At 64.9% G+C, this 47,719-nt stretch carries 41 protein-coding genes; 12 read left to right on the plus strand and 29 right to left on the minus strand.

The genetic code is table 11. The annotated features are described in order from the left end of the window. Window positions 1-351: transposase (locus tag ACP5MM_RS04760; protein WP_427934185.1), on the plus strand; the 351-nt coding region annotated here is incomplete at its 5' end. Between the two features lie 205 nt (window positions 352-556). On the opposite strand, the gene ACP5MM_RS04765 is transcribed toward ACP5MM_RS04760, so the two are convergent. Then, window positions 557-1,807, minus strand: coding sequence for an MFS transporter (locus ACP5MM_RS04765; protein WP_427932870.1), 1,251 nt, complete (start codon window positions 1,805-1,807; stop codon window positions 557-559). Between the two features lie 287 nt (window positions 1,808-2,094). Between ACP5MM_RS04765 and xseB the strand changes: the two genes are divergently transcribed. The 7 genes from xseB to clpB are packed head-to-tail and all read left to right on the plus strand — an operon-like array spanning window position 2,095 to window position 10,924. Continuing rightward, the gene (gene xseB, locus ACP5MM_RS04770; RefSeq protein WP_427932868.1) at window positions 2,095-2,343 is read left to right on the plus strand and encodes an exodeoxyribonuclease VII small subunit; all 249 of its coding nucleotides are present in this window, start codon (window positions 2,095-2,097) and stop codon (window positions 2,341-2,343) included. A gap of 2 nt (window positions 2,344-2,345) precedes the next feature. Next, window positions 2,346-3,257: a polyprenyl synthetase family protein gene (locus tag ACP5MM_RS04775; protein ID WP_427934186.1), complete on the plus strand. Its 912-nt coding sequence runs from the start codon at window positions 2,346-2,348 to the stop codon at window positions 3,255-3,257. Window positions 3,258-3,265: 8 nt separating this feature from the next. Then, the gene (gene dxs / locus ACP5MM_RS04780) at window positions 3,266-5,143 is read left to right on the plus strand and encodes a 1-deoxy-D-xylulose-5-phosphate synthase (RefSeq protein ID WP_427934187.1); all 1,878 of its coding nucleotides are present in this window, start codon (window positions 3,266-3,268) and stop codon (window positions 5,141-5,143) included. Window positions 5,144-5,198: 55 nt separating this feature from the next. Further along, window positions 5,199-5,969: a GTP cyclohydrolase FolE2 gene (folE2, locus tag ACP5MM_RS04785; protein ID WP_427934188.1), complete on the plus strand. Its 771-nt coding sequence runs from the start codon at window positions 5,199-5,201 to the stop codon at window positions 5,967-5,969. 4 nt (window positions 5,970-5,973) lie between these two features. Further along, complete coding sequence (gene aroC / locus ACP5MM_RS04790; protein WP_427933089.1) at window positions 5,974-7,071, plus strand: chorismate synthase; 1,098 nt, start codon at window positions 5,974-5,976, stop codon at window positions 7,069-7,071. A gap of 9 nt (window positions 7,072-7,080) precedes the next feature. Then, entirely contained in the window at window positions 7,081-8,253 is a 1,173-nt protein-coding gene (locus tag ACP5MM_RS04795; RefSeq protein ID WP_427933091.1) for an MFS transporter, read from the plus strand. A gap of 58 nt (window positions 8,254-8,311) precedes the next feature. After that, window positions 8,312-10,924: an ATP-dependent chaperone ClpB gene (clpB, locus tag ACP5MM_RS04800; protein ID WP_427933093.1), complete on the plus strand. Its 2,613-nt coding sequence runs from the start codon at window positions 8,312-8,314 to the stop codon at window positions 10,922-10,924. 145 nt (window positions 10,925-11,069) lie between these two features. Here clpB and ACP5MM_RS04805 read toward each other — a convergent pair whose 3' ends face one another. From ACP5MM_RS04805 to dapC, 24 genes are all read right to left on the minus strand, one after another. Beyond that, window positions 11,070-12,260 carry a glycosyltransferase gene (locus ACP5MM_RS04805; protein WP_427934189.1) on the minus strand — a complete coding sequence of 397 codons (1,191 nt, stop codon included), beginning with the start codon at window positions 12,258-12,260 and terminating at the stop codon, window positions 11,070-11,072. A 130-nt stretch (window positions 12,261-12,390) separates the two neighbouring features. Beyond that, the gene (gene acs / locus ACP5MM_RS04810) at window positions 12,391-14,355 is read right to left on the minus strand and encodes an acetate--CoA ligase (protein ID WP_427933097.1); all 1,965 of its coding nucleotides are present in this window, start codon (window positions 14,353-14,355) and stop codon (window positions 12,391-12,393) included. A gap of 187 nt (window positions 14,356-14,542) precedes the next feature. Then, window positions 14,543-14,803 carry a GlsB/YeaQ/YmgE family stress response membrane protein gene (locus tag ACP5MM_RS04815; protein WP_427933099.1) on the minus strand — a complete coding sequence of 87 codons (261 nt, stop codon included), beginning with the start codon at window positions 14,801-14,803 and terminating at the stop codon, window positions 14,543-14,545. Between the two features lie 34 nt (window positions 14,804-14,837). Further along, window positions 14,838-17,363: an alpha-glucan family phosphorylase gene (gene glgP / locus ACP5MM_RS04820; RefSeq protein WP_427934190.1), complete on the minus strand. Its 2,526-nt coding sequence runs from the start codon at window positions 17,361-17,363 to the stop codon at window positions 14,838-14,840. Next, entirely contained in the window at window positions 17,360-18,373 is a 1,014-nt protein-coding gene (locus tag ACP5MM_RS04825) for a 2-hydroxyacid dehydrogenase (protein ID WP_427932643.1), read from the minus strand. Before ACP5MM_RS04825 ends, glgP begins: the two co-directional genes overlap by 4 nt. A 62-nt stretch (window positions 18,374-18,435) precedes the next feature. Next, on the minus strand, window positions 18,436-19,731 hold the full coding sequence (gene eno / locus ACP5MM_RS04830) for a phosphopyruvate hydratase (protein ID WP_427932642.1): 1,296 nt from the start codon (window positions 19,729-19,731) through the stop codon (window positions 18,436-18,438). A 13-nt stretch (window positions 19,732-19,744) separates the two neighbouring features. Next, on the minus strand, window positions 19,745-21,166 hold the full coding sequence (pyk, locus tag ACP5MM_RS04835; RefSeq protein ID WP_427932640.1) for a pyruvate kinase: 1,422 nt from the start codon (window positions 21,164-21,166) through the stop codon (window positions 19,745-19,747). Continuing rightward, complete coding sequence (locus tag ACP5MM_RS04840) at window positions 21,163-22,080, minus strand: aldolase (RefSeq protein WP_427932638.1); 918 nt, start codon at window positions 22,078-22,080, stop codon at window positions 21,163-21,165. Before ACP5MM_RS04840 ends, pyk begins: the two co-directional genes overlap by 4 nt. Beyond that, window positions 22,077-23,471, minus strand: coding sequence for an NAD(P)/FAD-dependent oxidoreductase (locus tag ACP5MM_RS04845; protein WP_427932637.1), 1,395 nt, complete (start codon window positions 23,469-23,471; stop codon window positions 22,077-22,079). Before ACP5MM_RS04845 ends, ACP5MM_RS04840 begins: the two co-directional genes overlap by 4 nt. A gap of 26 nt (window positions 23,472-23,497) precedes the next feature. Next, window positions 23,498-24,448 (minus strand): 1-phosphofructokinase family hexose kinase, encoded by a 951-nt coding sequence (locus ACP5MM_RS04850; protein ID WP_427932635.1) that lies wholly within the window; start codon window positions 24,446-24,448, stop codon window positions 23,498-23,500. Continuing rightward, window positions 24,445-25,374 carry a bifunctional enoyl-CoA hydratase/phosphate acetyltransferase gene (locus ACP5MM_RS04855; RefSeq protein ID WP_427934191.1) on the minus strand — a complete coding sequence of 310 codons (930 nt, stop codon included), beginning with the start codon at window positions 25,372-25,374 and terminating at the stop codon, window positions 24,445-24,447. The genes ACP5MM_RS04850 and ACP5MM_RS04855 overlap by 4 nt, the downstream gene beginning before the upstream one ends. Continuing rightward, window positions 25,374-26,552: an acetate/propionate family kinase gene (locus tag ACP5MM_RS04860; protein ID WP_427932632.1), complete on the minus strand. Its 1,179-nt coding sequence runs from the start codon at window positions 26,550-26,552 to the stop codon at window positions 25,374-25,376. Before ACP5MM_RS04860 ends, ACP5MM_RS04855 begins: the two co-directional genes overlap by 1 nt. After that, entirely contained in the window at window positions 26,549-27,775 is a 1,227-nt protein-coding gene (locus ACP5MM_RS04865) for a dihydrolipoamide acetyltransferase family protein (protein ID WP_427932631.1), read from the minus strand. Before ACP5MM_RS04865 ends, ACP5MM_RS04860 begins: the two co-directional genes overlap by 4 nt. Before the next feature lie 18 nt (window positions 27,776-27,793). Further along, window positions 27,794-28,774, minus strand: a complete 981-nt coding sequence (locus ACP5MM_RS04870; RefSeq protein ID WP_427932629.1) for an alpha-ketoacid dehydrogenase subunit beta — start codon at window positions 28,772-28,774, stop codon at window positions 27,794-27,796. After that, window positions 28,771-29,835, minus strand: a complete 1,065-nt coding sequence (locus tag ACP5MM_RS04875) for a thiamine pyrophosphate-dependent enzyme (protein ID WP_427932628.1) — start codon at window positions 29,833-29,835, stop codon at window positions 28,771-28,773. Before ACP5MM_RS04875 ends, ACP5MM_RS04870 begins: the two co-directional genes overlap by 4 nt. Beyond that, window positions 29,828-30,181, minus strand: a complete 354-nt coding sequence (locus ACP5MM_RS04880; RefSeq protein WP_427934192.1) for a carboxymuconolactone decarboxylase family protein — start codon at window positions 30,179-30,181, stop codon at window positions 29,828-29,830. Before ACP5MM_RS04880 ends, ACP5MM_RS04875 begins: the two co-directional genes overlap by 8 nt. A 45-nt stretch (window positions 30,182-30,226) precedes the next feature. Beyond that, on the minus strand, window positions 30,227-31,750 hold the full coding sequence (gene gpmI / locus ACP5MM_RS04885) for a 2,3-bisphosphoglycerate-independent phosphoglycerate mutase (protein ID WP_427934193.1): 1,524 nt from the start codon (window positions 31,748-31,750) through the stop codon (window positions 30,227-30,229). A 143-nt stretch (window positions 31,751-31,893) separates the two neighbouring features. Next, the gene (gene ppsA, locus ACP5MM_RS04890; protein WP_427932623.1) at window positions 31,894-34,311 is read right to left on the minus strand and encodes a phosphoenolpyruvate synthase; all 2,418 of its coding nucleotides are present in this window, start codon (window positions 34,309-34,311) and stop codon (window positions 31,894-31,896) included. A 249-nt stretch (window positions 34,312-34,560) separates the two neighbouring features. Then, the gene (locus ACP5MM_RS04895) at window positions 34,561-35,520 is read right to left on the minus strand and encodes a sulfotransferase family protein (RefSeq protein ID WP_427934194.1); all 960 of its coding nucleotides are present in this window, start codon (window positions 35,518-35,520) and stop codon (window positions 34,561-34,563) included. 87 nt (window positions 35,521-35,607) lie between these two features. Beyond that, window positions 35,608-37,266: a sulfate adenylyltransferase gene (sat, locus tag ACP5MM_RS04900; RefSeq protein WP_427933083.1), complete on the minus strand. Its 1,659-nt coding sequence runs from the start codon at window positions 37,264-37,266 to the stop codon at window positions 35,608-35,610. A 15-nt stretch (window positions 37,267-37,281) separates the two neighbouring features. After that, window positions 37,282-38,142 carry a septal ring lytic transglycosylase RlpA family protein gene (locus ACP5MM_RS04905; protein ID WP_427934195.1) on the minus strand — a complete coding sequence of 287 codons (861 nt, stop codon included), beginning with the start codon at window positions 38,140-38,142 and terminating at the stop codon, window positions 37,282-37,284. Then, the gene (gene dapE / locus ACP5MM_RS04910; protein ID WP_427934196.1) at window positions 38,132-39,298 is read right to left on the minus strand and encodes a succinyl-diaminopimelate desuccinylase; all 1,167 of its coding nucleotides are present in this window, start codon (window positions 39,296-39,298) and stop codon (window positions 38,132-38,134) included. Before dapE ends, ACP5MM_RS04905 begins: the two co-directional genes overlap by 11 nt. 21 nt (window positions 39,299-39,319) lie before the next feature. Then, complete coding sequence (gene dapD / locus ACP5MM_RS04915; protein WP_427934197.1) at window positions 39,320-40,144, minus strand: 2,3,4,5-tetrahydropyridine-2,6-dicarboxylate N-succinyltransferase; 825 nt, start codon at window positions 40,142-40,144, stop codon at window positions 39,320-39,322. 13 nt (window positions 40,145-40,157) lie between these two features. Beyond that, the gene (gene dapC / locus ACP5MM_RS04920; RefSeq protein WP_427934198.1) at window positions 40,158-41,345 is read right to left on the minus strand and encodes a succinyldiaminopimelate transaminase; all 1,188 of its coding nucleotides are present in this window, start codon (window positions 41,343-41,345) and stop codon (window positions 40,158-40,160) included. A gap of 91 nt (window positions 41,346-41,436) precedes the next feature. On the opposite strand from dapC, the gene ACP5MM_RS04925 reads away from it, so the two are divergent. Continuing rightward, entirely contained in the window at window positions 41,437-42,345 is a 909-nt protein-coding gene (locus ACP5MM_RS04925) for a DMT family transporter (protein WP_427933084.1), read from the plus strand. Here ACP5MM_RS04925 and ACP5MM_RS04930 read toward each other — a convergent pair. The 3 genes from ACP5MM_RS04930 to ACP5MM_RS04940 are packed head-to-tail and all read right to left on the minus strand — an operon-like array spanning window position 42,319 to window position 45,030. Next, the gene (locus ACP5MM_RS04930; RefSeq protein WP_427933073.1) at window positions 42,319-42,981 is read right to left on the minus strand and encodes an HAD-IA family hydrolase; all 663 of its coding nucleotides are present in this window, start codon (window positions 42,979-42,981) and stop codon (window positions 42,319-42,321) included. The two genes, ACP5MM_RS04925 and ACP5MM_RS04930, sit on opposite strands and share 27 nt — an antisense overlap. Then, on the minus strand, window positions 42,974-43,681 hold the full coding sequence (gene ubiG, locus ACP5MM_RS04935; protein WP_427934199.1) for a bifunctional 2-polyprenyl-6-hydroxyphenol methylase/3-demethylubiquinol 3-O-methyltransferase UbiG: 708 nt from the start codon (window positions 43,679-43,681) through the stop codon (window positions 42,974-42,976). Before ubiG ends, ACP5MM_RS04930 begins: the two co-directional genes overlap by 8 nt. Then, a complete protein-coding gene (locus ACP5MM_RS04940) occupies window positions 43,678-45,030 on the minus strand; it encodes a TRZ/ATZ family hydrolase (protein WP_427934200.1) in 1,353 nt (450 codons plus the stop codon). The genes ubiG and ACP5MM_RS04940 overlap by 4 nt, the downstream gene beginning before the upstream one ends. 290 nt (window positions 45,031-45,320) lie before the next feature. Here ACP5MM_RS04940 and ACP5MM_RS04945 point away from each other — a divergent pair, with 290 nt between their 5' ends. The 3 genes from ACP5MM_RS04945 to ACP5MM_RS04955 are packed head-to-tail and all read left to right on the plus strand — an operon-like array spanning window position 45,321 to window position 47,212. Then, window positions 45,321-45,701 carry a DUF2802 domain-containing protein gene (locus tag ACP5MM_RS04945; protein WP_427933068.1) on the plus strand — a complete coding sequence of 127 codons (381 nt, stop codon included), beginning with the start codon at window positions 45,321-45,323 and terminating at the stop codon, window positions 45,699-45,701. Next, window positions 45,688-46,884 carry a flagellar hook-length control protein FliK gene (locus tag ACP5MM_RS04950; protein ID WP_427933067.1) on the plus strand — a complete coding sequence of 399 codons (1,197 nt, stop codon included), beginning with the start codon at window positions 45,688-45,690 and terminating at the stop codon, window positions 46,882-46,884. The genes ACP5MM_RS04945 and ACP5MM_RS04950 overlap by 14 nt, the downstream gene beginning before the upstream one ends. Beyond that, entirely contained in the window at window positions 46,877-47,212 is a 336-nt protein-coding gene (locus ACP5MM_RS04955; RefSeq protein ID WP_427933066.1) for an EscU/YscU/HrcU family type III secretion system export apparatus switch protein, read from the plus strand. The genes ACP5MM_RS04950 and ACP5MM_RS04955 overlap by 8 nt, the downstream gene beginning before the upstream one ends. Before the next feature lie 239 nt (window positions 47,213-47,451). Here the strand turns inward: ACP5MM_RS04955 and ACP5MM_RS04960 are convergent. After that, the coding region (locus ACP5MM_RS04960; protein WP_427934201.1) for a transposase at window positions 47,452-47,719 on the minus strand (268 nt) is incomplete at its 5' end.

The following is a 47,719-nucleotide window of genomic DNA, read 5'->3' on the forward strand; positions in this document are numbered from 1 at the left end:
GGCCTTTGTCCCGGGAACAATGAGTCTGCCGGAAAACGGAAAAGTGGGCGAACCCGCAAGGGCAACCCCTATGTCCGTCGGATCCTCTGCGAATGCGCCCATGCCGCCAGCCGTACCCACTGCGCCCTGCGCTCCAAGTTCCAGAGTCTCGTCGTCCGTAGGGGGCACAAGCGCTCCATCATCGCCCTGGCCCACAAAATGCTGCGCATCATCTACTTCATGCTCTCACACGGCAAGTACTACCGGGATGCCGATACGGACTATGAGGCACTGAGTGTGCAGCGCAATGCTTCTCGCTGGATCAAGAAACTGATCAAATTCGGCTTCCTGCCGCAGCATCAGCCGGCGTAGAGCGTCACTCCGATCCCAATATGGCCACCCGATGGCCAGGGATTGCCGTGCCCATTCCACGGATTTCTTTCACATTAAAAGGAATGCACAGCCTGGAAGCCCCTTGCGCTGCCGTCGTGAGTCCTGCCGTTGGCCACCGTCAAGCTGGATTCGGCCGTTGGCGGTGGGTGCTCCGGCGGCAGAAATCCACCGCCAAGGGCCGTTTTCAGGATCCATGGGCCTGGGCCACCGGTGCGGTGCGGAAATGCGGAAGAAAGGCCGCCAGGACCCCGAGCAAGGGGAGAAAGGCGCAAAATTGATAGACCCAGGCAATGCCCCAAAGGTCCGCCAACTCGCCCAGGGCGGCGGCGCCGATTCCCCCCAGGCCAAAGGCCAGGCCGAAAAACAAGCCGGAAACCGCCCCAACCCGGCCGGGGATGAGTTCCTGGGCATAGACGACGATGGCCGGGAAGGCGGAGGCGAGCAGGAAGCCGATCACCACGCTGAGAACGGCTGTCGCCGTCAATCCGCAATGGGGCAGCGCCAGGGTAAAGGGGGCGATGCCCAGGATGGAGACCCAGATGATGGCTTTGCGGCCGATGCGATCCCCAATGGGGCCGCCAAAGAGGGTGCCGGCCGCCACGGCGGCGAGAAAGAGGAAGAGGTGGATCTGCGCCTGCTGCACCGGGATATGGAAACGATCCATGAGATAAAAAATCAGGTAGCTGCTGATGCTGGTCAGATAGAGAAACTTGGAGAACATCAGGAGCACCAGGATGATCATGCTGCGCCGGACGACGTCCTTGGGCAGCGGGGCGGCGGCAATGGCCGGGCTTGCGGTTTTGGGCAGACGATGCTGGTGGCGGTACCAGCGGCCCACGAAAAAGAGGATGACGATGGCCAGGAGCGCCGCAGCGGAGAACCAGGACAGGCTTTCCTGCCCGTTGGGCATCACCAGCCAGGCGGCCAGCAGCGGGCCGGTGGCCGTACCGACGTTGCCGCCCACCTGGAAAATGGATTGCGCCAGGCCGTGCCGCCCGCCCGAGGCCATGCGCGCCACGCGGGAGGATTCCGGGTGAAAGACCGATGAACCCATGCCGACCATGGCCGCAGCGGCGAGCAGGAGGCCGTAATTCGGTGCGATGGAGAGTAACAAGAGACCGAAGAAGGTGAAAAACATCCCAATCGGCAGGGAAAAGGGGTGGGGGCGTCGATCCGTGTAGGCGCCGATCAAGGGCTGGATCACTGCCGCAGTGAGCTGGTAGGCCAGGGTAATGAGGCCGATCTGCGCGAAGCTCAGGTGGAAATTGCCCTTGAACAGCGGATACACCGCCAGCATCAGGGACTGGATCATATCGTTCAGAAAATGGGAAACGCTGATCGCTCCCAGCACTTCAAAACGGGTTGCGGAAAGGCGGGGAAGGGGGGCTGGTCCTGCGGCGGAAAGGCCTGTCGCATCGATGTGGTTACGAGACATGGAGATGGTCTTTTGTCACTCTGATGAGGCGAGCATCTTACGAGGGGCGCAGGCGGATGTCTAACGGCCCCCAGGGCGGAAAACACGTTGTTGCCCACCCGGAAGCGGGTTCTTGCCGGGCCGGCAGGGAGGACAATCAGCGGCGGAGGCCCTATTGGCGGGCTCCCGAGTTGTTTTTGCGGGGGGAATGGCGCACCATTTCCCGCCGCCGCTTTGGCGAAGCGCTCTGGAGTTTGCCTTGCCTTGGGACGTTGGGGTAGTGTTTAATTATTTCGATGAGATCTGCCATGAAAACACCCGCCGGGGATGACCCTCGCCCCGTTGACTTCGAATCCACTCTGGAAGCCCTGGAAGACACGGTCAAGCAATTGGAAAGCGGCCAGTTGCGGCTGGAGGAATCCATCGCCCTCTTTCAGCGGGGAGCGCAACTGGCGCGCCGTTGCGAGGAACAACTCCAGCAGGCGCGGCAGACGGTGGAAATACTCCTGGCCGAGGCCGATGCGCCGGTGCCTTTCCTGAGCGAAGAGGATCAATGATCGTGGACGCAGCCATGGAGCAACCAGCCTTTCAGACATTCTGCCGGTCCCATGTCGAGCGCATGGAAGGGGTTTTGGGGCAGCTATTGCCGAGCGAAGAGATTTTGCCGGCCCGTCTCCATCGCGCCATGCGCTACAGCGTGTTGGGTGGCGGCAAGCGTATTCGCCCCCTGCTGGTCTATGCCGCAGGGCACTGCCTGGCGGTAGCGGCGGAGCAGCTCGATCGCCCCGCCGCCGCTCTGGAATTGATCCATGCCTATTCCCTGGTCCACGACGATCTGCCTGCCATGGACAATGACGACCTGCGTCGTGGCCGTCCCACCTGCCACCGGGCCTTTGATGAAGCGACGGCCATCCTGGCGGGTGACGGCCTGCAGGCGCTGGCCTTTCAGCTCGTGTCCGAAACCGGCTGGGGCGTGACGCCGGAATGGCAGTTGCGCATGCTGCGGGCCCTGGCGGCGAGTGCCGGTTCGCGGGGCATGGTCGGCGGGCAGGCCATTGATCTGGCCGCCGTGGGCCACGAACTGGCGTTGCCGGCCCTGGAGACCATGCATCTGCACAAAACCGGCATGCTCATCCGCTGCGCCGTCCAGTTGGCCCTGTTTGCCGCCGGGCGGGATAGCGGTGAGCAGTACGAGGCGCTGTTGCGTTATGCCGATCGGGTGGGACTCGCTTTCCAGGTGCAGGACGATATCCTCGACGAAATCGGCGATCTGGAACTGACGGGCAAGGCCATGCAGGGGGCGGATCGCAGCCGCAACAAGCCGAGCTTTGTGACCCTGCTCGGCCTGGCCGGCGCTCAGGATTACGCCCGGCGCCTCCTGGAAGAGGCGCTGGCGGCCATCCTCCCCTGGGGGGTGGAAGCGGATCATTTGCGGGCCCTGGCGCGCCTGATCGTCGAGCGCAGTAAATGAGCGGGCCCTTGCGCAGCGGAATTCCCTCACCTGCCGAGTTGCGGCGGATGTCCCGGACCGAGCAGAAGCGGGTCGCGGCGGCCGTCCGCCAATTCATTCTCGACAGCGTCAGCAGTACCGGCGGCCACCTTTCCTCCAGCCTGGGGGCGGTGGAGCTGACGGTAGCCCTCCACGCGGTCTTCAATACCCCGGAGGATCGCCTCGTCTGGGACGTCGGGCATCAGGCCTATCCCCACAAGATCCTCACCGGCCGCGGCCCGCGCTTCCCCACCTTGCGCATGAAGGATGGATTGTCAGGCTTTTTGAAGCGCGACGAGAGCGTCTACGACGCTTTCGGGGCGGGCCATTCCAGCACCTCCATCAGCGCCGCCCTGGGGATGGCCGTGGCGGCCAAACTGGAACATCAGGCGCGCCAGGTGGTGGCCATCATCGGCGACGGGGCCATGACGGCGGGCCTCGCCTACGAGGGCCTGAATAACGGCGGCGCCCTGGACGCCGACCTGCTGGTGGTGCTCAATGACAATGAAATGTCCATTTCTCCCAATGTCGGCGCGGTGTCGCAGTATCTTACGCGCATCCTTTCCGGGCGCCTCTACAATACCGTGCGCGAAGGGGCGGGCCAGGCCCTGAGCCTCCTGCCGCCCCTGCGCGAACTGGCCAAAAAGGCCGAGGAGGGGGTGAAGGGGCTGGTGTCTCCCGCCACCCTCTTTGAGGAAATGGGCTTCCATTACTTCGGGCCCATTGACGGCCACGATCTCGACGTGCTCATCCCCACTCTGGAAAACCTCAAGGATATCAAGGGGCCGCGCCTGCTGCACGTGGTCACCAGAAAGGGCAAGGGCTACGCGCCCGCCGAGGCGGATCCCTGCACCTATCATGGGGTCACGCCCTTTGATCAGGGCAGCGGCCAGATGGCCAAAAAGGCGAGCGGTCCGCCCAGCTATACCCAGATCTTCGGTGATTGGCTCTGCGACAAGGCGGCCAGGGAAAAAAGCCTGGTGGCCATCACCCCGGCCATGCGCGAGGGATCGGGACTGGTGCGTTTCGAGCAACTATTTCCCCAACGCTATTTCGACGTGGGCATCGCCGAACAACACGCCCTGACCTTTGCGGCGGGGCTCGCCTGCGAGGGAATCCATCCGGTGGTGGCCATCTATTCCACCTTCCTGCAGCGGGCCTATGATCAATTGATCCATGACATCGCCATCCAGAACCTGCCGGTGCTCCTGGCCGTGGATCGCGCCGGCCTGGTGGGCGCCGACGGCGCCACCCACCAGGGCAGTTTTGACCTGGCTTTTGCCCGCACCATTCCCAATCTGCTCATCATGGCGCCCAAGGACGAGCAAGAATTGCGCGATATGCTCAATACCGGCTTCGCCCATCCCGGACCGGCCATGGTGCGCTATCCCCGGGGCAGCGGCCTGGGTGTTGGCCTGGACAAGGATCTCGGCCGCACGGTGCCCATCGGCAAGGCGGAGGTCCTGCGCCGGGGGCGGAATCTGGCCATCCTGGCCTTTGGCTCCCGGGTGGCTGCGGCCATGGCGGCGGGCGAGGCCGTGGATGCGACGGTGGTCAACATGCGCTTTGTCAAGCCCATGGATCAAGCCCTGTTGCTGGATCTGGCCCGGAATCATGGGGCCTTCCTCACGGTGGAGGAGGGGGCGATCATGGGGGGCGCCGGTAGCGCCGTGGCCGAATGCCTGCTCAATGGGGGGCGAAGCGTGGCAATGCGCATCCTGGGCCTGCCCGATCAATTCATTGAACAGGGAGAAGCCAAGGAGTGGCTGGCGGAGCTTGGACTGGACGCGGCGGGCATCGAATCTGCCGCCCGCGCCCTGCTGGACGGTCTTGCCCCCGGAGCGGGGGCGGGCGTAGTATCCGACTGAACTACTCAACAAGTTCCGTGCGAGGTGAATGGTGAGAGATTGCGCCGCAGAAGTCATGGAAGACGTTCAGGGACGGCCCGACCCGCGCGCCATACCCATCAATCAGGTGGGCATCAAGGCCATTCGCCATCCGGTGCGGATTCGCGACCGCAGCGAAGGGGAGCAGCATACCATCGCCCTGTGCAACATGTACGTGAGCCTCCCCCAGCACTTCAAGGGCACCCACATGTCGCGCTTCGTGGAGATCCTCAATGCCCACGACCGGGAGATCAGTGTTGATTCCTTTCAGGAAATCGTGCGCACCATGCGCGAGCGGCTGGATGCCGATGCCGCCCGCCTAGAGATGCAGTTTCCCTATTTCATCAACAAGGCGGCGCCCATTTCCGGGGTGAAGAGCCTCATGGATTACGAGGTCAGCTTTGTCGGCGAGTCCAGCCACGACCAGTATCGCCAGACCATTGGCGTGCAGGTGCCGGTGACCAGCCTTTGCCCCTGTTCCAAGAGCATCGCCGATTATGGCGCCCACAACCAGCGTTCCCATGTGCAGGTGCGGGTGCGGGCCAATGATTGGATCTGGATCGAAGAGATCATCGATCTCGTCGAGGAGGAAGCCTCCTGCCAGCTTTACGGCCTGCTCAAGCGGCCCGATGAAAAATTCGTGACCGAATATGCCTATGATCATCCCAAGTTTGTGGAGGACATGGTGCGGGATGTGGCCATCCGGCTGAAGGGCGATGCCCGGGTGGATTGGTTCTCGGTTTCCTCCGAAAACTTCGAATCCATTCACAATCATTCGGCTTACGCCATGATCGAGATGGGTAAATAAGCCCATGCCCGGAAGCAGCATCGGGGAGTGCTTCCGCGTCAGCACCTTTGGCGAGAGTCATGGACCGGCCATCGGCTGCGTCATTGACGGCTGTCCGCCGGGCCTGGCTCTGGTGGAGGCGGATATTCAGGGTGATCTGGACCGCCGCCGTCCGGGGCAGTCGCGGCACACCACCCAACGTCAGGAGACGGATCAGGTGGAGATCCTTTCCGGCGTATTCGAGGGATACACCACGGGTACCCCCATCGGGTTGCTGATCCGCAATACCGACCAGCGCTCCCAGGACTACGGCAAGATCAAGGATACCTTTCGGCCCGGCCATGCCGACTACACGTACTTGCAAAAATATGGGCGGCGCGACTATCGGGGCGGAGGGCGCTCCTCCGCCCGGGAGACGGCGACCCGGGTCGCGGCGGGGGCGGTGGCCCGCAAGTTCCTGCGCGAACGCCTGGGAGTCGAGATCACCGCCTGGCTGGCCCAGATGGGTTCCATCCGGGCGCGCAGCTTCGCGCGCGAAGAGATCGGGCGAAATTCCTTCTTTTGCCCCGACGCAGCGGCGGCAGAGGAAATGGCGGCATTCCTCGACGCCCTGCGCAAGGAGGGAGACTCCATCGGGGCGCGGGTGGATGCGCGGGTGGAGGGCATGCCGGTCGGTCTCGGCGAGCCGGTCTTTGATCGCCTGGAAGCGGATATTGCCAAGGCGATGATGAGCATCAATGCCGTCAAGGCGGTGGCCGTGGGGGATGGTTTCGCCGTGGTGGAGCAGCGCGGCAGCGAACATGGCGATGCGCTGACGCCCCAGGGCTTTGCCAGTAATCATGCCGGCGGTGTCCTGGGCGGCATTTCCAGCGGCCAGGACCTTACCCTCTCCGTGGCCATCAAGCCCACCTCCAGCATTCGTATCCCGCGGCAGAGCATCGATCTCCACGGCGAGCCGCTGGAGGTGGTCACCACGGGCCGCCACGATCCCTGCGTGGGGATCCGCGCTGTGCCCATCGTCGAAGCGATGCTCGCCATCGTGCTCATGGACCACTGGCTGCGCCAGCGGGCGCAGAATGGGGATGTGCGTCCACCCCTGCCGCCCATCCCTGCCTCCCGCTAACGCGGTGCCATGACCGGGCAGCGGCAAGGGCGCTGGCTGGCCCTCTATTACGCCCTCTATTTCTCCGCCCTGGGGGCCTTCATGCCCTATTGGGGCCCCTATCTGCAGCAGCAGGGGCAGACGGCGCTGGAGATCGGCATCCTCACCGCCACCATCCAGGCCACCAAGGTCCTCGCTCCCAATATCTGGGGCCTGATGGCGCAGCGCTGGGGCTTGGGCAGGATCGTGCCGGCGGCGGCCCTGGCCACGGCCCTGGGTTTCCTGGCCTTGTCCTGGGCCCATGATTTTTTCAGCATCTTCCTCATTACCATCGGGTTTTCCTTTTTCTGGGCGGCTACCCTGCCCCTGGTGGACATCACGACCCTGGAATGGGCCGAGCGCAGGGGGGCGGCCTATGGCCGGATCCGTCTCTGGGGCTCCATCGGTTTCATTCTGCTGGCCCTGGGGATGGGCTGGCTCATCGCGCGCTGGGGAATGGCGGTATTTCTGCCCGTCGTTGCCGTGTTCCTGCTGGCGGCGTGGTGGTCCAGCCGTTATCTGCCTTTTGCCGCGGCCGGCGCACCGCCAGCGGTGCCGCGGCCGGCCCTGCGCCAGGAACTGCGGCGCGGGGATCTGCTGTTCTTTCTCGCCGCTTGCGCGCTGGAACAGGCAAGTCATGGTCCTTATTACGCATTTTATTCCATTTATGTCGGGGACCATGGCCTGGGCAGTGCTGCAGTGGGCTTGCTGTGGGGTTTTGCGGTGCTCTGCGAGGTGCTGTTTTTTGCGCTGGGCGAGAGGATCATTCGGCGCGTGGGTCTGCATAGGGTTCTGTATGCGAGCTTTCTGTTGACGGCCCTACGCTGGACGGTCATCGGCCTGTGGCCCGATTTGTCCTGGATCATCGCGGTGCAAACCCTCCATGCAGCAAGCTATGGGGCCTTTCATCTGGCGGCGGTACACTGGGTTTACCAACGCTTCCCCGCCTTGTTGCGGGCCCGCGGCCAAGCCCTCTACGCCAGCGCGGCCTATGGCCTAGGCGGTGCCTTGGGGGCTCTGGGCAGCGGCTGGGCCTGGCAGGAGATGGGCGGACCGGGGACCTTTTATGCGGCTGCGGCCTTGTCGCTGCTGGGAACCTTCCTGCTGGTCGCGGCGCTCCGGCCAGGGCACGCGAAATCGGGAGCGGGCCATGGGGTCTCTTGAAAAGGGGCACCGGTAGACCCATTTATGTTGCAGACGCGAAAATCACGGAGCCGAACCAATGCGAATGGATAAACTGACCACCAAATTCCAACAAGGATTGCAAGAGGCCCAGAGTCTGGCCCTGGCCCAGGATCATCAGCAGATCGAGCCGCTGCACCTCCTCATCGCCTTTCTGGATCAGGATGGCGGAATCGCGCGGCCTTTGCTGTCCAAGGCGGGCGTGCGGGTAGACAGCCTGCGCAGCAATCTCGGCCGGGCCCTGGAGGGCCTGCCGAAGGTGCATGGGACCCCCGGCGAGGTGAGCATTGGCCGTGATTTGAGCAATATGCTCAATCTTGCCGACAAGATCGCCCAGAAACGCGGCGACGCCTATATCGCCACCGAGCATTTCCTGCTGGCACTGCTGGAGGACAAGGGCGAGGCGGGACGACTGCTGAAGGAAGCCGGGGCCACGGCCAAGGATCTGGAGCAGGCCATCAACGACCTGCATGGCGGCGAAAAGATCAAGGATGCCAATGCCGAGGAGCAGCGCCAGGCGCTGGAGAAATACACGACCGACTACACCGAGCGGGCCGCCCAGGGCAAGCTGGATCCGGTGATCGGCCGGGATGACGAAATCCGGCGCACCATTCAGGTCTTGTTGCGGCGCACCAAGAACAATCCCGTGCTCATCGGCGAGCCGGGAGTGGGCAAGACCGCCATTGTCGAGGGCCTGGCGCTGCGCATCGTCAATGGCGAGGTCCCGGAGTCCCTGCGCGGCAAGCGGCTCTTGAGCCTGGACCTGGGCGCGCTCATTGCAGGGGCCAAGTTCCGCGGCGAGTTTGAAGAGCGGCTCAAGGCACTGCTCACGGACCTGGGCAAGGCCGAGGGACAGATCATTCTGTTCATTGACGAGATCCACACCCTGGTAGGTGCCGGCAAGGCCGAAGGGGCCATGGATGCCGGCAACATGCTCAAGCCCGCCTTGGCCCGGGGCGAACTGCATTGCATCGGCGCGACGACGCTGGATGAATACCGCAAGTACATCGAAAAGGACGCGGCCCTGGAACGGCGCTTCCAGCGGGTCCTGGTGGACGAACCCAGCGTGGAGGACAGCATTGCCATCCTGCGCGGGCTCAAGGAGCGTTACGAGGCCCATCATGGCGTGCGCATCACCGATCCGGCCCTGGTGGCGGCGGCGCAATTGTCGCACCGCTATATCACGGATCGCAATCTCCCGGACAAGGCCATCGATCTCATCGACGAGGCCGCGTCGCGGATCAAGATGGAGATCGACTCCAAACCTCAGGAACTGGATGAGCTGGAGCGGCGGATCATCCAGCTCAATATCGAGCGTGTGGCCCTGGAAAAGGAAAAAGACGAAGCAAGCCGCAAGCGCCTGGATACCTTGCGCAGTCAAATCGATGAGTTGGAGCGGAAATATAAGGAACTGGAAGAGGTTTGGAAGGCGGAGAAACTGGCCATTGAAGGGACTTCTCAGCTTCAGAAGGAACTGGATCGCCTGCGGGTGGAGCTGGAAAACGCCCGCCGCGCCAACGACCTGGAGCGCATGGCGCAACTGCAGTATGGCGCCATCCCCGACCTGGAACGGAAACTGCAGCAGGCAGAGGCCACGGAATCCGGGGCGAGTACCGGCAAGCCCAAGCTCCTGCGCATGGAGGTGGGGGAGGAGGAGATTGCCGAGGTGGTGGCGCGCTGGACGGGCATTCCCGTCGCCAAGATGCTGGAAGGCGAAAAGGAAAAACTGCTGAAGATGGAAGAGCGCCTGCAGGCGCGGGTGGTGGGGCAGGGCGAAGCGGTGACCGCGGTGGCCAACGCCATCCGCCGTTCCCGCGCCGGTCTCTCGGATCCCAAGCGGCCCAACGGCTCCTTCCTGTTTCTGGGGCCTACGGGGGTGGGCAAGACGGAGCTCACCAAGGCCCTGGCGGAGTTCCTTTTCGACAGCGAGGAACATATGGTGCGCATCGACATGAGCGAGTTCATGGAGAAACATTCCGTGGCCCGTCTCATTGGCGCCCCGCCCGGCTATGTGGGTTATGAAGAAGGGGGATATCTCACGGAGGCGGTACGGCGCAAGCCTTATTCGGTGATCCTCCTGGATGAGGTGGAAAAGGCCCACCCCGAGGTCTTCAACATCCTGCTGCAGGTCCTGGATGACGGTAGGCTGACGGACGGTCAGGGGCGCACGGTGGACTTTCGCAACACCGTGATCGTCATGACTTCCAACCTGGGGTCGGATCGTATCCAGGAATACAGCCGGCGGGGAGATTACAGCGCCATGCAGGCAGCGGTGATGGAGGTGGTGCAGGGCCATTTTCGGCCGGAGTTCCTCAATCGCATTGATGAGGTGGTGATCTTTCATCCCCTCACGGCCGAGCAGTTGCGCCACATTGCCGAGATTCAAGTGGGTTTTTTGCGCAGCCGCCTGCGCGAGCGGGACATGGATCTCGTCCTCAGCGACGGCGCGGTGAGCCATCTGGCGGAGGTGGGCTACGATCCGGTGTACGGGGCGCGGCCCCTGAAACGGGTGATCCAGCGCGAGATCGAAAACCCGCTGGCGCAGCAGCTCTTGCGGGGCGACTTCGTGCCCGGGGATCTCATCGAGGTGACTTTGGAGGGGGATCGTTTCGCCTTCGTCGCCCATCAGGTGGGGGCGGGCAGCGCCGCATAACAGGCGCTGCTGCCTACGCGATACGTAGGAGCGGCCCATGGCCGCGACCCCTATGCCGTGATCGGCCGGTAAGGTCGCGGCCATGGGCCGCTCCTACGGTTTCAGATGCATTTCATGATACCTGGGTGCGCCCTGGAGTATTTCGTTAGGCGGATGGTTGTTGGACCCGCAGGTGGGAAATGGGGAGATCTCCGGTGAGCGTGGCATAGAAATGGATCAAGCGCTGGGACATGGCTTCCTGGGACCAGCGCCGGGCCAGTTCCCGGGCCTCCCTGGCCAGGCGTTCGCGGAGTTCATGATCGCGGAGGAGACGCAGGCATTGTTCGCTGAAGTCGGCGGGGTCGGGGCGGGCGCTGCGGCTGCCCTGGCGGGATGCGAGGAGATCTGCGGCGCCCAGGGCGGGGATGGCCACCACCGGCAGTCCTGCGGCCAGGGCCTCCAGGAGCACCATGCCCTGGGTCTCCGTTTGCGAGGGGAAAACGAAGATCTCTGCCGCCTGGTAGGCATCCCTCAGGGTGCTTTCGCGGTCGAGATAACCCAGGAAGCGCACGACGTCGCCGAGCCCGCGCCGGGCGCTTTGGGCCTCCAGGGCGGCTCGTGCCGGGCCATCCCCCGCCAACAGCAACAATACTTCCGGCAGGACATGCCGCAGCCGCTCAATGACATCCAGGAGCAGGGGGATGTTTTTTTCCGGGGCAACGCGCCCGGCATAGAGCAAGACCCGTTTTTCCGGCCCGATACCCAGATTGGCGCGGAATGCGGCGCCGTCGCCGCTGGCGAAGGGCGCCGCATCGATCCCCGTGGGGATGACCTGTAGCGGCGTATTGACGCCGTAGCTCCAGAGAATCTCGGCCATGGCCCGGGAGGGAACAATCACCCCGGCCACGGCATGGCACTGGTGACGGGAGATCCGGCGGATCAGGCTGCGCCGCAGCGGTGCGGGGAACCACGGATAGTAATGGCCCATGTAGGCCTCGAAATAGGTATGGTAGGAAAGGACGGCGGGGATCTCCAGGCGGTGCGCCAGATGGGTGCCGTAGGAGTGGGCAACGAATGGTGTCTGGATATGGATCAGGTCATAGCGGCGCTGCCCCAAGCGCCGCCGCAGGCGCATGAGCCCCAGGGGGGTCATGAGGCGCTCTTCGGGATAAAAGAAGACCCGCCGGGCCGGGGTTTGCAGGATGCCGGTGTCCGGCGCCTCCCCGGGGCCGTAAGCGGGGATGAGGAGATCGACCTCGTTTCCAAGCCGGGTGAGCCCCATGCGAAAGCTGCGGATGGAACTCGCGACCCCGCTGACCCGGGGGAAGTAGGTGTCGGATATCATCAGGATGCGCATGCTTTGAGCCCTGGGGGTTTCGCTCATTCATTATGGCATGGCAATGTGACATTTTGATGACAGCGGGCTGGCGAAGCCCTTGGCGCCTCGCCAGCCCTGCAACAACCCCCCGACGGAGATCCCGCGCGGGCTATTTTTGCAATTCCCGCACCACGCCCTCGTCCTCCAGGGTGCTGATGTCCTGGGTGATCTCCTCGCCCCGGGCGATGGCGCGGAGGAGGCGGCGCATGATCTTGCCGGAGCGGGTCTTGGGCAGGGTGTCGGTGATGCGGACATCGTCGGGCCGGGCGATGGGGCCGATGAGTTCGGCCACATGGGCCCGCAGGGAGGCGCCCAATTCATCCCGGTCATCGCCGGCATGACTGGCCCGGAGGACGACAAAGGCGCAGATGGCTTCTCCCTTGATTTCGTGCGGGATCCCCACTACCGCGGCCTCGGCCACGGCGGGGTGGGCGACGAGGGCCGACTCGATCTCGGCGGTGCCCAGGCGATGTCCGGATACGTTGAGCACGTCGTCGATGCGGCCCATCACCCAGTAATAACCGTCGGCATCCCGGCGGGCGCTGTCGCCCGCCACGTAATAGCGGTTGTCGAACTTGGCCCAGTAGCTTTCCACATAACGGGCATCGTCCCCCCAGATCCCGCGCAACATGCCGGGCCACGGTTTTTCCATGACCAGATAGCCCCCCGCCTCGGGTTTGTCGATGGGCTGCCCGGCTTCGTCGACGATGCGGGCGTGAATGCCGGGGAGGGGCATGGCGCAGGAGCCGGGTTTCGTCGGCGTGACGCCGGGAATGGGGGCGATCATGTGTCCGCCGGTTTCCGTCTGCCACCAGGTATCGGTGATGGGACAGCGGCCGCCGCCGATGGTCTCGTAGTACCACATCCAGGCCTCGGGATTCATGGGTTCGCCCACCGTGCCCAGCAGGCGCAGGCTGGAAAGGTCGTGGCGTTCGGGCCATTCCTGGCCCATCTTCATGAAGGCGCGGATGGCCGTGGGGGCGGTATAGAAGATGCTCACCCCATGGCGCTCGATCATTTCCCAGAAACGGTCGGGGTGGGGGTGCATGGGCGCGCCCTCATAGAGGAAGACGGTGGCGCCATTGGCCAGGGGGCCGTAGACCGTATAGCTGTGTCCGGTGATCCAGCCGATGTCGGCGGTGCACCAGTAGACATCCTCGGGCTTGAGGTCGAAGACCCAGCGGACGGTGAGGAGGGCCCAGAGGAGATAACCGGCGCTGCTGTGCACGACACCCTTGGGCTTGCCGGTGCTGCCGGAGGTATAGAGGATGAAGAGGGGGTGCTCGGCATTGAAGGGCAGGGCCGGGCAACTGCTCTCCATGCCGGCGAGGGCGTCCTCCCACCAGAGATCGCGGCCTTCCTGCAAGTCGATGTCGGCACCGGTGCGGCGCAGGACGATGACCTTTTCCACCTGATGCTCGTGTTCCCGCAAGAGGGCCTGATCGGCATGGCGCTTGAGGGGTACGACCTTCCCCGCTCGCCAGGCGCCGTCGGCGGTGATGAGGAGCTTGGCGCCGGTATCCTCCAGGCGATCCTTGAGGGCTTCGGCGGAAAAGCCGCCGAAGACCACCGTATGAATGGCCCCGATGCGGGCGCAGGCGAGCATGGCGATGACCGCTTCAGGCACCATGGGCATGTAGATGGCTACGCGATCACCTACCTCGACGCCTTGATGACGGAGCGCGTTGGCGAATCGGCTTACCTCGCGATGGAGTTGGGCATAGGTAAAGGTCCGTACGGCGCCGTCTTCCCCTTCCCAGATGAGGGCGGCCTTGTGGCGGGTGGCGCCGTGCAAGTGGCGGTCCAGGCAGTTGTGGGCGACATTGAGGCTGCCGTCGGCAAACCAGCGGTAGAAGGGCGCGCGGCGTTCGTCCAGCACCTCGGTAAAAGGCTGATGCCAGGAGAGGTGCTGGCGGGCCAGGGCAGACCAGAAGGCCTCGGGATCTGCTTCGTCCTGGGCGCGGAGTTGCGCGTAATCCGCACTGTTGATGTTGGCCTGGGCAGAAAAATCGGCGGGTACGGCAAAATGGCGGATTTCGCTGAGCAGGGAATCAAGGGCGTTGGAATGGGACATGGTGCCTCCGAAGGCTTTTTTGCCATTTTATCATTTTTTCGGGAAATTGGGCGCCCTTTGCGCCAGCCGCCATGCAAGGTCTTTTTCTTGGTGGCGGAGAAAATGGCGGAAGAAGCAGAGGCGCCGGCGGCGCCAAATCCGCTGGCACCCCCGGTGGGCTGATCGTCATGTTCATGGTCCGGACCGGCTAAAGCTTTTTGATGATTTTCACGATCACCAGCAGAATGACCGCGCCCACGGTGGCCACCAGGATGGCGCTGATGACGCCGGCCCCCACCAGGCCCGCCAGGCCAAAGGCGATGAGGAGAAAGCCGCCCAGAAAGGCCCCGATGATGCCGATGACGATATCGCCGAGGATCCCGAAACCCCGCCCCTTGACGATCACTCCCGCCAGCCAGCCGGCGGCGGCACCGATTACCAGAAAAACGATCACGCTCATCAGGGTCATGGCTTTTTTCCTGTAGGGCCGGTCTACGCTCGCCTCAACGATACCAGAGGATCTGCTGCGCCTCCATGGGGACTTGGCATCCGGCCATGCGCGGGACGATGCGGGGGGTGTAGTCGCTGGCGGGGCGGTGGGCGGAAATTTCGCAGCGGTAGCTGTAACTGTTGACCGCGCCCCCAAGGGCTTCGCCCTGGGTCATGGGCAGGACTTCATCGTTCTGGCCCGCCGTGGCGAGGGCATAGAGCTCCACGGCGACGGCGCCCGGATCGAGATCGTCGAGATAGACGGGAACCTGGAAGTGGAGCATGCCGGCATCCTGGCGGATTTGCAGTTCGCCGAAGTGGATGCGCTCCCAGTGTTGGGCGAGCTCGCCCTGCCACTGGCAAATGCGCTCCACCTGGCTGCGCTCGGCCCGCGCCGCGGCAATATGGGCGGCGGGCAGGTAGAGCTGTTCGACATATTCGCGGACCATGCGGTTGCTGCTGAAGCGCGGGGTGAGGCGGCTCATGCTGGCGCGCATTTTTGCGACCCAGCCGCAGGGGCAGCCGTTGGCGTCGCGGTTGTGGTAGAAGAGGGGGACCACTTCCTCTTCCAGCAGGCGATAGAGATCCTCCGCCTCGCGGGCGTCCCAGGCGAGGTCCGTATCGTGCTCCTGACCATCGCCCAGGGCCCAACCCAGTTCCGGCGCATAGGCCTCGGCCCACCAGCCATCCAGTTCGGAGAGGTTCAAGCCGCCGTTGACGAGTACCTTCATGCCGCTGGTGCCGCTGGCTTCCCAGGGGCGGCGGGGGGTGTTGATCCACAGATCGACACCTTGCACCAGTTGTTCGGCCACCAGCATGTCGTAGTCGGCAATGAAGACGACCCGTCCGGCCAGGTCGGGGTGCTGGTGGATGAACTGGGTCCATTGCTGGACCATCACCTTGCCGGCGCCGTCCTGGGGGTGGGCCTTGCCGGCGAGCAGGAGCTGGACGGGGAAATGGGGATGGGTGAGGAGGCGGTAGAGCCGTTCGGGGTCCGCGAGCAGCATGTTGGGGCGCTTGTAGGCGGTGAAGCGGCGGGCGAAACCGATGGTGAGGGCGTTGGGATCCAGGGCGAGTCCGGCGCGTTGCACCGTCTCTTCGTCGGCATGGGCGGCGGCGAACTGGCGCTCCAGGCGGGCGCGGGCGAAGCCGATGACCTGCTGCCGGGCAGCGGCGCGCAGGGCCCAGAGGGCCTGGTCGGTAACGCTTTGAAAGCGGCTTTCGATGTCGTGCAGATCACCCAGCCAGCGTTCCTTGCCGCAGCTTTCGGTCCAGATCCGGTCGGCGTCCTGGGAATCCCAGGAGGGGGCGTGGACGCCATTGGTGACATGGGTGACCGGGACTTCGTCTTCCGGCCAGCGCGGAAAGAGGGGTTGGAAAATGCGCCGGCTGACGGCGCCGTGCAGACGGCTGACGCCATTGACCAGGATGCTGCCGCGGATGGCCAGCCAGGCCATGTTGAAGGGTTCCCGGGGGTCGTCGGGGTTTTCCCGGCCGAGGGCGAGCACGGTGCCGCTATCCACGCCGAAGGCCTGCGGCGCACCCTCCGTATAGCGGGCGAGGAGCTCCGGGGCGAAGCGGTCGAAGCCGGCGGCGACGGGGGTGTGGGTGGTGAAGATATTGCCGGCGCGGGTGGCGGTGAGGGCGCAGCGGAAGTCGGTGCCGTGGTCGCGCATGTGGCTATGGGCGCGGGCGAGGATGGCGAAGGCGGCGTGGCCTTCGTTGAGGTGGCAGATCTCCGGCTGAATGCCCAGGCGCCGCAGCAGGAACCAGCCGCCGATGCCCAGGCAGATCTCCTGCTGCAGGCGCATCTCCGGGCCGCCGCCGTACAATTCGGCGGTGATGCCGCGGTCGGCGGGGGAGTTGAGGGGGTCGTTGCTGTCGAGGAGGTAGAGCTTGACTCGGCCGATCCGGGCCTCCCAGGCGCGCAGGAGGACGCTGCGGCCGGGAAAGGGGAGCTCCACCCGCAGCCATTCGCCTTCCCGGTCGCGCACGGGCACCACCGGTAGCTGGGTAGGGTCGTTGTAGGGGAAAAACTCCTGCTGGCGGCCGCAATCGTCCAGAGACTGGCGGAAATAGCCTTGCTGCCAGAGCAGCCCGATGCCGAGGATGGGGACGCCGAGATCGCTGGCGGTCTTGAGGCAGTCCCCGGCGAGAATGCCCAGTCCCCCGGAGTAGATGGGCAGGGCTTCGGAGAGGCCGAATTCCATGCTGAAATAGGCCACTTGGCTGAAGGGTGCCTGGGGGTAGCTGCTGCTGAACCAGTTCTTGGCCGTCAAGCTCTGCCGGTGGCCGGCAAGAAAACGGTTCAGGAGGGCGACAAAGGCCTGATCCTGGGCCAATCGGTTCAGGACTTCGTTGGAGACATTCTGCAGGATGAGCCAGGGATTGCGGGTGGCCTGCCAGAGCTCCGGCGCGATCCGCTCCCAGAGGACGTCGGCGGCGTGACTCCAGGACCAGCGCAGGTCGAGGGCCAGTTCCGCAAGGCCGGCGAGGGAGTCGGGAAGATTGGGGAGGAGGTAGCAGGGGGCGATGGTCATGGGTGCGGAACTCCGAGGGCTGGGGCGCGGACGATGTTGCCGTTTTCCCGTCCGGCGGCAAAGTCATCGAGATTGGTGATGGTGGTGGCGGCGATGGTGTGGAGGGCCTCGGCCGTGAAGAAGGCCTGATGACCGGTGACGACGACATTGGGAAAGGTCAATAGCCGTTCGAAGCTGTCATCGCAGATGATATCGTCACAGAGATTGTGGAAATACAGTTCCGCCTCTTCTTCGTAGACGTCGAGGCCGACGGCTCCGAGATGACGGCTTTTCAGGGCGGCAATGAGGGCGCTGGTGTCGATGAGGGCGCCGCGGCTGGTATTGATGAGCATGGCACCCTGGGGCATCAGGGCGAGGCGTTCGCTATTCATGAGGTGTCGGGTGTCGGGAACAAGGGGAAGATGGAGGCTGACGATCCGGCTTTGGCGCAACAGATCTTCCAGTGCCACATACCGCATCCCCAGTTCCTGGCAGGCGGGATTGGCGACGGCATCGAAGCCGAGCAGGCGACAGCCCATCCCATGAAGAATGCTGGCCAGGGCGGCGCCGATCTTGCCTGTGCCGACGATGCCCACGGTCTTGCCGTGCATATCGAAGCCGAGCAGGCCGTCGAGGAGGAAATTGCCTTCCCGCACCCGGTTATAGGCCTTGTGCAGATGGCGATTGAGCGTAAGCATGAGACCCACGGCGAATTCCGCCACGGCATGGGGGGAGTAATCGCGTACCCGCATGACCGTGATCCGCAAACGTTCGGCAGCGGGAATGTCCACATGGTTGAAACCCGTACTGCGCAGGGCCAGGAGTTGGGTGCCGCCGGCGGCCAGCGTCTTCAGGGTCTGCTCATCCAGGGTGTCGTCCACGAATGGGCAGACGGCGGGATAGCCCTGGGCAATGAAGGCGGTATCGGCATTGAGTACCGTATCGACAAAAACCAGCTCATGGCGCCCATCGTTGGCGGCATTGAGGAATTGCTGATCATAGGGGCGGGCACTGGTGACCAGGCAACGCATGGTTTGGCTCCTTTCAGGGTCTTTCCCTTGATGGGGAATGGAATTGCGTTACGGTGCTGCGATCAGAATCTGACCGGTCTGCAGAAGGCCCCTTTGCCGGCGAAGCTGGCGGCGGTGCCCAGTTCTTCCTCGATGCGCAGGAGCTGGTTGTATTTCTCCACCCGTTCGCCGCGGCAGGGTGCCCCGGATTTGAGATGGCCGGTGTCCAGGGCCACCGTCAGGTCGGCAATGAAGCTATCCACCGTTTCGCCGGAACGATGGGAGACAAAGGCGCCCCAGCCATGGAACTGGGCCAGACGGGCGGCGGCGATGGTCTCGGTGACGGTGCCGATCTGGTTGAGCTTGATCAGCGCGGCGTTGGCGATCCGGTCGGTGATGGCGCGGGCGATAATGGCGGGATTGGTGCAGAAGATGTCGTCGCCCACCAGTTCGATGCGATCGCCGAGCTGGCGGTTGAGGAGTTTCCAGTTCTCCCAGTCATCCTGGGCCAGCCCGTCTTCCAGCAGGCAGAGGGGATATTCGTCCACCAGGGCGGCGTAGTAGGCGATCATTTCGGCGCTGCCGAGCTGGCGCTTTTCGCAGTGCAGGTGATATTTGCCGTCTTGGTAAAATTCGCTGGAGGCGGAGTCCATGGCGATGCCCACTTCGGCGCCGGGTTGGAGACCCACCGTTTCGATGGCGGCGACGATGAGGTCCAGGGGTTCGCGATTGGCATGGACCTGGGGGGCAAAACCGCCTTCATCGCCCACCCCCACCGAGAGCCCTTTTCTCAAGAGGATGCCCTGGAGGGCATGGTAGACCTCGGCGCCCCAGCGCAAGGCTTCGCGGAAGCTGCCGGCGCCGTAGGGGACGAGCATGAACTCCTGGATGTCGGCTCCTTGACCATGGGCATGGACGCCGCCGTTGAGGATATTCATGCAGGGGACGGGCAGGCGCGTGGCACCGGGGCCGCCGAGGTAACGATAGAGGGGCAGGCCGCTGGCCTCGGCGGCGGCGCGGGCGCAGGCCAAAGAGACGCCAAGGATGGCGTTGGCACCCAGCAGGGCCTTATTGTCCGTGCCGTCAAGGGCGATCATGGTGTCGTCGATGACTTTCTGGTCGCGGGCGTCGAGGTCGATGAGGTCGGGGCCGATGCGCTCTTCCACGTGTTCCAGGGCCTTGCGCACGCCCTTGCCGGCAAAGCGCCGGGGGTCGCCATCGCGCAACTCCACCGCTTCGCGGCTGCCGGTGGAGGCGCCGGAGGGTACGGCGGCTCGGGCGCGGATGCCGCAGGCCAGGGTGACCTCCACCTCGACGGTAGGGTTGCCCCGGGAATCGAGGATTTCGCGGGCGCTGATGTCGATGATGGTGCTGTCCATGGGTGGCTCCTGTTCAGATGGGCATGGGTAGGGCGAGATCGATGATTTCCAGGCGGTTGGTACCGCCGGGATGACCGCGGCTCGGGCCCTGGGTGAGGATGATGCGGCCCTCTTCCAGACCATGGGTAACCAGCCAGCGGCGCGCCGCCGCCTCCCAGCCTTGGCCGTGCTCCTCCATTTGGACCGGGTGTACGCCATAGGAAAAGGCCAGGCCTTGGCAGGTGGCGGGATGGGGACTCAGGGCGAGGATCCAGGTGGGCGAACGGAAACGGGCGATGCGCCGGGCCGTGGTGCCGCTTTCGGTGGGGGTGACGATGAAACGGGGCCGCAACCGTTGGGCGGCGGCATGCACGTCCAGGGCGATGACTTCTTCGATACTATCCGCCACGTCCTCCAGCGGTGCCAGGGGCTGTTCGCTCCGCGCCTTCTCCGTGACGGCGGCGATGCGGGCGAGCATCTGCACCGATTCCACGGGATAGTCGCCCATGGCCGATTCCTCGGACAGCATGATGCAGTCGGTACCGTCGAGGATGGCATTGGCCACGTCGGTGACCTCGGCCCGGGTGGGGCGGCGGTTATGGATCATGGATTCCAGCATCTGGGTGGCGGTGATGACCGGTTTGCCGGCGCTCCGGGCCTTGCGGATGAGGCGCTTCTGGATGACGGCGATTTCCTCGATGGGTACCTCTACACCGAGATCGCCGCGGGCCACCATGATCCCGTCGGTGGCCTGGAGAATGGCATCGATGTGCCGCCAGGCCCCCTTGCGTTCGATCTTCGCGACGATGAATGGGTCATAGCCGAGGGCTTGCGCCTCGCGGCGGGCATGAACGATGTCGGCGGCGGTCTCGACAAAGGAGACGCTCACGGCATCCACTCCGGCCTCCAGGGCGAAGGCCAGCAGTTCGCGATCGGCGCTGGTAAAGGCGCTGCCCTCCAGCATGACATTGGGCAGATTGACGCCCTTGTGGGAGAGCAGCGGTCCGCCCACCTGCACCCGGCCATGGATGCCGGCCTGGTCCACCTGATCCACCTGAACGGTGATGAAGCCGTCATTGAGGAAGACGGTGTCGCCCTTGCGCAGCGGCCGGGCCAGGCGGGGCAATTCGAGGGGGATGACCCCCGCTGTCGCCTGGGTTACGGGGGCGAAGGTGAGTTTGTCGCCTTTTTTGAGGAGCAGGGGCTGGGGCAGGGTACCGATGCGCAGTTTGGGGCCGGGCAGGTCGGCGAGGATGGTCAGCGGTCTGTCCGTCGCGATGGCCGCGGCACGCAGACGGGCGATACGGGCGCGATGCTCGTCGGGGCTGCCGTGGGCCAGATTGAGGCGGGCCACGTTCATCCCGGCGCGGAGCATGCGCTGCAGGGTCCGCGCCGCGTCGGAGGCGGGGCCGATGGTGCAGACGATCTTGCTGTGCTGGCGGGGCAGGCGGATCATGTCTTGCCGCCGAGCAGCTTCACGGCATCGTCCACCCCTTTGTTCTCCACGGCGATGGCATGGATGGCCTGACAGAAACGCACGGCCTCCTGCTGGCTGCGTTGATGGACATTGCGGCCGGTGGCGCAACCCGCCGTGCCGCCGGTGTGAATCTGATCGTAGAGGCGCTGGAGGAAATCCTCCGCGCTCGTTTCCTTGCCGCCGGCACAGATGACCTGGGTGCGCCCCGCCGCTGCGACGGCCTCGCCGAGGAGCTTCGCCTCCATCTCTCCCTGGGCGTTGAGAGGCGGATTCACCTTGACGAAATCGGCGCCGAGACACGCTCCCAAACCGGCCGCCCCGGCAATGAGATGGGCGTCCTGCTCCTGCGCACCGACGGCCTTGCCGCGCGGATAGGCCCAGACCACCGCCAGCAGGCCCAGTTGGTGGGCAGCGAAAATCATCTGGCTCGCTTCCGTCAACATGGCAGCTTCATATTCCGAACCGGGGTAGATGGTGTAGCCCACCCCCACCACCCGCAGGCCGGAATAGCGAACGAACTCCGCCACCTGCTCCATGCTCTGCCATTGCAGGCTCAGGGGATCGCGCTGTTCGCTCCGGACCAGATGGGTCTTGGAGTTGAGCTTGATGAGATAGGGGATGTCCTTGTAGTCCATGCCGTAGCGGCTGATCAAGCCCAGTTGGGTGGCAAAACAGCCCACCGGGGCTTCACTGGCGATGTGGAAGAGATGCTCCGGGTCGGCATCGTCGCTGGCAACCTGGCCGCCGATGAAGTCGTCATTGAGATGCTCCACCTTTTGATCGCCGGCCATGAGAAAGAGGCGGCCCTTGTCCTGGGTGGCGAGGCGGTAATTCTCCTCAAAGCGCCGACGGCTCTCGGCCGGGATGCCTATGGGCGTACTATGGCCATTCATGCGGGATCTCCTGTGCTGTGGTCATGAAGCTGATGGTAATGGCGGCGCAGGGCGTCGCCCGTGGCGGCCACCAGCGGGTGCAGGGATGGGGTCAGGCGCGGCTGGCTGCCAAACTGCATGGTGGCGAGGTCGGTGGCGCTGGCGTGCATCTGGATGGCCAGGGCGATGGTATTGACGATTTCGCCGGTGGTGGCGCCGCCGATCACCTGGCCGCCGAGAAGCTGCAGGGAGTCGGCGGCGAAGATGGCGCGGCAGTAGATCTCGGTGGTGTTGGGCATGGAGGCGGGGTGGTGGTCGGGCAGGCGCGCCTCGCCATAAAGGATGGGAAAGCCCTCCGCCTCGGCTTGATGCTGGGTGAGGCCGGCCACGCCAAAGGCCATGCCGTCGATCTCGCTGGCATAGACGCTCACCGAGCCGGCGTTGTAGCGGGGTTGGCGCAGGGCATAGAGGTTCATCCCGGCGATGCGTCCTTCGGCGGCGGCCTGGGAGGCAATCATGGCATGGTTGGCCTTGCGGGTGAAAAAATCCTGCTTGTGGGCGCAATCCCCTACGGCAAAGATGCCGGGGTCTTCGCGGGAACGCTGAAAGGCATCCACCCAGACGCCGCCGGAGCGGCTGAGGGTGAGACCCATGGCCTTGCCCAGGGCCACGTTGGGGCGCACGCCAATGGCAATGAGGACGGCATCCACCGCCAGGGGCTCCTGCCCGGCGATCTGGATGGCGGCCACCTTCTTGCCGGAACTGTCGGCCTGGAGGGCTTCGACCCGGGCGTTGGTATGGATCTGCACGCCATGGCTTTGCAACTGCTTTTCCACCTGTTTGCAGGCATCCAGGTCGAAGGCCGCCTGCATGAGGTGGGGGAGCATCTCGACAATATGGACCTCGATATCGCGCTTGCGGATCTCATCGGCGAACTCCACGCCGATGAAGCCCCCGCCGATGATGGCCATGCGCTTGACCTGGGGGATGAGGGTGCCGAAGAGCCGGTCGAGGTAATCGTAATCCTTGCGGATGCTGAATACGCCCTCCAGGTCCGTGCCGGGAATGGGAGGGATGAAATTTTCGGCGCCGGTGGCCAGCACCAGGCGTTCCCAGTGAATGGTGTCACCATGGACCAGGGCGGCGGTCCGGGCGGCGCGATCCACCGTGCTCACCGTGCCAATGAGGAGTTGGCCCCCTGCCGCGATGAGGGGCGCGCGCCCGGCCAGGTCTTCATCGGTGCCGCCGAGGGTGCCGAAGATGTAAGGAATGCCGCAGGGGATGACGGCGTCGGCCTCGGGCCGCACCACCAGGACCTTTTTGTCCGGCCAGAACTGGGCGGCGGTGATGCCGGTCATCATGCCTGCCGGACCGCCGCCGACGATGAGGATGTCGGTCTGCTGCTCTGCCATGGGGAACTCCTTCAAAATATCGGGCCTTAAATATCCAGCGAGGTGACTTCGGTATGGCGGAGGAGTTCCTCCAGGTCGGCATGGGAAAAGAGGGCGGTTCCCGGCTGGGCGGCGGTACCACTGCCGCAGGCCACGGCCAGGCGCAAGGCTTCGTCGGCCGTTTGGCCCTTGGCCAGGGCCGCCACCAGACCGCCGACCATGGAATCTCCCGCGCCAACGGTGGATTTCACGGCCACTTCGGGTGCCTTGGCAAAATAGCTGCCGGCGGGTCCCACGAGAAGGGCGCCGTCGCCGCCCAGGGAAACGCAGACATACTGGATGCCTTCCCGCTGGATGGCCCGGGCTTCGCTGGCGACGTCTTCCATCCGCGGCAACTGGCGATTGCGCAGGAGTTCGAGTTCGTAGCGATTGGGCTTGATGAGAAAAGGGCGGTGGGGGAGCGCCTGGGCCAGCAGTGGGCCGTGGGCATCCACCACGGCGTGCCCGCCCTGGGCGTGAATGCGCTCCACCATCTGACCATAGAAGGCGTTGTCCACCCCCGGCGGAACGGAGCCGGTGAGCACCCCAAAGCCGTTTTGGCAGAATCCCAGAAAGGTATCGCGAATCTGGGCGAGGGCCAGTTCCGAGGCGTAGGGGCCGATCCCGGTGATTTCGTACTGGATGGCCGGATCGCCCTGAAGAATGGTGGCGTTGACCCGGGTTTCCCCTTCCACGGTCACGCAATGGGAGTCGTCCAACTGATGTTGCAGCAATTTCTGCAACAGGGCGCCGATATTGCCGGCGACGATGCAGCAACTGTGGGCGCAGACCAGCAGTTCCTTGAGGGCGCGGGCGACGTTGATGCCGTTGCCGCCGGGGTCGTAGCGGGTGGCGGTGGCATGGGTCTTCTGATCGGCGACGAGGTGGGGCACCTCGTAGGCGATGTCCACGGAGGGATTGAGGGTGAGGGCGGCGATGGGCTGGCATTCGTTGCTCATGCCCGCGTCTCCAGGGTGCGGTAATGGACGAGGGCGGCCAGGGCCGCCGAAACCAGACGGGCGCGGGCGGGATCGGCGCGGGAGGTGAGGATGACGGGCACCTTGGCCCCCATGACGATTCCGGCGAGGGTGGCGCCGGCGAGGTATTCCAGGTCCTTGGCGAGGATATTGCCGGAGACCAGGTCGGGGACGATGAGGATGTCGGCGTCGCCCGCGACGGCGCTGTGGATGCCCTTGATCTCTGCCGACTCCCGGGAAATGGCGTTGTCGAAGGCCAAGGGCCCGTCCACCAGCGCGCCTTGAATCTGCCCGCGTTCGGCCATCTTCGACAGGCAGGCGGCATCGATGGTGGAGGGGATGGCGGGATTGATCACCTCCACCGCGGAGAGGATGGCCGCCTTGGGTGCGGCGACATCGAGGATCTGCGCCAGATCGATGGCGTTTTGCAGAATGGCCGCCTTGGTGAGCAGGTCGGGGCTGATGTTGATGGCCGCGTCGCTGATGAGAAGCAATTTGGGGTAGGTCTGGAGATCCGCCACAAAGATGTGGGACAGACGCCGCTCGGTGCGCAGTCGGGCGAGGATGGGGTGGAGAAAGGCGTCGCTGTGCAGGTGTCCCTTCATGAGGGCCTTGGCGGTGCCGGCGAGCACCATCTCCACGCCTTTTTCCGCCGCCGCGGCACTGTCGGGCACGTTGATGATCTGGAAATTGGGGCAGGAAGCGCCGCTGGCGGGTATGCCCATCTCCCCCAGCAGTTGGCGGATGCGCTTTTCATCACCGATGAGGATGGGCTCGATGATGCTTTGCTGCTTGGCTTCGCAGGCCCCCCGCAGGACGTGCTCTTCCGCGGCGTCCACGACGGCCACGGGGATATCCTCCAGGGGAGCGACGGTGGCGAGCAAGGCGTCGAAATTGGCAAAGGGCATCACTGATCTCCGGATGGGGGAAAAAGCAGGCGCTGGGTATGGCGGGCGATGACCAGATCTTCGTTGGTGGGGATGACCTGCACCTGCACGGCGCTGGCGGCGGTGGAGATGACGGCGCTCTGGGCATCGTTGCGCTGCGGGTCGAGCTGCAGGCCGAGATGCTCCAGTCCCCGGCAGATGGCCCAGCGCATGGGGGCGGCATGCTCGCCGATGCCGCCGGTGAAGACCATGCGGTCGATACCGCCCAGGGCGGCAACCAGGGCGCCGATCTGCTTGCGGGCGCTGTAGGCGAAGATGTCCAGGGCTTGCTGGGCATGGGGCTCGTTCGCGCGCAAGGAGAGCAGGGTTTGCATGTCGCCGCTGATGGCGGAAATGCCCAGCAGGCCGGACAGGTGATTGAGCAGGCGCTCCAGTTGCGGGCCATCGTAGCCTTTTTCTTCTATTAGATAGAGCAATACGCCCGGGTCCAGGTCGCCGCAGCGGGTGCCCATGACCAGGCCGCCGGTGGGGGTGAGGCCCATGCTGGTGTCCATGCAGCGGCCGTCCCGGACGGCGGCGAGGCTGGCGCCATTGCCGAGATGGGCGATGATCGTCCGTCCCTGGGCCGCTACCCCGAGGCGGCTGACGATATACTCGTAGGACAGGCCGTGGAAGCCGTATTTGCGCACCCCCTCATGCCAGAGATTGCGCGGCAGGGGTAGGCGGCTGGCCACTTCCGGGATGGTCCGATGAAAGGCGGTGTCGAAGCAGGCCACCTGGGGGATGTCCGGCCAGGCCGTCTGCAGGGCCTCGACGGCAGCGATCTCCGCCGGCAGGTGCAAGGGCGCGAAGCGCAAATATTCGCGAATGTGCTGAAGGAAATCGGCGTCGATCCGGCAGTGTTCCAGATAACGCGGCCCTCCCGAGACCACCCGATGGCCCACCCCATCGGGGACGACGCAGCCGGCCTCCTGCAGGGCCCCCAGGATGGCCTGGAGCGCGCCGCGCTGATCGGGAAAACGATCGGTGCGATCGACTCGCGCCTGGCCTTCACGCTGCAGCCAGATCCGCCCCGCACTCTGGCCGATGCGCTCCACCGCGCCGCTGCCCAGGGCGCTTTCCTCGCCATCGCCCATGGCATAGAGGGCAAACTTGATGGACGAGGAGCCGCTGTTGATGCAGAGGATCTGCCGTTTCATGCCAGCCAGGAGTCCGCTTGGCCAAGGCGCTTGGCCAAGGCGGCGAGGAAGCGGGCGGCATCGGCACCGAAGATGACCCGATGATCGCAGCTCAGGGTAAAGTCGGCCTTGCCTTGGGCATCCGTAGCGGCGATGGCGAGGATGGCCGAGGCCCCCAGGGGGACGATGGCGTTGAAATGGCTCACCACGGGGAATATTCCCAGGTTGGACAGATAAAAGCTGGCCCCCTGATAATCCTCGGGACTGAGACGGCCTTTCTTGACCTTGCCCAGAAGGATCCGCCAGTCCTCGGCCAGCTCCGCCAGCGGGCGGCGGGCGGCATCGCGCAATACCGGCGTGACGAGGCCATCACCGGTATCCACGGCGATGCCCACGTCCACGCGCTCGCGTTTGGCCACCCCCTTGGCTGTCCAGACGTGGTTGAACCAGGGATCTTCGGCTACCGTCAGGGCGCAGGCGCGGGTCATGGCCAGGGTGAGGGTGACCCCGGCTTTCTTGGCAACCGCGTGCAAGGGCTCCACGGGTAGTTGCGCGCTGATCTGAAAGGTGGGTGTCTGCACCGTGGCCGCCATGTTGCGGGCGACGGCGGCGCGCAGGGTGCTGGGCCTCTCCAAGGTATAAGGCGGACCCTGGCGGAGGTCGGCCTCGGGCGCGGCCAGGGCCGCTGCCAGGACTTGGGCCGCATGGATGGTCCCATCGGGCCCCGGCGCCACGCTGGCGATGTTTACGCCGAGGTCTCTGGCCAGTGCGCGGGCGTAGGGGGAGGCCTGCAGGCCGCTGGACAGAGGCGCCGATGGCAGCGCGGCGATTGGGGTCTGTTCCGGCGCGGCGGATGCTTGCCGGGGAGGAAGGGCCGCTGCGGGCGCGCCGGGCATCGCGGCGGCGGGCGGCGTGCTGCGGGCGGCGGCTGCCGCGGGCTTGGGGGTGGTGGGCGCCGCTGGCGGAGACTGAGGGCCAGAAGCTGCGGCCACTGGGCCTTGTTCCGCTTCATCGACGAGGTAGCCGATCACCTGCCGCACCGGTATGTCGGTATCCACGGGCGCCAGGGGACCAGCCAGGAAGCCGTCGGCAAAGGCCTCCACATCAAGAATGGCCTTGTCGGTTTCCACCTCGGCAATGGCCTCGCCTTTCTTCACCGCCTCGCCCGGCTGTTTGTTCCAGCGGACCAGGCGGCCGGTTTCCATGGTATCCGACAGGACCGGCATGGTGATGGACTGCTTCATGATGCGACTCCTCTCGGTCTAGGCCGCGGCCGTCAGGGCGCGGGCGGCAGCGATGATGTCGGCGCTGCGCGGGATGCTGGCCGCCTCCATGGCGCCGTTGAAGGGGGTGGGGATATCCATGCCGGCGACACGTTGGATGGGCGCGTCGAGGAGATAAAAACAGCGCTCCTGCAGGGTGGCGACCATCTCCGCCCCGGCGCCGGCAAAACGGCAATCCTCTTCGACAACGAGCAGGCGGTGGGTTTTCTCCACGGATCGTTGGCAGGTCTGCCAATCCATGGGCGAAAGGCTGCGCAGATCAATCACTTCCATGGCGATGCCCTCCTCAGCCAAGGCGTCCGCTGCCTCCAGGGCCAGCGTGACCATCCGCGAATAGGCGATGCAGGTCAGGGCGCTACCCTCACGTCGCAGCAGAGCCTGATGCATGGCCGGCGCCACCGCCGTCTCATCCACCGGCCCCTTGCTGAAATAGAGCAGTTCGTGTTCGAGGACGATGATGGGCTCATCGCTGCGAATGGCCTGGCGCAATTGCCAGTAGGCGTCCTGGGGCGTGGCGGGCACCACCATGCGCAGGCCGGGGACATTCATCAGCATCTGCTCCAGGCGCTGGGAATGTTGCGCCCCCAGTTGTCGGGCGACGCCGCCCGGCATGCGCACCACCAGCGGCAAGGGAAACTGGCCGCCGGACATGAAGGGGATCTTGGCCGCCATGTTGACCAAGGCATCCATGGCCAGCAGGGCGAAGTTCACCGTCATGATCTCCACCACCGGCCGCAGGCCGGTCAGGGCCGCGCCGATGCCCAGGCCGGTGAAGCTGTTTTCGGAGATGGGGGTATCGCGCACCCGCCATTCGCCGTATTTGGCCATGAGGCCCTCGGTGACCCGGTAGGTACCGCCATAGAGGCCCACATCCTCGCCCAGGGTGAAGACCGTCTCGTCGGCCGCCATCTCCGCATCCATGGCCCGGTTCAAGGCCTGCCAATACAAGAGTTCGCTCATTGGGGATCCTCCATGAGGGTCTCGAAGCGCCGGTTAAGCAGAAAAGCAGCCTGCACATCCGCCAGATCGGGAGCGGGGCTTTGCCGGGCAAAGGCGGCTGCGTCCTGGACGATGGCGCTCACTTCCTGCCGCAATCGTTCCACCGCTGCCGGGTCCAAATGCCCTTCGGCACAGCACTGCTCGGCGAAGCGATGCACGCAGTCGGGGCCGACGCACTGGAGTTCCTCGGCGCTGGGGTAATGCGCCTCCGCGCGACGGATGGCGGCGGCAATGGGGTCATTGGCGACAAAGGCGTTCACCTCCACGGCCGGACGGTAGGAACCCGGATCCGCCATGGAATGGCCCCGGTAGCGATAGGTCTCGCATTCCAGGAACTGCGGCCCGTCGCCCGCCCGCACCCGTTCCAGGGCGCGGCGCGTGGCCGCATGCACGGTCAGCACATCCATGCCATCCACCTTTTCGGCGGGGATACCGTAGCCGCAAGCGCGCTTGTGGACTTCGACCACGGCGGAATGGCGATGGATCTCGGTGCCGATCTGATAATGATTGTTTTCGCAGACGAAGAGTACCGGCAACTTCCACAGGGCGGCCATGTTCAGGGATTCGTGAAAGGTGCCCTGGTTCACCGCGCCGTCGCCGAAAAAGCAGATGACGGCTTCCGGGAGCTGCCGATAGGCGACGGCATAGGCCGCGCCGATGGCAATGGGAAAGGTCTCGCCGACAATGGCGTAGCCGCCCAGAAAGCGCCGCTCCCGATCGAAGAGATGCATGGATCCCCCCATGCCGCCGCTGATGCCGTCCTTCTTGCCGAAGATCTCCGCCATGACCCGCCGCGGCGGAACGCCGCGGACGATGGCATGCACATGCTCGCGATAGGTGCTCACCACGTAGTCGCCGGGTTCGGCGGCGTGGAGCACGCCCACGGCCACCGCCTCCTCGCCGGGGTAGAGATGCAGGAATCCGGCGACATTCCCCTGGGCGTATTCCTGCGCCGCCTGCTCCTCAAAGGCGCGGGCCAGGAGCATGTCGCGCAGCATGGCTGCCATGGCGCTCCTATCCATGGGCTTCCTCCGGCAGGAATTCATCCAGGGCGCTGGTGAGGGGGGTGAGGTACATGAGGGCCGGGCCGCCGTGCATGAGGACCGCCAGGAAACCCGCCTCCATGATTTCGTCCCGACTGGCCCCCGCCGCGGCGGCGCCCTTGACGTGGAGGGCGATGCACCACTCGCATTGTGCGGCCACGGAGAGCGCGACATTGATGATCTCCTTTTGCGCCTTGCTCAGGGCCGGACCGCTTTCGGCCTTGCCCATGAAGCCGAGGAAGGAGTTGATCTCCGCCGGGTATTTGCTTTTCAGCCTTTCGATGAGTGCGGTAATATCCTGGATACGCTCATTCATGCTGGTCATCGCGTTGCCTCCTTGCTGCCGGTTGTGTCGGGCGTTGCCTGTCTTTCAGGCAATCCCCTTCTTGAGCAATATGCTGCGCCCGGTCATTTGCTCCGGTTGTGCAATCCCCATGAGATCCAGAACCGTAGGGGCGACATCGGCTGCCCCGCGCCCGATTCCCAGCCGCGCCCCGGCTTCGCCAATGAGCAAAAAAGGCACGGGATAAACCGTGTGCTGGGTGTGGGGTTCGCCGGTCACCGGGTCCACCATCTCGTCGCAATTACCGTGATCGGCGGTGAGGATGATGCGGAAACCCCGCGCCAGGGCCGCCTGAACCACCCGGTGGAATTGCAGATCGAGGGTTTCCACGGCGCGGATGATGGCGGGGATCTTGGCGGTATGGCCGACCATGTCCCCGTTGGCAAAGTTGACGAGCACAAAGGCGTACAGGCCGCTCTCCACGGCGGAGATGATGCGATCCGCCACCTGGGGGGCGCTCATTTCCGGTTGCAGATCGTAGGTGGCCACCTTGGGAGAGGGGATGATCTCCCGGTCCTCTCCGGGGAAGGGTTCTTCCCGGCCGCCATTGAAAAAATAGGTGACGTGGGCGTATTTCTCGGTTTCGGCGCAGTGGAATTGGCGCAATCCCGCATCGCTCACCACCTCGGCCAGCACCCGGTAGGGGAACTCCGTGGGGAAGAGCACGGGGAAGGGATACTCGTCGTTGTAGGCGGTCATGCACAGGGCCCGACGCGGGCCGGCCGTCCCCCGGTCGAAATGGGTGAAATCCGGCATGGCGATGGCCGCGCTCAACTGGCGCATACGGTCGGAGCGGAAATTGAAAAAAAACACCGGTTCGTTCGGGCCGATGCGCGCGCGTTCCGGGTCGCCGATCAAGGTGGGCTGGATGAACTCATCCCCTTCGCCCCGTTTCCACGCCTCTTGAATGGCGGCCTCGGCATTCCCGGCATGGAGTCCATCGCCCCGCATATAGGCCGCCCAGGCCTTTTGCGTGCGCTCCCAATAGCCGGCGCGGTCCATGGCATAGTAACGACCGCAAACGCTGGCGATGAAGCCCTTGCCCAACTTGCGGAGGAGGTCTTCTACCTGCCGCGCGAATCCGTCCGCGCATTGGGGGGCGGTGTCGCGGCCGTCGGTGATCATGTGCACCACCGGTTCCACCCCCGCCGCCGTCACCAGAGGCAGGATCGCCAGCAAGTGATCGATATGGGAGTGCACCCCGCCGTCGGAGATCATGCCCAGCAGATGCAGGCGCTGGCTGCCCTGGAGAATCTTCTGCCAGGCCGGCAAGCGGCCGAAGCTGCCATCCTCCAGGCTGTCGGAGATGCGCACCAGGTCCTGCTTGAGGATACGTCCCGAGCCCAAGGTCAGGTGACCCACCTCGGAGTTGCCGAATTGCCCGTCCGGCAGCCCTACCGCCCGGCCGGACGCTTGCAGGGCGGTGTGGGGATGGCTGGCAAAGTAATGATCCAGGTGCGGTGTCCGCGCCTGGGCCCAGCCGCTATAGGCGCGATTGGGATTGAGGCCGAAGCCGTCGAAGATCACCAGCAGTACGGGCCTCTTATCCATGATATCGGTTCCCAGGTTGCGCTGCGCTCAGCGTAGCAGCTAATTGTGACAGTATGATGAAAGGATCGTTCATGGAGCACGACCTCGGCAAAGGGCGTTTCGGTGGCGGCCTGCCCTGTTGCGCGATCTCCCGCTGCCGGCCATCAGCCCCTCGGCTTTCTGCCCAGGCGCTTTTCCACTTCCAGCACCTGCAGGGTGGTGGCCAGCACGGTATCGGGATTGAGGCTCATGGAGTCGATGCCCAGTTGCACCAGGAATTCGGCCATCTCCGGATAGTCCGATGGCGCCTGACCGCAGAGTCCCGAGTGGATGCCGTTGCGTGTGCAGCCCTCCACCGCCAGACGGATCATCTCCTTCACCCCGTCATCGCGTTCGTCATAGTCAAAGGCCACGATCTGCGAATCCCGGTCCACCCCCAGGGTCAATTGGGTCAGGTCGTTGCTGCCGATGGAAAAGCCGTCGAAGCGCCGGGCGAACTGATCGATGAGGATGACATTGTTGGGGATCTCGCACATGGCATAGATCTTCAGGCCCTTGTGACCGCGCTTCAGGCCGAATTCCGCCATCTTGGCCAGCACCGCATCGGCTTCCTGCACGCGGCGCACGAAGGGCAGCATGAGGATGACGTTGTCCAGCCCCATCTCCTCCCGGACCCGGCGCATGGCCGCGCACTCCAGGGCAAAGCCCTCGGCATAGGCGGGATGGGCATAGCGGGAGGCCCCGCGGAAACCGAGCATGGGATTGTCTTCACTGGGTTCAAACCAGCGTCCACCCAGCAAGGAGGCATATTCGTTGGACTTGAAGTCGGACATGCGCACCACCACCGGCTTGGGATAAAAGGCGGCAGCGATGGTGCCGATGCCTTCGGAGAGGCGCTGGACGAAAAAGTCGGCGGGTTGGCCGAAGCCCGCCACGAGTTGGGCCAGGGCCGCCTTTTCCCCCTCATCCTCGACCTTTTCCGGGTGGAGGAGGGCCATGGGGTGGGCCTTGATGGCGCTGTTGATGATGAACTCCATGCGCGCCAGACCGATGCCGTCATTGGGCAGCATGCTGGTCTGGAAGGCGATGTCCGGGTTGCCCAGGTTGATCATGATCTCCGTGGCCGGGCGCTGGAGGGTGGCCAGATCCGTATGGCGAATCTCGAAGGGCAAGGCACCGGCATAGACAAAACCCATGTCGCCCTCGGCGCAAGAGACCGTGACCATGGCGCCGTCCTGCAGTGCCGTAGTGGCGTTGTCGGCGCCCACCACCGCCGGGATGCCCAGTTCGCGGGCGATGATGGCGGCATGGCAGGTGCGTCCACCACGATTGGTGACAATGGCGGCGGCCTGCTTCATCACCGGTTCCCAGTCGGGGGTGGTCGTGTCGGCCACCAGGACCTCTCCGGGGCGGAAGGCGTTGAGGTGGGCCACATCGGCAATGACGCGCACCGGCGCCGCCGCGATCTTGGCCCCCACCGCCCGCCCGCTGGCCAGCACCGGTCCGCGGGTCTTGAGCAGGTATTCCTCCAGAACCTGGCCTTTTTTCTGGGAGGCCACCGTCTCGGGACGGGCCTGCACCATGTAGAGCTGGCCATCCAGGCCATCCTTGGCCCATTCCATGTCCATGGGCCGGCTCTCGCCCACCTTTTGGCTATAGTGGGCCTCGACCTTGATGGCATAGTCGGCCAGGGTGAGGACATCGGCGTCCGTGAGGCAGAAGCGTTCGCGCTCGACCCGGGAAGTGGGCACGTTGCGGGTGCTGTGGCGGGTATCGCCCTCGGCATAGACCATTTTGATCTTTTTGCTGCCCAGGATGCGGCGCAGAACGGCCTTTTTGCCGCTGCGGAAAGCGGGCTTGAAGACGTAGAATTCATCGGGGTCCACCGCCCCCTGCACCACGTTCTCCCCAAGCCCCCAGGAGGCGGTGATGAAGACCACATCGCGGAAGCCCGTTTCCGTATCCAGGGAAAACATGACGCCGCTGGTGGAAAGATCGGAGCGCACCATCTTCATGACGCCGATGGACAAGGCCACCTTGAAGTGGTCGAAGCCCTGATCGACGCGGTAGTGGATGGCGCGATCGGTGAAGAGGCTGGCAAAGCAGCGCTTGCAGGCATCCAGCAGGGCCGCCTCGCCGGAAATGTTGAGGTAGGTATCCTGCTGGCCGGCGAAGCTGGCGGTGGGCAGGTCTTCCGCCGTGGCCGAGGAACGCACGGCCACGCTCAGGCCGGGGCCGTACTCGGTCTTGAGGCGCCCGTAGGCGGCGAGGATTTCTCCCCGCAGATCATCAGGGAGGGGTGCGCCGTAGACGATCTCGCGGGCCGCTTCGCCCCGCCGCGCCAAGTCTTCCACGTCGTCGGGGTTGAGCCCGTCGAGGGCCGCGTGCAAACGGTCCCAGGCACCGGCCTTGTCCAGCATCATGCGATAGGCCTCGGCGGTGATGGCGAAACCGTTGGGCACCCGCACCCCTTGGGCGGTGAGCTCCCGGAACATCTCTCCCAGAGAGGCATTTTTGCCGCCCACCAGGGGCACGTCTTCGATTCGGATTTCGTTGAAAAAACGGATATAGCTCGCGCTCATGGCATCCTCATAAGGGCTACGGAAGAATTCCGAGCCGGCGCGCTGCGCTGGCCGTGGATGGCGGTTGGGACGGTAAAAACAGCGTCGCGGGCGCCGCGACCGCTCCGCCGAGGTTCCCATGTTGCCCCGGGAGAGAACCCGCAGGGGCCTGGGGAGGGGGAAGGTTTCGCGGAGCAGACGGCATGAGTCCTCGCAACCAGTCCGTATAACCATAGTCGACGCCGGGCCGTTGCACAAGCCGCTTTGCGCCTAGGAAGGCGAGGGTCCCTGCTGGATGACAGCGGCCTCATGCAGCGACCGCCGGGGCGCTTCACGCCATGACGAACGAAGCTCCGGGAGGGGGCGCTCCAGCAACTGTTCCAGCGCCGTCACTTCCGGGGCATAGATCTCCTGCAAAAACCTCCGCGCATCCTCATCCATGGCGGGTTTGCCATGGTCGCGCAATAACCAGCGCTGCCAGATATATTTGCCCCATGCCCGTGGCAAAATGGCATCGCCGATGAATCGGCTAATTCGGCTGCCGGCCAGATAGCGCACCCAAACGCCCCGCGCTGACCGATGAACGTTGTAGGCCTTGTCGAGATCCATGCCGGCAATGGGCCCGGTGTCAATCTCCAGGAATTCCGCCACTGCTTCCAAGACCGTCCGCGGCCTTTTTTTCAGGTCTTCGAGCAACAGCACCAACACCCGATCCCGGCCGAAAAGCGTTTGATAACGGCGGATCTGCTCGCTGTACTGGCCCAACTCCACATAGAGCTGCGACACTCCCCAACCCTTATCCGGCCTTTCCCAGTCGCGCCGCAGGGCCTGGGCGAAGGGGAGGTGGATGGCGCCTTCGGTAAAATCCATCAGATACTGGGCGTAGGCCCTTTCCACCGGGTCGCGCAAAATGACGATGATCCGGGCATCCGGGGCGACCTGATGAATGCGCTGCGCCGCTTCGGGGCACCATAAATAGGAGGGACTGGCATCGCCGACGCGCGGGAAGGCATCGGCACCCCGGTAAAGATGCTGATAGTGTTCCACGTCGGCGACGTAACGGATGAGATGCGCCTGCTCCCGGGCGGGACGGGGCTGGGTGAAGAAGTGGGGTTCTTTCCTGCCCGGCAGGAAGACCTGCGGGTGTTGGCGCAGGTAGGCATAAAGGGAGGTGGTCCCGCTCTTTACCGCTCCAACGATATAGAAATTCGGCCAGATGGATTCCCGCATCAGTGATCTTTCCCCCAGGTTCATGTCAAAAGGGTAGTCGAGAAAACTCCCCAGCGGCAGAGGCCATGCGTTCCTTAATCACTATTACTATATACGATTATCCATATCTTTTCCACCTATTGCGCAAAGGAAACCTCTTTCGATGAGGAATTCCAGTACCTGGCGGGTGGCCTCGGGCGGCGAGACCCGCGCCGTATCGACCTGGATGTCCGGCTGCAGCGGCTTCTCGTAAGGGTCATCGATGCCGGTAAAGGCATCGATCGTTCCTTCCAAGGCGCGGGCATAGAGCCCCTTGGCATCCCGCGTGAGGCAGGTCTGCAGGCTGGCGGCGGCGTGGACTTCCACAAACAGGCCGCCGTTGTCCTCCACCAGGGCGCGCGCCTCGGCCCGGGCGCTCCGATAGGGGGAAATGGCCGAAACGATGGCGATGCCGCCGTGGCGGGCCGCCAGACCGGCGACGAAGCCGATGCGGCGAATGTTTTCGTCCCGATCGGTCCTGGAAAAGCCCAGTCCCTTGGAGAGGAAGCGGCGGATCACATCGCCGTCCAGCAGGGTCACCGTGCGCTGGTCCATGGCCTCCAGGCGGCGGGCGAGCATTCCGGCCATGGTGCTCTTGCCGCTGCCCGAGAGCCCTGTCAGCCAGAGCACCAGCCCGCGGTTGTCGGCGCCGCGATAGGCCCGGCGCAGGCAGGCGATGACCTCCGGCGGAGAGAACCAGTCCGGCACCTCCTCCCGGTTGGCCAGGCGGCGGCGCAATTCCGTACCGGAAATCTCCTCCACCGCTTCACCGAGCTCCAGCTCGGCGGGCGTGACATAGCGCTGGCGCCGGGTCGAATAGACGTGCTCCCCGACGAAAATAGGGATGATGCCGGCCTCGTCGGCATGGGCGGCGAGGAGATCCTGAGCGGCAAAGGGGGGATAAAAGAGCCCCCCCTCCAGACCGCCCGGATCGGCATGGCCGCGCCCGACGATGAAATGGGTGGCGCCGTAATTGCGACGAATCAGGGCGTGCCAGAGGGCCTCGCGGGGGCCGGCCATGCGCATGGCCAAGGGCAAGGCCGCCAGATGCACCCGGCCCGCCGGATAGTGGGGCAGAACCAGGCGATAGGCGCGCATCCGGTAGGCGGCGTCCACATCGCCCGCCTTGGTCGGTCCCACCGCCGGGTGGAGGAGCAGTTGGCCGTCCACCACCTGGGCGAGGGCCTTTTGGGTGATGGTCATGTGGGCGAAGTGCAGCGGATTGCGGGTTTGGAAGGCCACCGTCGGGCGTCCGTTGAGCAGTCGGCGCAATTCCGCCGGGCTGCGGTATTCGGGGGGGAAATCCGTCGCCGCCGCCCACTGGCGGCGTTCTTCGGAACTGATTCGCAGCGGGCCGCTCACCATGACCGGGCCGCGAGCGAAGAGGGCCGCCACGCCGGGGTGGCGGGGATCGTCCGTGCCATAAACGGCCAAGGCTTCCCGGCGCGGGTCGGGGCGAAACCATTCCGCCACGGTCATGGTCGCCAGGGGCAGGCCGTCGGGGCGCTGCAGGGAAATCTCCACCCCCGGGGCCAAGCGGGCGGCCTGGGCCTCGTCCATGTCCAGCACGATGGGCATGGGCCACAACCGCCCATCGGCCAGCCGCATGCGCGTCAGGACCGCTTCATAGTCGGTGGCACCCAGATATTGGGACAAGGGGGCAAAGCCGCCGGTGAGGAGCAGCTCCAGGTCGCAGCGCTGGCGTTCGTTGAGGGTCAGCACCATCATTTTCGGACCATTTCCTTATTGCCGTACCATGTAAAACCCGCTAAAGCCCATCCGCTGCAGTTGTTCCATGAGGGCGCCCGGCGCCACGCCGGCGGGCAGGGGGCCGATCTGGACCTTGTAGTATTCCTGATCATGCACATAACCGGGAACGATCAGGACGCCATGGATACCGGCGGCCTGGAGGCGGTCGCGTTCGCGGATGGCATTGTTGAGAACGGCAAAGGCCCCTGTTTGCAGGAAATTCTCCGCGGGTGTGCTCAGTTCCGGAGCTTGGACCCCGGTTGGCGGCGCGGCGGACGGGATCGCTGGCATTGGCCGGGGGACCGGTGCCGATGGCGCCGCCTGGCCTTGCATTGGCGCGCCAGGGCCGTTGAGGGCGACGATCTGCACGGGAGCGGTGCCCTGGTCAACAATGCCGAGGGCGTTGGCCGCACCATAGGAAAGATCCATGACCCGGCCATCCACGAAGGGGCCGCGATCATTCACCAGGACCACCACGCTGCGGCCATTGCTGAGGTTGGTCACACGGGCGCAGGTGGGCAGGGGCAGGGTGCGGCTGGCGGCAGTATAGGCCCGCGGGCGAAAGGGGGTGCCCATGGAGGTGGTGGAGCCCGATTCCCAGCCATACCAGGAAGCGACACCGCGGACGTCGTAGCCGCTGGCGCTGCTGGCGGGGTAATAGCTCTGTCCGCGGATGCGGTAAGGGCGATTGTAGGCGGCGTTGAGATTGGGCGGGGGAGCATAGCAGCCGCCTTCGCCATTGCCGGGAGCCTGGCCGTAACGGCCGGGACTGAAGGTCGGCGAACTGGCGCAGCCGGCCAGGGCGCCGGCCAGGGCGATGCCGAGCAGCGCGCGGGCCAGCCGCCTACTGCGCATGGCCGGGTGATGAATGGGCATGGGGCTTGCGCAGGAGGGCCGCCATGATCCGGACATGGATCTCTGCCAGTTGCTCCAGGTCCGCCACCGCCACGCATTCGTTCACTTGATGGATGGTGGCGTTGAGGGGCCCCAGTTCCAGCACCTGCCCCCCCAGTTGGGCAATGAAGCGGCCATCGGAGGTGCCGCCGGCGGTGGAGAGCCGAGTCTCCTGCCCGGTAACGGCGCGAATGGCCCGGGTGGCGGCATCCACCAGGTCACCGGGCGGCGTAAAAAAGGGCGGTCCCGAAAGCTGCCAATCGATGCGGTAACGCAGTCCCGCCCCATCCAGCAGGGCCTCCACGCCGGCCTGGAGGCCCTCGGGGGTGGATTCTGGGGAAAAGCGGAAATTGAAGTCCGCCTGCAGGCTGCCGGGGATGACGTTGCTTACCCCGGTGCCGGCGTGGATGTTGGAAAACTGCAGGCGGGTGGGCGGGAAATGGGCATTGCCCTGGTCCCAGGATCTGGCGGCCAGATCGGCCAAGGGTTGCAAGCTGCGGTGGATGGGGTTGTCGGCCTTTTCCGGGTAGGCGATGTGCCCCTGAACACCGTGGACGGTGAGGCGGCCGTTGAGGGAGCCGCGCCGCCCGTTTTTGATGCAATCGCCCAGGCGCGTTTCCGAGGAGGGTTCTCCCACTACGCACCAATCGATGCCTTGGCCGGCGGCCCGCAGCCATTCCACCACCCGCCGGGTGCCATCCACGGCGATGCCTTCCTCATCGGAGGTGACGAGAAAGGCCAGGCGGCCGGGATGGTCGGGATGCAGGGCGACGAAGCGCTCCGCCGCCACCACCATGGCGGCGAGGCTGCCCTTCATGTCGGCAGCGCCCCGGCCATAGAGGCAGCCGTTGTGCAGGGTGGGGGTAAACGGGTCGCTATGCCAGTCTTCCCGAGGCCCGGGCGGCACCACATCGGTGTGGCCGGCGAAACAGAGGCGCGGCCCAGCGTGCCCCCTTTCCGCCCAGAAATTGTGCACGCCCCCGGCCGGCAGACGGGTGACGCGGAAGCCTACGGCCTCCAGGCGCCGGATCAACAGATCCTGGCAGCCGCCGTCCTCCGGGGTCACGGAGGGGCGGGAAACGAGATCCATGGCGAGGTCCAGCACGGCGTTAGGCATTCGTCACCCCGGCGATCGCGCTCAGATATCCCGCAAGAGGGCGTTGATGCCCACCTTGGCCATCGTTTTGGCATCCACCTGCTTGACGATGACGGCGCAATACAGGCTATGGGTGCCATCCTTGGCCGGCAGGTTGCCGGAGACCACCACCGAGCCCGCTGGGACCCGCCCATAGAGGATCTCCCCGGTGGTCCGGTTGTAGATCCGGGTGCTGCTGCCGATGAAGACGCCCATGGAGATCACCGAACCCTCTTCGACGATGACCCCCTCGACCACTTCCGAACGCGCCCCGATGAAGCAGTTGTCCTCGATGATGGTGGGATTGGCCTGGAGAGGTTCGAGGACGCCGCCGATGCCGACGCCGCCGGAGAGGTGGACGTTTTTGCCGATCTGGGCGCAGGAGCCCACGGTGGCCCAGGTGTCCACCATGGTCCCCTCGTCCACATAGGCGCCGATATTGACGAAAGAAGGCATGAGCACGCAGTTGCGGCCGATGAAGGAGCCCTTGCGCGCCGTGGCCGGCGGGACCACCCGGTAACCGCCGGTGCGGAAGTCGTTGCTGTTGTAATCGGCAAACTTGCCGGGGACTTTGTCATAATAGTTGCTTTCGGCGCCGGGGATGCGGACATTGTCCTGAAGCTTGAAGGAGAGCAGCACGGCCTTTTTGATCCACTGGTTGGTCACCCATTGACCATTTTCCTTCTGGGCGACCCGTAGGACGCCCTTGTCCAGGCCCTCGATGACCTGATGTACGGCTTCCCGCACTTCCTGGGGGGCCTGCCTGGGGGAGAATTCCGCCCTGCTTTCCCAGGCGGATTCGATGATTTGGGCGAGTGACTGGCTCACGCTGACTCCTTAATTAAAATGAATGGGATGCCAAAAAACGCCGGATGCGCTGCGCACCCTCTACGCATTCCTCCAACGTGCCCACCAGGGCAAGGCGCACGCGATCACGCCCGGGGTGTTGAGCATGGGCCGCGCGGGCCAGGTAGGCACCGGGGAGACAGCGCACATTCTGCCCGGCATAGAGGGCGCGGGCAAATGCCTCGCCATCGGCCACCCGTGGCCAGAGATAAAAACCTCCGGCGGGTCGCTCCACCTCCAGCACCGGCTGGAGGATCTCCAGTACGGCGGCGAATTTGGCCGCATAGGCGGCGCGGGTGCGTTGGACATGGCCTTCATCCTGCCAGGCGGCAATGGCCCCGGCCTGGATGAACGGAGGGGTGGCGGGCCCCATGTAGGTGCGATAGCGCAGGAAGGCGCGCAGGATCTCGGCGTCGCCGGCGACAAAACCGCTGCGCGCACCGGGGATGCTGGAGCGCTTGGACAGGCTGTGGAAGGCCAATACCCGGTCCAGGCTGCCGCTGCCTGCCGCCGCCTCCAGGACCCCCGGCGGCCTTTCTCCCTCGCCATAGATTTCGCTGTAGCATTCGTCCGCCGCCAGCACGAAACCATGCTGACGAGCCTTGGCAACGAGCCAGACGAGGGTTTCCGCCGGGATGACCGCCCCGGTGGGATTGTGGGGGGAGTTGATGTAGAGCAGGGCCGTTCGCGCCCAGATGGCCTCGTCGACGGCAAAAAAGTCGGGTTGCCCGGCGGGCCCGCAATTGAGATAGTATGGCTGGCCGCCAGCCAGCAGCGCCGCGCCCTCATAAATCTGGTAGAAGGGGTTGGGCATCAACACCAGGGGCTTGGGTTCGGCGCAAGGCGGCAGGACGGCCTGGGCGATGGAAAACAGCGCCTCGCGGCTGCCGTTGGCCGGGAGGACATGGCGATCGGCGTCCAGGAAGCCCGCGGGCAAGGCAAAGCGCTGCGTGGCCCAGGCGGCGATGGCGCGGCGCAGGCGCTCTTCTCCTTGGACCTTGGGGTATTCCGCCAAACCATGCAAGTGCTCGATGATGGCTTCCGTCACCATCCCCGGTGCCGGATGGCGCGGTTCGCCGATGGAAAAATCAATGACCGCGAGGTCTGCCGGCGTTACATCCGCGAGGAGCGCACGCAAGCGCTCGAAGGGGTAAGCCTGGAGCAGGTCGAGTTGCGGGTTCATAGGGATCCTCGGGAAAGCGGTGGTTGATGAAACACGGAAGCGTTTCTCCGTCATGATTTTGGGCCATGGGAGAGGGTTGTGACAAGTGTCGATGCGTAATGGCGCGTTGCCGGTTTTGGCGTTACTGCTGGGTTCCAGCCTTTGGGGCGTGCTGTGGTGGCCCATGCGCCACTTTGCGGCGGCGGGAATCTCCGGCCCCTGGCTCATCCTCGGCGTCTATGCCCTGCTGGCCCTGCCCATGGGCGCCTGGTCCTGGAAACGGCGGCGCGATTGGCGCGGCCACGGCCATGCCATACTCTGGCTGGTCGTTTTGGGGGGCTGGACCAATGTGGCCTTCATGCTCGCCTTGCTCCATGGCGAGGTCATCCGCGTCCTGCTGCTCTTTTATCTCTCCCCCATCTGGGCGATCTTCGCGGCCCGCCTCTTTCTCCACGAAGCCATCGGCTGGCGCGGGGTCATGGCGGCGGTGCTGGCCGTATCCGGTTCAGCGCTGGTGGTCGGCAAGGGCGAGGCGGTGGGCGGCTGGGGCAGCATCACCGGAAACGACCTCCTCGCCATTTCCTCAGGGCTGGCCTTTGCCCTCAGCAGCGTCGTCCTGCGCGCCGACGAAGGCCTGGCGGACCTGCATCGGGCGACGGCCGTATGGGTGGGCTGCGTACTCCTGGCCTTGCCCCTGGCCCTGCTGGCGCCGCCCCCGCAACTGCACTTGGGGGAGATGGGGTTTTTACTCGCCTTCTCCTGGTTCTGGATCGCCGGCGCCACCCTGCTGGTGCAATATGGCGTGGTGCGCATGGCCGTGAGCCTGTCGGCGGTGATCCTGCCCTTTGAGGTCATCGCCGGCGCCCTGTCGGCCTGGGCTCTGGCCGGCGAGGTCCCCTCCACCGCGGAGATCCTGGGCGGCATGCTCATCCTGACGGCGGCCTTTCTGCAGATGACGCGCCGCGCCGCCGCGCCGCCCATCGCCCCAGCCCTTTCAGGCGGGGAAGAGGGCCCCTTCTAGGGCGCGGCTGTCGGCAATGACCCGGTCCGCCGCCCAGCGCTCGGGGGCGTCTTCCGCTTCGATGTAACCCCATCCCGCCGCCCATGCCCTGACCCCGGCGCCATGGCCCGCCTCGATATCGCGGCGATCGTCGCCGATCATGAGGGCGTGGGGCGCCGGGACGCCGAGCGCCGCGAGGGCATGGCGAACGGGCAGGGGGTCCGGCTTGGCCTTGGCCAGAGTATCGCCGCTGACCACCACTCCGGGTGCTTGGGGCAGGTCGAGGGCATCCAGCAGCGCTCCGGTGAGAAAGGCGGGCTTGTTGGTGACGATCCCCCAGGGAAGGGCAAGGGCGGCGAAGCGTTCCAGCACTTTTCCCATCCCCGGAAAGAGCCGCGTCTCATCGCAAAGATGTTGCGCATACAAATCGAGAAATTCCTTGCGCAACGGTCCATAGCCGGGCGCATCGGGGGCGATGGCAAAGGCGACCCGCAAGAGGCCGCGAGCCCCCTGGGAGGCCACCGGGCGGAGCAATTCCAGGGGCAGGGGCGACAGGTCATGGCGCGCCCGCAGGCGGTTGGCGGCTGCCGCCAAATCCGGAGCGGTATCGACCAGGGTGCCATCCAGGTCGAAAAGTACGGCCCGGATCTCAGGCATGGACCGCGATTTTGCGAAAGTGTCCCAGGTAATTGACGCCCACATCGCCCACGAGCCGCGCCTCATGGCGGATGGGATCGTAGTGCAAGCCCTTGAGGGCCATGGTCTGCAAGCCGGCGCCTCGTGTCATGTCGAGCAGCTCGCTGGGCCGGATGAATTTTTGATAGTCATGGGTGCCGCGGGGCAAGAGTCCCAACAGATATTCGGCGCCGACGATGGCTAGGAGGTAGCTCTTGGGATTGCGGTTGATGGTGGCAAAAAAGGCATCGCCACCTGGACGCAGCAGGCGCGCGCAGGCCGAAACGATGGCGGCCGGGTCCGGGACATGCTCGAGCATTTCCATGGCGGTAACCACATCGTAGGCAGCGGGTGTCTGCGCGGCCAGGTCTTCCACGGCCATCTGCCGGTAATCGATGGCCAGACCCATGGCTTCGGCATGATCGCGCGCGGCGGCAATGCCATCGCCCGCCAGATCGATGGCCGTCACGATGCCCCCCCGGCGGGCCATGGCCTCCGCCAGTATGCCGCCCCCCGTTCCCACATCCAGCACCCGTTTACCTTCCAGGCCGGCAGCGCCATCGGCAATGAATTGCAGACGCAATGGATTGATTTCATGCAAGGTGCGGAAAGGGCCCCGTGGATCCCACCAGGCATTGGCCAACTGGTCGAACTTGCTGATTTCGGCGCTATCGACATTCATGCTTTGTCATCCTCATCGGCTATGCGCTTCACCCAAGACCGGGCGTTGTGGCGCAGCGTTTTTTCCTCCCAGAGCGTCGGTTGACCATCCACGAGCAGTGCCCGGCCGGCTACCCAGACATGGCTCACCTGGTCCCGTCCGGCACAGTAAGCCACCTGGGAAATGGGATCATACACCGGAAAAGTGGCGGGATGGTCCAGATTGATGGCGATGCAGTCGGCGGCTTTCCCCGGCTCCAGGCTGCCGATTTCGTCCTCCCAGGCGGCCGCCTCGGCACTGCCCAGGGTGGCCGCTTCCAGGGCAGCCCAGGCCGGCAGGGCCGTGGGATCACCGCTGGCGCCCTTGGCCAGCAGGGCGGCGCTGCGCAGCTCTCCGAGCATATCCAGATCGTTGTTGCTCGCCGCGCCATCGGTACCAATACCCAGGCGCACCCCGGCTGCCAGCAGCGCCGCCACCGGTGCCATGCCAGAGGCGAGCTTGAGATTGGATTCGGGGCAATGGGCGATACGCAAGCCGTAATCACGGCAACGCCGCAGGTCGCTTTCATCCAGTTGCGTCATGTGCACGGCGAGAAAACGCTGTTCCAGCAGGCCCAAGGCCGCCAGGCGGGCCAGGGGCCGTTGCCCGGTGCGGCGGAGGGCGTCCTCTACCTCGTGGGCCGTTTCATGGACATGCATGTGCAGGGGGAGTTGCCGCTCCTGCGCCAGATCCCGTGCCCCCAACAGACCGGCATCGCCTACGGTATAGGGCGCGTGGGGGGCGATGCTCTGGCGGATCCGCGGCAGACCCTGCACATGGGGGATCAGGTCGGCCGCCTGCTGTAGACAGTCCTGGGCGTTGGCGGCATAGGGAGTGGGAAAATCGATGATGACATGACCAACGGTGGCGCGCATGCCCATCTCCACGGCCGCCTGAGCCGCCGCCTCGGGGAAAAAATACATGTCATTGAAGCAGGTCGTGCCGCCGCGCGCCATTTCGGCAATGGCCAACTGCGTCCCGATCCGGACAAACTCGGCGCTGACAAAGCGCCCCTCCGCAGGCCAGATATGCCGGTTCAGCCAGGTCATCAGCGGCAGGTCATCGGCAAGGCCGCGCAGCAAGGTCATGGCCCCATGGGTGTGGGCGTTCACCAGCCCCGGCATGAGCACATGCTGATCCAGATGCAGATGCTCCCTCGCCCGGTATTGCCGGGTCATCTCCCCGGCGGGTCCCAGGGCAAGAATGCGACCGGCATGGACGGCGAGGGCATGCTCATGAAGCAGCCCGCGGGGCCGAATGGGGACGATCCAGCGGGCGTGAAGGAGTAAATCGATTTCCCGAGGGGAAGATGGCGACGACTCAGCAGGCACGGCAGACTCCCATCACGCGGCAAGGCATCCTCATGGACTCCATCAAGGCATCAGTTGGTTGGGTATCCTATCATGAAAGACCCGTCGGCTTGATAACCCCAAGCCTCGCGGTGCGCCCATCCTCGCGACCTTCCCACGCCAACGGCGGTGAGGCACGTTTCCTGACGGCGACGGATAGCTTGGTGCATATCCGTCAGTTTGATGTGTTATTCTCAAGAAAAGTGGATGGGTAGGGCGGACCGCCCGAGCCCTGGATCGAGATCATCCAATGAGGAGTAAACGCGGGCCCCATGTGGTACCTTCTCTTGCTGCTGGCACTCGTCATTGTTGTCGCCCAGTTTTTGCTGTGGCGTCTGCAACGGCGCTTGGTGGCGAGCTTGCTGGAGTCGCGCCGGCGGGTGCAGGCCCTGGAAGAAGCCATGGCCAGCCTGACGGCAGCCTGGTCCGTATTGCAGGAAGAGCGCGGCATCGGCGCCCCAACGCCCCTTCCCGAAGCCGCCCCTCCCGCATGGGCCCCCGATGACAGCGAAGATCGGTACCGGCGCGCCCTGATGCTGGCCCGGTCCGGGCTGGACGCCCGGCGAGTCGCTGCCATTTGCGGGCTCGGCGAGGGGGAGGCCGAACTGCTGCTGCGTATGCAGAAAGGCGGAGATCAGCATGGGCGTGAATGAGGTGGCGGGGCAGGGTGCCCGCATCCCGAACGCCTCTCCCATTACGGCCTCGGGTCCTGCCGCCGAGCAGTTGGGCCAGGGGTTAAAGCCCGGCGCAAAGGTCCTGGCGGTCGTCCTTGGGCAAAATCAGTCTGGCCAAACCCTGGTGCAAATCGCCCGTAACCAGGTCGCCATGGACCTCCCCGGTAGCTGGGCGGCCGGGGACCGCGTCTCCTTGCTGTTCCTGGGGGCGCAATCGCGACCGACCTTTCTGTACCTGAATCCAGCCCCCTTGCCCCCCGATCGCGTGGCCCTGTCTCCCACCGCCCAGTCGCTGGTGGAGATCCAGCAGGCAGGGAAAGGGCCGGTGGCGCCGGGCGGTGTGGAGACCGTTCCCGTAGCGGCGCGAATGCCGTTGCCCACCGCGCAGCTTGCCCAGGCCCTGGAGGGCGCCTTGCGCGGTAGCGGCCTCTTTTATGAAAGCCATCTTGTCGCTTGGGCCCAAGGCCGCATGCCCCTTGCCACCCTACTGGCAGAACCCCAGGGGGCCCTTTCCAATCCCCACAGCAGTGCCGCAAATCCCGCCCAGATCCCGGCGGAGCCGGCGGCCGCTCCGCCATTTTCCCAGGCAGCGGCCGCTGCCATGGTCCCCACACGCCCGGAAGACCAGATGCTTGCAGGGCCGAGCCCTGGCGCCGGGGCGCCCGGCGCGATAACGCCCGATCCGGCGCTATCTCAGGCCATCAGTCGCGCAGCCGCTCAAGGTGCCACGGTTTACAGCCAGATGGCCGGCCTGGGCGCAAACCCGCTACCCAGCCCGACGCAGGCCGTCCATGGCGCCGTGGCCAATCTGGTTGGTCAGCAGCTCCAGGCCCTCATGCAGCAGCAAGTGGAGTGGAACGGAGCGGTCTGGCCCGGCCAGTGGGCCCATTGGCAGGTGGAAAAGCGCAAGGCCGATGGGGGGCATGGTGGTCCGCTGGAAACTCCTGGGCAGCGTTGGGTGAGCACCCTGAGCATGCAACTCCCGCAACTCGGCGAAGTGCGCGCCCGCCTCGTCCTCGCCGGCGATGCCTTGGCGGTACAGGTCTGGGGCACGGAGAATGCCACCCTCAGCGCCGGCCGCTCAGCCCTGGAGTCGGCATTGGCAGCGGCGGGGCTGCACGTCACCCAATGCGACATCGCTCCGGACTTCGGCCATGACTGAAGCCGCAACGCCGCCGCGCCCCAAGGCTGCCGTGGCCCTCCGCTATGGCGAAGGGGCAGGGGCACCGCAGGTAGTGGCCAAGGGCCGAGGTTACGTGGCCGAGCAGATCATCGCCAGGGCGAAAGAGGCGGGGATTTATGTCCACGAATCCAAAGAATTGGTGAATTTGCTGATGCAGGTCGATCTGGACGCCCAGATTCCCCCGCAACTTTACCTCGCCGTCGCCGAGCTGCTGGCTTGGATCTATCGTCTGGAGCAAGGACAAACCCTTGCCGCTACAGTGGCCGACGGCGTACCCAAGCCTCCGGGGTCCCCGCTCTCCCGGTAAACCCTATCCCCCCGAGTGCGGGGAAAATTCACAGAGTATTGTTTCAATCCGCGCCCGGTTTATGAGCCGGGCGATACCCGGCTTGTCCAATCTAAGAGGCTGCGGAAAAACTCTGCAAAATCTCGCGTGAGTTGCGGATTCGAGCAAAAACCTCCTGAAATTGGGCTCTGCACGAGTCATTTTTGCCGTTTTCTGAGCTTTTTGCGCGCATTTCACGGATTCCGGACGCAGCACTCCCATCAGGCCACTCCCAATCGAGACATGCGCACCAGGTTGTAGGCCACCGCGGCCAGAGAGAAGTGCAGGCCCACCCGATCCAATCCACGGAATCGAGTTTTGCGCATCCCGCCAATGGTCTTCATCCAACCGAAGATCGACTCGATCCGGCGGCGAACGTGAATGCTCATGGCGTAACCGGTGTGGCGGGTGGTGCGCCCGTCGATGGCAGAGCCTTTGCGCTTGCGGGCGACATGCGGGGTCACCTTTCGGTCCCGAAGATCCTGGACG

Origin of the sequence: Acidithiobacillus sp. (assembly GCF_049965315.1) — a bacterium.
Lineage (GTDB): Bacteria > Pseudomonadota > Gammaproteobacteria > Acidithiobacillales > Acidithiobacillaceae > Acidithiobacillus_B.

Coding starts and splice junctions, on each gene's coding strand:
- ACP5MM_RS04765 (WP_427932870.1), bottom strand. CDS start 1,807: ATGTCTCGTAACCACATCGATGCGACAGGCCTTTCCGCCGCAGGACCA.
- xseB (WP_427932868.1), top strand. CDS start 2,095: ATGAAAACACCCGCCGGGGATGACCCTCGCCCCGTTGACTTCGAATCC.
- folE2 (WP_427934188.1), top strand. CDS start 5,199: ATGGAAGACGTTCAGGGACGGCCCGACCCGCGCGCCATACCCATCAAT.
- aroC (WP_427933089.1), top strand. CDS start 5,974: ATGCCCGGAAGCAGCATCGGGGAGTGCTTCCGCGTCAGCACCTTTGGC.
- ACP5MM_RS04795 (WP_427933091.1), top strand. CDS start 7,081: ATGACCGGGCAGCGGCAAGGGCGCTGGCTGGCCCTCTATTACGCCCTC.
- clpB (WP_427933093.1), top strand. CDS start 8,312: ATGCGAATGGATAAACTGACCACCAAATTCCAACAAGGATTGCAAGAG.
- ACP5MM_RS04805 (WP_427934189.1), bottom strand. CDS start 12,260: ATGCGCATCCTGATGATATCCGACACCTACTTCCCCCGGGTCAGCGGG.
- acs (WP_427933097.1), bottom strand. CDS start 14,355: ATGTCCCATTCCAACGCCCTTGATTCCCTGCTCAGCGAAATCCGCCAT.
- ACP5MM_RS04815 (WP_427933099.1), bottom strand. CDS start 14,803: ATGACCCTGATGAGCGTGATCGTTTTTCTGGTAATCGGTGCCGCCGCC.
- glgP (WP_427934190.1), bottom strand. CDS start 17,363: ATGACCATCGCCCCCTGCTACCTCCTCCCCAATCTTCCCGACTCCCTC.
- ACP5MM_RS04825 (WP_427932643.1), bottom strand. CDS start 18,373: ATGCGTTGCCTGGTCACCAGTGCCCGCCCCTATGATCAGCAATTCCTC.
- eno (WP_427932642.1), bottom strand. CDS start 19,731: ATGGACAGCACCATCATCGACATCAGCGCCCGCGAAATCCTCGATTCC.
- pyk (WP_427932640.1), bottom strand. CDS start 21,166: ATGATCCGCCTGCCCCGCCAGCACAGCAAGATCGTCTGCACCATCGGC.
- ACP5MM_RS04840 (WP_427932638.1), bottom strand. CDS start 22,080: ATGAATGGCCATAGTACGCCCATAGGCATCCCGGCCGAGAGCCGTCGG.
- ACP5MM_RS04845 (WP_427932637.1), bottom strand. CDS start 23,471: ATGGCAGAGCAGCAGACCGACATCCTCATCGTCGGCGGCGGTCCGGCA.
- ACP5MM_RS04850 (WP_427932635.1), bottom strand. CDS start 24,448: ATGAGCAACGAATGCCAGCCCATCGCCGCCCTCACCCTCAATCCCTCC.
- ACP5MM_RS04855 (WP_427934191.1), bottom strand. CDS start 25,374: ATGCCCTTTGCCAATTTCGACGCCTTGCTCGCCACCGTCGCTCCCCTG.
- ACP5MM_RS04860 (WP_427932632.1), bottom strand. CDS start 26,552: ATGAAACGGCAGATCCTCTGCATCAACAGCGGCTCCTCGTCCATCAAG.
- ACP5MM_RS04865 (WP_427932631.1), bottom strand. CDS start 27,775: ATGAAGCAGTCCATCACCATGCCGGTCCTGTCGGATACCATGGAAACC.
- ACP5MM_RS04870 (WP_427932629.1), bottom strand. CDS start 28,774: ATGAGCGAACTCTTGTATTGGCAGGCCTTGAACCGGGCCATGGATGCG.
- ACP5MM_RS04875 (WP_427932628.1), bottom strand. CDS start 29,835: ATGGATAGGAGCGCCATGGCAGCCATGCTGCGCGACATGCTCCTGGCC.
- ACP5MM_RS04880 (WP_427934192.1), bottom strand. CDS start 30,181: ATGACCAGCATGAATGAGCGTATCCAGGATATTACCGCACTCATCGAA.
- gpmI (WP_427934193.1), bottom strand. CDS start 31,750: ATGGATAAGAGGCCCGTACTGCTGGTGATCTTCGACGGCTTCGGCCTC.
- ppsA (WP_427932623.1), bottom strand. CDS start 34,311: ATGAGCGCGAGCTATATCCGTTTTTTCAACGAAATCCGAATCGAAGAC.
- ACP5MM_RS04895 (WP_427934194.1), bottom strand. CDS start 35,520: ATGCGGGAATCCATCTGGCCGAATTTCTATATCGTTGGAGCGGTAAAG.
- sat (WP_427933083.1), bottom strand. CDS start 37,266: ATGATGGTGCTGACCCTCAACGAACGCCAGCGCTGCGACCTGGAGCTG.
- ACP5MM_RS04905 (WP_427934195.1), bottom strand. CDS start 38,142: ATGCGCAGTAGGCGGCTGGCCCGCGCGCTGCTCGGCATCGCCCTGGCC.
- dapE (WP_427934196.1), bottom strand. CDS start 39,298: ATGCCTAACGCCGTGCTGGACCTCGCCATGGATCTCGTTTCCCGCCCC.
- dapC (WP_427934198.1), bottom strand. CDS start 41,345: ATGAACCCGCAACTCGACCTGCTCCAGGCTTACCCCTTCGAGCGCTTG.
- ACP5MM_RS04925 (WP_427933084.1), top strand. CDS start 41,437: ATGCGTAATGGCGCGTTGCCGGTTTTGGCGTTACTGCTGGGTTCCAGC.
- ACP5MM_RS04930 (WP_427933073.1), bottom strand. CDS start 42,981: ATGCCTGAGATCCGGGCCGTACTTTTCGACCTGGATGGCACCCTGGTC.
- ubiG (WP_427934199.1), bottom strand. CDS start 43,681: ATGAATGTCGATAGCGCCGAAATCAGCAAGTTCGACCAGTTGGCCAAT.
- ACP5MM_RS04945 (WP_427933068.1), top strand. CDS start 45,321: ATGTGGTACCTTCTCTTGCTGCTGGCACTCGTCATTGTTGTCGCCCAG.
- ACP5MM_RS04950 (WP_427933067.1), top strand. CDS start 45,688: ATGGGCGTGAATGAGGTGGCGGGGCAGGGTGCCCGCATCCCGAACGCC.
- ACP5MM_RS04955 (WP_427933066.1), top strand. CDS start 46,877: ATGACTGAAGCCGCAACGCCGCCGCGCCCCAAGGCTGCCGTGGCCCTC.